We start from the raw sequence: 57,671 nt of genomic DNA, 5'->3' as shown, positions 1-57,671 counted from the left end.
AGTTTTAACTGAATATGGATTTAATGTAATAAAAGGGGATAGTTATATAAAAAATAAATACCCATATAACATACATTACAATGTTGCTATATTTGGAAAATATGTAATGCATAATTTTAAATATACAGATAAAAAAATATTAGATTTTATTGAAAGTAAAAATTTGATAAAAATAAATGTAAATCAAGGATACACAAAATGTTGTGTATGCATTGTAGATGAAGGTTCAATAATAACATCAGATGAAGGTATTTATAAGGTGGCAATTGAACATAATATAGACTGTTTACTAATAACAAAAGGTCATATAGATTTGTTTGAATTAAATTATGGGTTTATTGGAGGATGTTCTGGTTTTATAGGTAAAAATAAAATTGCTTTTTGCGGAGATATAACTAAACACCCTGATTATATTAATATTTATAAATTTTTGTATAAAAAAAATAAGGAGATTGTAAATTTAAGTAAAGAAAGATTATTGGATTTAGGTTCTATAATTCCTCTTATGACTAGAAAGGAGTGATGACGATGGAAAATAAAGAGATTTATTTGAGTCTATTACCTAAATATGAACTTGCAGTAGATAAACTTATAAACTCTAAAATTCTAGATAAAAAGATAAACTATAACGAGGACTTAATCGAGATAAAAATTAATATGGACTACAATAAAGAGGAATCTAGAACTATAGCAACCAAAGAAATAACAGACATTGTTATGAATATAGTAAAGACTGTTATTTTAAAAGAATATATACATAAATCTTATGATGAAATTTATAATGAACATAAAAATAATATATATAGTAAAGCTTTAGAAGTTTTTGAAAAAAAAGAAATTTTGATAAGAGAATCTATATTTTATAGAGTAGATAAATACATAGAAAACAATAATTATATTGATATTGATGGATTTGTAAAATTTAGAATGAAAGAATTGATTGGATATATATCAAATATAGCAGATAGTGCACTTGAAGAATATTTAGTAAAAAAAGATTATGATGAATTTATAAGCGTTTTAAAATATTTTATAAAAGTTCAAGATACAAAAATAGATACGCTTAAAATATATATAAGAAAAGATAATTCCTTTATATTATATGATAAAAATGATAATATAATTGAAAATGAAAATGACAAAGAATTAATGGATATGTTTATAAAAGAAAATTTAAACTATGAAGATTTTCTTATAAGTACTCTTTTATCACTATGCCCTAATCATATAATAATTTATGATTCCTTAAAAACTAATTCATCTCGTGAAGTAGTAGATACTATCAAAGCTATATTTGAAAATAGAGTAGAGGAAATGCAAAAATCTTGATTTAAAAGCAAAAACATATTGAAAAAAATTTATTAACGTATAAAATATATATTGTTTCTAATTAAAATTTTAAGGAGAATTAAGTATGGACAATATATATATAATTTTGCTAATGGGGATAATAGGCGGAATAATTGGTTATATAACTAATAAACTAGCTATAAAGCTTATATTTAGGCCTATAAATCCTGTAAAGATACCAATCTTAAATATAGAAGTATTAGGTTTAATACCAAAGAGAAAAAATGAAATAGCTATAAAAATAGGGGAAATCATACAAGATGAATTTATATCAGTTGATGATATACTTGAAAATTTAGTGACGGAAGATGATAAACAAAAAGCTGTAGATTATATAAAACTTAAAGTAAGCACTATTATTGATGAAAAAGCATCTTTAATGCCTGGTTATATAAAATCAATTATAAAAGGGTATGTAGATGAAATTATAGAAAAAGAAGTAAATGAATCTATAGATGAACTAGGATCAGAAATTATAGAAAAAGCACATCAGAGAATAAATATACAAGAAATAGTTGAAAATAAAGTTAATGAATTAGATTTAATTGAATTGGAAAATATAATTTTAAGTGTAGCAAATAATGAATTAAAGCATATAGAATTATTAGGATTAATTCTAGGATTTTTAATAGGTATAGTTCAAGGTATAATAACTATATTTATATAAAAATTTTAGTTGCTATAATGAAATGGGTTTGTTATAATATAAATAATTTATAAATAATCTGGCAATGAAAAGGAAGAGTAAAGTAGAAACAGTTTACAGAGAGGATATATCAGAGGCTGTGAGTATATCTAAATATGACTATTTGAAAACTACCTTGGAGCTGAGTTTAGTAACTTATAAAAGTGAAAGTGCTCGGTTGACTACCTTATAGTCGTCAAGAGGGTAATACATATACGTATACCAACTTGGGTGGAACCGCGAAGAGTACTCGTCCCATGATTTTCATGGGTCGAGTTTTTTTATTTTATACAAAAATTTCAAGGAGGTAAAAAGCATGATAAAAGTTACTTTAAAAGACGGATCTGTAAAGGAGTACGCTAAAGGTACAACTGTTATGGAAATAGCAAAAGCTATAAGTGAAGGTTTAGCTAGAAGTATAGTAGCTGCATCTGTTAATGGAGAAGTTGTGGGGTTAGACTTTGAAGTTAATGATGATTGCGAATTAAACTTATTTAAGTTTGATGATGCAGAAGGTAAGGATGTGTTTAGACATACATCAGCTCATATGCTAGCACAAGCTATAAAAAGATTATATCCAGAAGCTAAATTAGCTATAGGACCAAGTATAGAGAATGGATTCTATTACGATATAGATTTAGAGTATAGACTTACTCCTGAAGATTTAGAGAAAATAGAAGCTGAAATGAAAAAAATTGCTAAAGAAGATTTAGCTATAGAGAGATTTGAATTAAGTAGAGAAGAAGCAATTAAATTAATGGAAGAACAAGGGGAAAGCTATAAAGTAGAACTTATATCTGAATTACCAGAAGGTGAAGTTATATCATTCTACAAGCAAGGAGATTTTACAGATTTATGTAGAGGACCACACTTACCAACTACTAAAAAAGTTAAAGCTATAAAATTACAAAATGTAACTGGAGCTTATTGGCGTGGAGATGAAAAGAACAAGATGTTACAAAGAATATATGGAACATCTTTTGAAAAAAATAAAGATTTAGAGGCTCACTTACATTTATTAGAAGAGGCGAAGAAAAGAGATCATAGAAAATTAGGTAGAGAATTAGAATTATTCTTTATACCAGAAGAAGGACCAGGATTTCCATTATTCTTACCAAAGGGTATGGAACTTAAAAATGAATTATTAAAATTCTGGAGAGAGCTTCATAGACAAGATGGATATGTTGAAATAGAAACTCCAATAATATTAAATCAAAAATTATGGGAAACTTCAGGGCACTGGTATCACTACAAAGAAAATATGTACACTGTAGATATAGATGAACAACAATTTGCTATAAAACCAATGAACTGCCCAGGAGGTATGTTATACTACAACTTCAAGCAACATTCTTATAAGGACTTCCCTATGAGAGTTGCTGAGTTAGGAAGAGTTCATAGACATGAATTATCAGGAGCTTTAAATGGATTAAAGAGAGTTAGAGCATTTACTCAAGATGATGCGCATATATTCATGTTACCAAATCAAATAAAAGATGAAATAAAAGGTGTTGTTTCATTAATAGATAAAGTATATTCTGCATTTGGATTTGAATATCACTTAGAATTATCAACTAGACCAGAGGATTCTATGGGAACAGATGAAGAATGGGAAGCTGCTGAAAATGGATTAAGAGAAGCTTTAGAAGAATTAAATCTACCTTATGTAATAAATGAAGGAGATGGAGCGTTCTATGGCCCTAAGATAGACTTCCACTTAAAGGATTGCTTAGGAAGAACTTGGCAATGTGGAACTATACAATTAGATATGCAATTACCTCAAAGATTTGATATAAGTTATATAGGTGAAGATGGAGAAAAACATAGACCTGTTATGATACACAGAGTTGCATTAGGAAGTATAGAAAGATTTATAGGTATATTAATAGAGCATTATGCTGGTAAATTCCCAACTTGGATAGCTCCAGTTCAAGCTAAAATATTACTTGTATCTGACAGATTTAAAGAATATGCTGAAGAAGTTAAAAAAGCATTATTTGAAAAAGGTATAAGAGTTGAACTTGATGATAGAGCAGAAAAAATAGGTTACAAGATAAGAGAAGCTCAACTTGAAAAAGTTCCTTATATGTTAATAGTTGGAGAAAAAGAATTAAATGAAAATAAAGTATCTGTAAGATCTAGAGATAATGGTGAAATGGGAGCTATGGATGTAGAAGAATTTATAGCTAATGTATTAAAAGAAGTAGAAGAAAGAACTAATGTAATACAAGCATAATAAAAAAGTTAGCCTAATGGCTAACTTTTTTTATTGTAAAATATCTATACGCACTCTTTCCTTATTATATCTTTAAGTTCTTCATGAGTCATAGTTTCTTTATCAAATAAATGTTTAGAGACTAAATGCAAATCATTTAAATTAGAATTTAGTAAATCTAGAGTTTCTTTATAGCAAGAATCTATAATGCTAGTAGTTTCCTCTTGGATTTTACTTGATAAAAAGTTTTTCTGATTAGCATCAAGAGTTATAGCTCCTAAATTACTCATACCATAATCACAAACCATTTGAGTTGCTATATCTGTAACTTTTTTTAAGTCATCTTTTGCTCCTGTAGATTTATGACCAAAGATTATTTCTTCAGCAGCTTTTCCTGCAAGTAAGATTTTAATCTTACCTAACAGTTCTTCTTTTGTATATATATATCTATCTTCATCAGGAAGTTGAAGAACATATCCAAGGGCTTGACCTCTTGGAATTATAGAAATTTTTTGTATTGGATTTATTCCCAGGAAGTTGCTTATCAATGCATGACCAGCTTCATGATAGGAAACAATACGCTTTTCTTTTTCTATAAGTTTAGCATTTTTAGATTCAAGACCTGCTATAACTCTTTCTATTGCTTTATCAAAATGAATACTATTTATTATTTTACTATTATCTCTAACTGCAAATATTGCTGCTTCATTAGCTATATTAGCTAAGTGAGCTCCATTAAATCCATGCGTTTTTTTAGCTAATAAATCTAAATCAACAGAACTATCTATAGGTTTATTTTTAGTATGGACTTTTAAAATTTCAAAACGAGTATGATAGTTAGGGTCTCCTATGTGAATGTGTCTATCGAATCTACCGGGTCTAAGTAAAGCATCATCTAATAAATCTAGCCTATTTGTTGATCCAACTATAATTACATTTGAATCTTTATTAAATCCATCCATTTCTACTAATAATTGATTTAGGGTTTGGTCCTTTTCATTATTACTTTCTAAGTGTCTCTTAGCACCTATAGCGTCTATTTCGTCTATAAATATTATACTTGGAGAATCTTTTCTTGCCTTTTCAAATAAAGTTCGAACCCTTTTAGCACCAACACCAACATATTTTTCTACGAATTCAGAACCTGTTACATTAAAAAATGATGCATTTGTTTCACCGGCCATCGCAGAAGCTAGTAAGGTTTTTCCTGTTCCAGGAGGCCCATAAAATAAAACACCTTTAGGTATTTTAGCACCCATTTTTTTATACTTGTCAGGATTTTTCATAAAATCAACTATTTCAAAAAGCTCTTCTTTAACTTCATCCAATCCGGCTACATCATTAAATGTTGTTTTGGGTTTAGTTGAATCTGAGTTATCGTTAGAAGTTTCTTTTTCTATTTTTGTCTGATTAAACGCGGGAGCTGGGTTATTAATTTTTTTTAAAAAATTATCTAGCATTTTCATAGTCAAACACCTCAGTTATAAAAATTGTTGTTACTACATATATTTTCCGATTTTCAAATTAATATTATTAAAATTTTTATTTTGTGATTTAAAAATTTTGAATTTATTAAAAGTATAACCATAAATTAAATAATTAATTAATAAAATAGAAAAAATAATTGACATAAATTAAAATAAATGATATATTGTATAAAGTAATGAAAAACAAGAAGAAGTCCGCTTCTCACCTTGCGACAATTGTAGTTAGTAAGGTAAATATAAGTTAGTAATTTAGAGTAGTTTATTAATTGTGATAACTTATATGGCGGATGATGATATCATTCGCCTTTTTTAATATAAAATTGGAGGTGTCCTACTATTAGTAAGGAATTAGCAATCAATGATCAAATAAGAGATAATGAAATAAGAGTTCTTTCAGAAACTGGTGAGCAACTTGGAATAATGTCTTCTAGAGATGCGCAATTAATGGCGAACAACAAGAATTTAGATTTAGTTAAAATATCACCTAATGCAACTCCGCCAGTATGTAAGATAATGGATTACGGTAAATATAAATATGAGCAAGCTAGAAAAGAAAAAGAATCTAAGAAAAAACAGAAGATTGTAACTGTTAAAGAAGTTAGATTAAGACCAGGTATAGAGCAAAATGACTTAAACACAAAGGCTAACAATGCTATAAAGTTCCTTAAAAAAGGAGATAAAGTTAAAGTTGAGCTTAGATTCAGAGGTAGAGAGTTAGGTCATAAAGACTTAGGAAAAAAAGTAATGCTTGAATTCATAGAACTAGTAAAAGAGTTTGGAGAACCAACAAAAGCCCCAGCATTTGAGGGTAATAATATGGTTGTAATGATAGATCCAAAAAAATAGATATATATTTGAGAGGAGGATATTAATATGCCTAAAATGAAAACTCACAGAGGAGCAGCTAAGAGATTCAAAAAAACTGCTAGTGGAAAATTAAAGAGAGCTAAAGCTTTCAGAAGACATATACTAACTAAGAAGGATGCTAAGACTAAAATGCAATTAAGAAAGTCTGGAGTAGTTAGTGAAGGAGATGCTAGAAGAATAGCACAATTATTACCATACTTATAAGATTAAGATCGAAGAAAAAATAGATGAAATTTAATTAAACGAAGAGAGAAACGAAGGAGGTTACGACGATGGCAAGAGTTAAAAAAGCTATGAACGCTCGTAAGAAGCATAAGAAAATATTAAAACTTGCAAAAGGTTTTAGAGGATCAAGAAGTAAATTATACAGACCAGCTAACGAGTTTGTTATGAAAGCATTAAAGCATGCTTATGTTGGTAGAAAATTAAAGAAGAGAGATTTCAGAAAACTTTGGATACAAAGAATAAACGCAGCTACTAGAGCTAACGGAATGTCTTATTCAAGATTCATGAACGGATTAAAATTAGCAGGTGTTGAAGTTAACAGAAAAATGTTATCTGAAATGGCTATAAACGATCCTCAAGGATTCGCTAAATTAGTAGAAGTTGCTAAATCAAAATTAGCTTAATTTAAATAAAAACTCTGAGTAATTACTCAGAGTTTTTTTATTTTAAAGTAAATTATAATAAAAAAATATTTTTAAAATTGCAAATTTAAATTTTAATGTAGATATATTCAAAAACTAAGTATATAATGTAATTTATTATTATTATAAGTGTAATAATAGAAGATAGTATTTAAAAAACAATACTTAAGATATACAGGAGGAAATAAAGTAGGTGAAAGAGTTTATTTCAAATATAAAAAAACCAATTAATAAATTAAATCCACCTCAAATAATGGTCATTGGATTTGCCACTGTTATATTAATAGGAGCAATATTACTTACATTACCTATTGTTAGTAATAATGGGCTAGCTACTCCTTTTGTAGATGCATTATTTACGGCTACTTCTGCTGTATGTGTAACAGGTTTAGTAGTGGTAGACACGGCTACACATTGGAATTTATTTGGGCAAATTATAATAATTATTTTGATTCAAGTTGGTGGGCTTGGATTTATGACTATAACCACATTATTTGCACTAATTACTAAGAAAAGAATTAACTTAAAAGAAAGACTTCTTATACAAGAAGCATTAAACCAAATAGACCTATCAGGATTAGTTAAATTAACTAGATATGTTTTATTAATGACATTTATAATAGAAGGAACAGGTGCGTTAATACTATCCACTGTTTTTATACCTGAATTTGGATTTGTAAAAGGGACTTGGTTTAGTGTTTTTCATGCTATTTCAGCATTTTGTAATGCAGGATTTGATTTAATGGGAACTGTTAGTGGGCCATTTACATCTATAACTAGATATGTAAATAATACAACAGTGAGTTTATGTATAGCAGCATTAATAATACTAGGAGGGATAGGATTCCCTGTGATTTTAGATGTTGTAAAAAACAAGAAAATATCTAAACTAAATATACATTCAAAGGTAGTGTTAATAACTACTGCAGCATTAGTAATAATAGGAATGATATTTATGTTTTTTATAGAGTACTCTAATACAAAAACACTGGGAAATCTTTCATTAAAAGGAAAATTGTTAAGTGCACTATTCCAATCTGTTACTCCAAGAACTGCAGGATTTAATACTATAGATTTAACTGCCATGCATCAAGGTAGCATGTTTATAATGATTATACTAATGTTTATAGGTGCATCACCTTGTTCCACTGGTGGTGGGACAAAAACTACAACACTTGCTACTATAATACTAGCTGTAAGAAGCTTTATATTTGAAAAAGATGATATAGAGGTATTCGAAAGAAGAGTAGGATTAGGAGCTGTAAGAAAATCTATAGGAATTTTCTTTATAGGAATATCAGTAGTTATTGTAGGTATATTAATTATAAATTTAAGTCAAGACTCTTTTGATTTAATAGAGTCAGCCTTTGAAGTAGTTTCAGCATTTGCAACCGTAGGTTCAAGTATAGGAGGAAGTCCTAACTTAAATACATTTGGTAAAATTGTTATAATGTTGTATATGTTTATGGGAAGAGTTGGATTTTTAACTATATTTATAGCCTTAGTAGCTAAAAATAATGTTAAAAAACAAGTTATAAGATTCCCAGAAGGTAAAATTATAGTAGGATAAAAGATTAGGAGAGAATAAATATGAAACAATATATAGTTATAGGTTGTGGAAGATTTGGATCATCAGTGGCAACAACAATGCATTTATTAGGTCATCAAGTAATGGCTATAGATAAAAATGATGATGCTGTTCAAGCTATATCAGAAAAGGTGACACATGCAGCTATAGTTGATGTTACGGATGAACAAGCATTAAGAGCTTTAGGTATGGGAAACTTTGATGTAGCTATAATAGCTATAGGTTCAGATATAAGAGCATCCATAATGGCAACTTTAATAGCTAAAGAAATGGGTGTAGAGCAAATAGTATGTAAAGCTAAAGATGAACTTCAGGCTAAAGTTTTATATAAAATTGGTGCCGATAGAGTAGTATTCCCTGAACGCGATATGGGAGTTAGAGTTGCACACAATTTAGTCTCAAATAATATATTAGATCATATAGAATTAGATCCAGATTATTCTATAGTTGAGATTGTAACTCCAAAGGAATGGGAAGGAAAAACTTTAATAGACTTAGATTTAAGAGCTAAATATGAAATAACAGTTTTAGCTATAAAGTGCGGAAAGAGTATAAATGTAACACCATCTCCAGAAGAAGAACTAAAAGCTGGAAGTATATTAGTTGTTATAGGTCAAAATAGTAAAATTAGTACAATAACAGCAGATAATGATTTTTCATTTAGGAGAAAATAAAAAATGATAATAACTATAACTAGTAAAGATAATGAAAAAGTAAAATTAACTAAATCACTTTTAAAAAGTAAAAATAGAAATAAAGAGTCTAAGTTCTTAATAGAAGGATTTAGAATTATGACTCAGGCAATAGACTGTGGGGCTGATTTACAATATGTTTTTATAAATGAAAACTTTGAAAATAAAAAAGAACATATTGATTTCTTAAAGGTTTTAGAATCTAAAAACATTGTAATATATAAAACTACTAATAAGATATTTTCTGATTTTATAGACACGGAAAATACTCAAGGAATAGTAGGAGTAGTTGGAATAAAAGAAAATAAAATAGAAGAAATTTTAAATGACGAGTGTAGATTTGTATTAATATTAGATAGAATACAAGATCCTGGGAATATGGGGACTATAATAAGAACTGCAGATGCAGCTGGAGTAGATGCCATAATAAATTTAAAAGGATGCGTTGATATTTATAATAGCAAAGTAACAAGATCAACTATGGGTTCTATATTTGATATGAAAATAATTAATATGAATCAAGAAGATGCATTAAAGGAATTAAAAATTAGAAAATTTGATATAGTATCAAGTTATTTAAATACAGACAATTTTTATGATAAAGTAGAATATAATTATAAAACAGCACTTGTTATAGGAAATGAAGCTAATGGAGTTAATGATGAACTTATAAAGGAATCTGATACATTAGTAAAAATACCTATATATGGGAAGGCAGAATCTCTTAATGCTGCTATAAGTTCTGCAATATTGATGTATGAAATAAAAAAATACATGGTATAATAGACCTGTATTGAAAAAATATACTATATATGATATAATCTACAATCAAAAGTTATATATTTTAAATACTATGAAAGAGAAGAGTATTTTAATTAAACTTAGTACAGAGATAAGTGCCTAGGCTGAAAGTACTTTCTAAGAAATTAAGAGAAGTTCGCTCTGGAGTATCATATCTGAAGATATAGTAGGATATGACGTTATAAAACGCGTTAAGTTTTTCGAGTGGTTTGATTCATCTTATGAATTTAAACTACTAGGGTGGTACCGCGAAATAATAGTCTTTCGTCCCTAGATAGGGATGAAGGGCTTTTTTTAATATAAAATTTACAGTGAAAGGGTGACTATAGTGCAAGAAAAATTACTTAATTTACAAGAAGCAGCGTTAAGTGAAATAAAAGACATGCAAGATATAGAACAAGTAGAGTCTTTAAGAGTTAAGTACTTAGGAAAAAAAGGTGAAATAACAGCTATATTAAAAGAAATGGGTAAATTATCAGCTGAAGAAAGACCTGTAATAGGTAAGGTTGCTAACGAAGTTAGAGAGGCTATAAATGATGCTATAACTAGTAAGAAAGAAGAATTAAAAAGTATAGAAAAGCAAAGAAAGTTAGCAGAGGAAGTTTTAGATGTAACTATGCCAGCTAAAGAATTTAGAGTAGGAAAAAAACATCCTATATCTCAAATAATAGATGAAGTAAGTGATATATTCATAGGAATGGGATTCTCTATATCAGAAGGTCCAGAAGTTGAAACAGTTGCAAATAACTTTGATGCATTAAATGCTCCAAAGGATCATCCATCAAGAGATATGAGTGATACTTTTTATATAAATGAAGAGTTATTACTTAGAACTCAAACTTCTCCAGTTCAAGTTAGAACTATGAAAAATGAAGAATTACCAATAAAAATAATATCTCCAGGTAGATGTTTTAGATTTGATGCACCAGATGCAACACATTCACCAATGTTCCATCAAATAGAAGGACTTGTAGTTGGTAAGGATGTTACAATGGCTCAATTAAAAGGAACATTAGATATGTTTGTTAAGAAGTTATTTGGAGAACATACAAAAACTAAATTTAGACCTCATAACTTCCCATTTACAGAGCCAAGTGCAGAAGTAGATGTTACTTGCTTTAAATGTAATGGAGCAGGATGTCCAATGTGTAAAGGTGAAGGATGGATAGAAATATTAGGAGCTGGTATGGTACATCCAAATGTACTTAGAAACTGTGGAATAGATCCAGAAGTTTACAGCGGATTTGCTTTTGGTATGGGACTTGATAGAATAACAATGCTTAAGTATGAAATAGATGATATAAGATTATTATTTGAAAATGATATGAGATTTTTAAATCAATTTTAATTAGGAGGAATTAATATGTTAGTACCTTTAAAATGGCTTAGAGACTACGTTGATATAGATAGAGAAACTCAAGAATTTGCTGATATGATGACTATGACAGGATCAAAAGTTGAAAAAGTAGAATTCTTTGGAAAAGAAACTAATGGAGTGGAAGTATGTAAAATACTTGAAATAGAACAGCATCCAGATGCAGACAGATTAAAAGTTACTAAAGTTGAGGTTGCAGATGGTCAAATACTTCAGATAGTAACAAATGCAACTAATATAAAAGTTGGAGATTTTGTTCCTGTTGCTAGAATAGGTGCAGTTTTACCTGGTGACTTTAAAATCAAAAAAGGTAAATTAAGAGGCGTATTATCAGAAGGAATGTTCTGTGGAGCTGAAGAACTTACTATACCTTCTCAATATGTTGAAGAATATAAAAAAGATGGAATATATATACTAGATCATCAAGATTCTTTTGAATTAGGTATGGATGTAAGAGAATCTCTAGGAATAAATGATGCTTTAATAGAGTTTGAAATAACTTCAAATAGACCAGATTGCAGATCTATATTAGGAATAGCTAGAGAAGCTGCAGTTACTTTAGGAAAAGAATTAAAATTCCCAGAAATAAAAGTAAATGGATCAGATGAAGAAATGAGCTTTGAAATAGATGTTCAAACTGATTTATGTAAAAGATATTGTGGAAAAGTTGTAAAAGATGTTAAGGTAGGTCCTTCTCCATATTGGATGCAAAGAAGACTTATAGAAGCAGGTATGAGACCAATAAATAACATTGTAGATATTACAAACTACGTTATGTTAGAGTTAGGTCAACCACTACATGCTTTTGACTTAGAAGATATAAAATATGATAAAATGACAGTTAGGTTAGCTAAAGAAGATGAAAAATTCACAACTTTAGATGGGGTTGAAAGAACATTAACATCTGATATGCTTGTTATAGGGAATAAAGATAAAACTTTAGACTTAGCAGGGATAATGGGTGGAGAAAACTCAGAAGTAAAAGATACAACTACATCTATATTTATAGAAGGTGCAAGTTTTGCTAAAGAAAATATAAGAGCTACATCTAAAAAATTAGGATTAAGAACAGAAGCGTCATCTAGATTTGAAAAAGGAATAGATGTAAACTTAACAGAAGTTGCTGTAAACAGAGCATGTCAATTAATAGAAGAATTAGGATGTGGTAGAGTTCTTAATGGAATGTTAGATTACTATCCTAAAAAGGAAGAAGTACAAAAGATAACAGTTAATCCAGAAAGAATAAATAGATTATTAGGTGTTAATGTGCCTATGGATCAATTCTTAAATATATTAGAAAGATTAGAGTTTAAATGTAACTTAAAATCTTCTGATAAATTAGAATTAGAAGTTCCAAGTTTTAGATTAGATATAACAGAAGATGCTGATATATTAGAAGAAATAGCTAGAATACATGGATATGACAATATACCTTCAGCTACATTAGAAGGAAATGCTACAGCTGGAGTTAAAACAGAAAATCAAAAGTTTATAGATAAAATAAAATCAAACTCTATTGCTGTTGGACTAAATGAAATACTAACATATTCATTTGTAAGCCCTAAAGGCGTAGATAAAATTAACTTAGATGAAAATGATGAAAAAAGAGAGTTTGTTAAAATAATGAATCCATTAGGAGAAGAAACTTCTGTAATGAGAACTACATTAATTCCTAATATGCTAGATGTGATTTCAACAAACTTATCTCATAAAGTTGAGGATGTTTATGCATTTGAATGTGGAAATACATTTAGACCACAAGAAGGATTACCAGTAGAAACTAAAAAGTTATCTATAGGAATGTATGGAAAAGATGTAGATTTCTTTGCATTAAAAGGTGCTGTAGAAACTATATTAAATAATGTTGGATTCAGTGGATATGAAATAGAACCTGAAACTAAAAATTTAACATTCCACCCTGGAAGATGTGCTAAATTAGTGTATAATAATATATGTATAGGTGTATTTGGAGAATTACATCCAGATGTACTTGAAAACTACGATTTAAATCAAAGAGTGTACATTGCTGAAATTAATGTAGACTTAGTATTTGAGAACTTAAATAACGCTAAGGTATATAATCCATTACCAAAATATCCTGCAACTACAAGAGATATAGCTTTATTAGTAAAGGATGAAGTATTTGTTAAGCAAATAGAAGATATTATAAAAGCAAATGGAGAAGATATATTAGAAAGCTATCAATTATTTGATGTTTATAAAGGAGCTCAAATAGAAGAAGGACATAAATCTATAGCATACTCAATAACATATAGAAGTAAAGATAAAACTTTAACAGATGAAGAAGTAGCAAAAGTTCATGATAAAATAGTAAGTGAACTAAGTGAAAGGCTAAATGCGAATTTAAGATCAAACTAATAAAGATAAAAGTAGGGGGGGGTTAGGATGAACAAAGTCACAGTAAAGATACATGGATCTGAATATCCTATGGTATCTGAAAAATCTAAAGACTATATGATAAAAATAGCACATTACGTAGATGAAGAAATGAGCAGAATTTCAGAAGCAAATCCATTGCTTAGTACATCTCAAGTAGCTATTTTATCAGCTTTAACTGTTACTGACTTACTATTTGAATGTTCAGAAGAAAATGATAAGCTAAGTAAAGCAAATGAAGAATTAGCTAAAAAAGCAGAAAAACCTAACCAAGAAGTTCAACTAGAAATGAAAAAAATAAAGTTAGAACTTGATAATAGAGTTGAAGAACTTGGTAAAAAACAATCTGAGATAGATGCTTTAAAATCAGAATTAGATAATAAAGCAAATAACGTAGAAGAAATAAATTTACTTAAGAAAGAAATAGAAGAACTGAAGAATAATTTAGATGAAGCTAATGAAAAAACAGAGATAGCTGAAAAATTAGCTTCAGATTTTCAAAATAAATTATATGATTTACAGTTGAAGAACATAGAATTAGAACAAGAGTTAAATTATATAAAAGCTTCAGGTAAACTTTTAAAATAATGGTATACTTAAAAACCTTCAGGAAAAATAACCTGAAGGTTTTAGTTTTTAATGACTAACAAGGAGGTAATTATGAATACAGAATTACTAGCGCCTGTAGGTAGTTTTGATGCATTGAAGGCAGCCGTTCAAAACGGAGCAAATGCAGTTTATCTAGGTGGAAAAGAATTTAGTGCTAGAGCATCCGCTAACAATTTTGATAGGGAAGAACTAAAAGAAGCCGTTAGATATGCTCATATAAGAAATGTAAAAGTATTTGTAACTGCAAATACACTTATAAAGCAAAATGAAATAGATGATTTTTTAGAATATATAAAATACTTATATGATATAGATATTGATGCAGTTATACTTCAAGATATAGGTATGGCTAAACTAATAAAATCTATGCTTCCAGATTTTGAATTACATGCAAGTACTCAGATGGTAGCTCATTCTCTTGAAGATACACTATATCTTCAAGGGATTGGATTTGATAGAGTAGTTTTAGCAAGAGAACTTAACATAGATGAAATTGAACATATATGTAAAAATAGCGATGTAGATATAGAGATATTCGTACATGGAGCATTATGTGTTTGTTACTCTGGACAATGTTTAATGAGTAGTATGTTAGGTAATAGATCTGGAAATAGAGGTAGATGTGCACAACCATGCAGACAAAAATATGAACTAATAGATATAAACTCTGGGGAAGTGATAAATACAGATGGAGAGTATTTATTAAGTCCTAGAGATTTAAATACAATAGAAGAAATAGATAGAATAATAGATGCTGGAGTTCACTCTCTAAAAATAGAAGGTAGAATGAAAAGGCCTGAGTATGTAGGTACTGTAATAAAAAGCTATAGAGAGACTATAAATAAATACGTGGATGAAAATAAAGTAGTAGTTTCTAATGATACTATTAATGACTTGTACACTATATTCAATAGAAAATTTACAAAAGGGTACTTATTAGGTGAAGTTGGAGAGTCTATAATGAATTCAAATAGACCTAATAATGTAGGACTTTACATTGGTAAGGTAGTAGATTACAATAGGAAAGCTAAGCGTCTAAAAATAATGCTAGAAAATACTCTTAAAAAAGGTGACGGCATAAATTTAGGGGGAGGAACTATAGGAAGAATAATAAAATCAAATAATCAAATAAGTGATAGAGGAGAAAAGGGAGAACTTATAGAACTTGATTTTATAGGAGAGGCTAAAAAAGGACAAATTGTATATAAAACATCAGATAGTGATCTTTTAAATACAGTTAAAAAGACTTTTGAAGAAGATATAGAAAATATAAAAATTCCTATAGATGCAAAAATTACATTGAAGTTAGGTGAATCTCCAGTATTAACATTAAATGATAAAAGTGGAAATTCTATATCTGTTAAAGGCGACAAAACCATTGAAGAAGCAATAAAAGTTGCACTAAGCAAAGAAAAAGTTATATCTCAAATTGGAAAATTAGGAAATACAACTTATATATTAGATAATATAGATGTAGATATAGATGACAATATTAGTTTACCTATAAGTATTTTAAACCAATTAAGAAGAGAAGCAATTGAAAAACTTAATGAAGAAAGAATATATATAAAAGATAGATTATATAAAAACGTAAAAATAGAATATAAGCCTAAAGTTCAAACAAGAAATAAAGATATAAAACTTAGAGTTAAAGTAAAAAATATAGAGCAGCTAAAAGCTGTGATAGGATATAACTTAGATGCTATTTATTATGAAGATATAAATACATTAAATGAAGCAATTGAAATTACTAATAACAAAGTAAAGATTATATATTCATTGCCTAGAATACTTAGAAATAAAGATTATAAAATTTTAAATAAGTTAAGTGACAAAAATATATCAGTACAGGTTGGAAATTTAGGTAGTATAAATTTATTCAAAAATAATGAATTATATATAGATAGCTATTTAAATGTGTTTAATAGCGAAACTATAAAACATTATAGTAGTGAAGGTGCAAATACAGTATGTATATCACAAGAGTTGAATTTAACTGAAATTAAAGAGATGTTAAACTACTCTGATTTAGATATAGAAAGTATTGCTTATGGATATACACCACTTATGATTAGTGAATACTGCCCTATGGGTGTTTTAATCAGAGATTGCAAAAAAGATAAAAGAAGTTCTATATGCAATAAGAGTATGTATGCTTTAAAAGACGGAAAAGATGAAGTATTTAGACTTTCTCAAGATGTATTTTGTAGAACTAGTATATATAATTCTAAACCTATATGTATACTAGAAGATCTATATGAACTAAAAAAATCTAATATAAACATATTTAGATTAGATTTTACATTAGAAGATTCAGAACAAATAAAAGATGTTATAGAAGCTTTTGAAGAATCAATAGAAAATGATTTTTCTATTGGAGAAAAATCTAAAGAGTTATATAGAAAATTAGATAAAACAGGTTTTACAAGTGGACACTATTATAAGGGTGTTGAATAGATTTTATAAAAAATATAGGGTGTATATTGCACCCTATATTTTTTATTTATAAATCTTAAGAAAAAATTAAGATTTATATAGTAAATATTTTAAGAAAAATAAATTAAAATAGATATTGAGTAGTTTTTTAAGAGTAGGATATTTAAGTATAAAGACAAACTCTATATGTTTTATTTTGTTTTTAGAAATAATAATTTGAGATAATGTTAAAAATAGTACTAAAAATAATTAACTTACAATTATGTAAGTAGATTTTACAAATTAAATTTTATACAATTATATAAAATGAGGTATAATATAAGTTACTGGGTAAATAAAACATGTAAAAAAATGTAAAAAAATGTATAGATAAATTGTTTTTTAGGTAAAAAGTAAAAGGAGGGATTACTATATGAATAAGCATAAATTGCTAAAATGGATAAAGATAGTTTTTGCCTTAGCAATTTTCATTATAGTAATGAAAGAGTTTAAGAATGTATTTGCATCCTTTGATATGACAATTTTAAAAAGGTATGCAGATAAACTAACTATATCAAACTTGCTAATTATAGCAGCACTAGGTATGATTTCATACTTACCATTAAGTTTTTATGATTTTATACTTAAAAAGAGAGTGGGAATAAAATTAAATAACAAAAAGCTATACAAATATTCACTGATAGCTAGTTCTATAGCTAGTATAGCTGGATTTGGAGGAAGTACAGCTATAGCTTTAAAAACTAATTTTTATAAAGATCATGTAAAAGATACGAAATTATTAGTAAAAGAAATAACAAAAATAGTTGCACTTAATTTAACTGGATTTTCTATGGTTTGTTTTATTTATGTGATAACTAATTTTTCGGATGTAAGACTTGATAAGTTTGTAAGTATAATGACCGTTTTAATAAGTACATACTTTCCTATTTTATCAATATATTTAATATTTAAATTTATAAAAGGTTCTCAAGAGGAAAAGGCAGATATAAAAGATTCAGTCCAAGTTATGGCTATATCAGCATTAGAATGGGCAACAACTATATTTTTAATATATAGTATTATGAGAATTTTAGGAGAACCAGTTTCTATAGCTAAATTTTTACCTATATTTGTGGTAGCTATAGTTGCAGCAATAGTTAGTATGGCTCCTGGAGGAATTGGATCATTTGATATAACATTATTGTTAGGATTAAAAGCATTAGGAGTTTCTCCTGAGAAGGTATTATTAGCTATATTTTTATATAGGGTATCTTACTACATAATACCACTTATATTAGGACTTATATTATATGCACAAGATTATTTTGAGCATTTAGATGAAGAAGTTAAAGATATAATAACAACTACTTTGTCAAAGATAGCACATATAATAATTATTTTGCTAGTCTTATTATCTGGAGTTAGTTTATTAATTTCTGAAGCCTCTCCTGATTTGGCAAAGAAATTTTATATAGTAAATAAATTTTCATATTTTTCAGTAGTTCATATTCCTCAAAGAATATCTATAATAATAGGATTTTTATTAATTGCTGTATCAAGAGTAATGACTTATAAATCAAAAGGAATATATAAAATAACATTAGTATTAATAACAGGAGCGGTATTGTTAACACTAGTAATGGATCCAAACTATTATAGAAGTATATACCTAATTATAGTAGCATTACTTATTTGGGCTAGTAAGAAGCAATTTTACAGAGAAAGTTTCGTTATGAGATGGGGAGTATTTGCTCAAGATGTAATCTTAATGATTTCTTTCTTAATATTATATATATACACAGTTTATGCTAATCTTAATGGAAAGATAGGTAAGCTTCCTATTGCTAACTATAAGATACAATCTATAAAGCATTATGGAGCATCTTTATTAGGATTTAGTATATGTGGTTTCTTGATTGCACTATTTTTACTTTGGATGTTATATAGAATAAATAAAGATAATGATTTTCCAAGAAGAACTTTAGATGAGTATCAAAATGAAGTCACAGATATAATAAATAAGTTCGGAGGATCACCAGTAATACACTATGTATATTTAAAGGATAAATTTGTATATATAAATGAATCAAAAGATGTACTTTTACAATATCAAATATCTGCTAATAAAATAATAATACTTGGAAACCCTGTAGGGAATAAGGAAAAAATATTTGAAACTATTCAAGAGTTTTATAATTTAGCAGATTTATATGGATATGTACCGGTATTTACAGCAATAGATAAAACTATGATGCCAGACTTACATGAAACAGGGTATGAATTTATGAAGTTAGGTGAAGATGCATTAGTTGATTTAAAGAAGTTTACGTTAGAAGGCAGAAAAATGAAAAGTGTAAGGAATGCCATATCTAGAGTTGAAAAAGAAGGATATACATTTGAACTTATAAAGCCTCCATTTTCAGAAAGTTTCTTTGAAGAGTTAAAAGCAGTTTCGGATGAATGGTTAGATGGTAGACATGAAAAAGGATTCTATATAGGATTCTTTGATAAAGAATACTTAAGTAAGCAACCAATTGCTATAGTAAGAAATAAAGATAATGAAATAAAAGGCTTTAGTAATTTAATGCCTATGTATGATAATGATCAGACATTATCAATTGATTTAATGAGATTTTCTCACGATACATGTAATGGTATAATGGACTTTATATTCGTTAATTTATTTAAGTGGGGTCAAGAAGAAGGCTATTCAAGATTTAATATGGGAATGGCACCTTTATCAAATGTCGGAAGGTCCAAATATTCATTTTTATCAGAAAAAGTAGCTTCTCAGATTTATTCTCATGGACAAAACTTCTATTCGTTTGAAGGGCTTAAGAAATTTAAAGAAAAGTACTGTGATATATGGGAAGGTAAGTATATGGCTTACAGAAAAAAAACTTCAATACTTACGACTGCAGTACAGATAATAATAGTAGCAGAAAAACCTATAAACAAATCTATAAGTAAATAATTGAAATAAAAAAAACTCCTCTGAATTTCAGAGGAGTTTTTACTTTTACTATTTCATAGATTTTAATATTTCTAATAAGTATTTCCAAGTATTATCAGTTGAAGATATGCTTAAATGTTCATTTGGAGTATGAACATCATACATATTTGGTCCAAATGATATAGCTTCAGCATTAGGTATTTTATCTAGTAATAAACCACACTCAAGACCTGCATGTAAAGCCATTATTATAGGCTCTTTACCATTAATGTTTTCGAAAGCCTTAACACATATTTTTTCAAGTTCAGAACCTTTAGCATATTCCCAAGCTGGGTAGTCACTTATTAAATCAAGTTTTCCACCAAACTCAGATATTAAAAGTTCCATTCTAGCAGTTATATCATCTTTAAGAGATTTAACTGAACTTCTTACAGCACATTCGAAAGTAACTGTAGAGTCTGTAGTTCTAAGAACACCTAAGTTAGTAGAACTTTCAACTAGATTTTCTATATCCATACTCATAGTTTGTATAGCATTAGGTATTAAGTTAAGTACTTTTATAACGCTATCCTTAGACTTAGCATTAAATACTAATTCAGGTTTAGTAGTTTCAGTACATACTATTTCAAAACCTGGATCAGAAGTTCTTAACTCATGCTTAAATATTTCAGTTATTTCTTTTACACAAGCTACGAATTTATCTTTTTGATCATTATTTATCATTATTACAGCATCAGCTTCACGAGGGATAGCGTTATTTTTAGATCCGCCTTCAACCTTAGCTAAATCAAAATCAACATCTAATAAGTTTAGAAGTCTACCTAATAATTTATTAGCATTACCTCTTTGTTTTATTATATCCATACCAGAGTGTCCACCTAATAAACCTTTGATTTCTAATAAATAAGCTGATTTAGAAGCTTCAGGTTTAACAAATTCTACTGGTAAAGTTGATAAAGCAGTTACACCACCAGCACAACTTACTAGAAGATGACCTTCTTCCTCAGAATCTAAGTTTAATATGTATTTTCCTTTAATTAAGCTTCCATCTAATGCCATAGCACCAGTCATACCAGCTTCTTCGTCTACAGTTAAAAGAACTTCTAAAGCAGGATGAGGGATATCATTAGATGCAAGTATTGCAAGTCCCATAGCTACAGCTATACCATTGTCAGCACCTAAAGTTGTATTATTTGCATATACATAATCTCCATCTATTCTTAGCTCGATTGGGTCTTTCATAAAGTCATGGTTAGTACTTTTATTTTTTTCACAAACCATATCCATATGACCTTGAAGTACTACACCAGGTGCATTTTCATATCCAGGAGTTGCTGGCTTTCTTATTATTATATTTAGACTTTCATCTTGAATAGTCTCTAAGCCTAGGCCTTCACCAAAATTACGTAAGTAATCACTTATAGCCTTCTCATTTTTAGATCCTCTTGGTATTTGAGAAATCTCTTCAAAATACTTAAAAACTAAACTAGGTTGTAAATCACTTAGAACGTTGTTCATAAAAAACATCTCCTTACTAAAAATTAAATTAAATTATATTACAAAATAGTATTGATTATGTATAATATATAAATAGTATAGTACAAAATTACATAAAATACACTTAAAATTTGAATAAAATTTTTCTAAGGAGGAAGCATGAATAAAAAATCATTAAAAGTTTTAGAGTTTGACAAGATAATTTCTTTACTAAAAGATAAAGCTTCATCTTCTTTAGGTTTAAGATATATAGATAAATTAAAACCCAGTTCAGACTACGAAGAAGTTAAATATATGCTAGAGGAAACTAGTGAAGCTCAAGCTATACTTATAAAAAAAGGTGGAGTAAATTTACAAGGATTATATGATGTTGAAGATAAGGTAAAGAGAACAAAAGTCGGAGCATCTATAGACCCAGGAAGTTTACTTATGATAGCGGATACTTTAAGAGTAGCTAGAACTTTAAATAACAATTTATCTTCATCAGATGAAGAAGATTTTAACTATCCAATAATTCAATCATTATCAAATGGATTATATGTCCATAGAGATGTTGAAGAAAAAATTTATAATTCTATAGTTAGCGAAGTTGAAATATCAGATAATGCATCAAGTGAGTTAAGAAGTTTAAGAAGAAAAATAATACAAAAAAATCAATCTATTCGTTCGAAATTAAATGGAATAATCAGTTCATCAACATATCAAAAATATTTACAAGATGCAATAATATCAATAAGAGGAGATAGATTTGTTGTGCCGGTAAAGGCAGAATATAGATCTCAAGTATCTGGTATAGTTCACGATCAATCATCATCAGGAGCAACATTATTTATTGAACCAATGAGTATAGTTGAAATGAACAATGAACTTAGACAGTTAAAATTAAAAGAAAAAGAAGAAATAGAAAGAATACTTAGCGAGTTATCGGCTCTTGTAGGTGATATAAGCGATGACATATTAAGCAACCAAGCTATATTAGGAAAAATTGATTTTGCATTTGCAAAAGGAAAGTTGTCAATTTCATTAAAAGGAATAGAACCAAAATTAAATGAAGAAAGTTATATTAATATAAAAAATGGAAGACACCCACTACTAGATCCAAAATCCGTTATTGGAAATGATATTAGATTAGGTAAGGAATTCCATACATTAGTTATAACAGGGCCAAATACTGGTGGTAAAACAGTAACTATAAAAACTGTAGGATTATTTGCATTAATGACTCAAAGTGGTCTTCATATTCCAGCGGATTATGGAACTAGCATGTGTGTATACGATAATGTATTTGCAGACATAGGAGATGAACAAAGCATAGAACAAAGTTTATCTACGTTTTCATCACATATGACCAATATAGTTTCTATATTAAATGAAGTTACTGAAAATTCACTAGTAATATTTGATGAACTAGGAGCAGGAACTGATCCAGTCGAAGGAGCAGGTTTAGCTATTGCAATACTTGAAGATGTAAATATGGCAGGAGCTAAATGTATAGCAACTACACACTATAGTGAAATAAAGCATTACGCACTTACAAAAGATGGAGTAGAAAATGCGGCTGTAGAGTTTGATTTAGAAAATTTAAAACCTACATATAGGTTATTTATAGGGGTGCCAGGAAAATCTAATGCATTTGCCATATCTAAAAGGTTAGGATTGAGTGATTATGTAATAAATAGAGCTAAAGAGTTTATAGATACAGATACAATTGCCGTTGAAGATGTAATTCATAGTTTAGAAAAATCAAGGGTAGAAGCTGTAGAAGAAAAAGAAGAAGCATCTAGATTAAGAAAAGAAATTCAGACGTTAAAAGAAGAGTATGATGAAAAACTAGAAAAAATAGCTATTCAAAGAGAAAAAATGCTAGAAGAAGCTAGACAAGAAGCCTTTAGAATAACTAGACAGGCTAAAGAAGAAACTGAATTAGTTATAAAGGAACTTAGAAGATTAGAACAAGAGAACATGTCTAAAGAAAAAAATAGAAAAATAGAAGAATTAAGAAGAGAAATATCAAGTTCAATGGGAGCATTACAACCAAGTATTAAGAGTATGATAGTTCCAAAGACTACTTCAAAAGAAGTAAAAGATTTAAAGCCTGGAGATGAAGTGAAAGTTATAACATTAAATCAACAAGGATCTGTAATTTCAGCGGATAATAAGAAAAAAGAAGCTTTAGTACAAATTGGTATAATGAAGATGACCCTTCCATATAAATCATTACAAAAAGCTAAAAAGGATGTAAAATCAACAGTTACTAATGCTACTAGAAATGTTATAAAGTCTAAATCAGGAAGAGTTAAAAGTGAAGTTGATTTAAGAGGAATGACACTTGAAGAGGCAAGAGAAGAAGTTGATAAGTATCTTGATGATGCATGTTTAGCTGGACTTGAAAATGTAACAGTAATCCACGGTATAGGTACGGGTGTTTTAAAAGCTGGGATAACAGAAATGCTAAAGAAACATAAACATGTAAAATCACAAAGACCAGGACAATATGGTGAAGGTGGTATGGGAGTTACTATCGTTACATTAAAATAAATAAGGGGATGAAATGATGATATTGGTATCAGCATGCTTATTAGGAATAAACTGTAAGTATAATGGCGATAATAACAATCACGAAATTGTAAAAAAATATTTAAAGGACAAACAGTTTATACTAGTTTGTCCTGAACAATTAGGAGGACTTCCAACTCCTAGAGTTCCAAGTGAAATCTTAAATAAAAATGGAAAAATTATTGTTAAAAGTAAAGATGGTTTAGATGTAACTGAAAACTTTATGAGAGGTGCTTATGAAACATTAAAGATAGCCAAGATTTATAATTGTAAAGAAGCTATATTAAAGGAAGGGAGCCCTTCTTGTGGATGTAATAAAATATATGATGGAACTTTCAGTAATAGAAAAATAGATGGAAGTGGAATCACTGCAATGATGTTAAAAAAAGAAGGTATTAATATTATCAGTGAGAAAGAACTGGAAATATAGACAGATACTTGAAAAAAAGTATAATTTGTTTTATCATAAAGTGTTATAAGAATAATGGAAGGAGTACTAATATGCAAGATTTTAAAATAGAAGTAGCCAAATCGTTAAAAGAAAAAATAGAAGATTTAACATTAGAAGAAATAGTTGGATTAATAGAAATACCTCCAAATAGTGAAATGGGAGATTATGCTTTTCCATGCTTTAGATTAGCTAAAGTTTTTAGAAAAGCACCTAATATGATAGCTGCTGACTTAGCTCAAACTATAGAAGCTAATGAGTCGATATCAAAGATTGAACCAGCAGGAGGATATGTTAACTTTTTCGTTAACAAATCTCAATTAGCAAAGAATGTTATAAATGATGTTTTAACTCAAGGAAAAAATTATGGACATAGTGAAATAGGAAAAGATAAGACAGTAGTAATAGACTTCTCATCTCCTAATATAGCAAAACCATTCCATATAGGGCATATAAGAACAACAGTTATAGGAAATGCTTTATATAAAATATATGATTCTCAAGGATATAATACTGTAAGAGTAAACCATCTTGGAGATTACGGAACACAATTTGGTAAGCTTATAGTAGCATTTAAAAAATGGGGAAGCAAAGAGGCTGTAGAGTCTAATCCAATACCTGAATTATTAAAATTATACATAAAATTCCATGATGAAGCTGAGAAACATCCAGAAATGGAAGATGAAGCTAGAGCATGGTTTACAAAACTAGAAAACAAAGATAAAGAAGCTGTTGATTTATGGCAATGGTTTAGAGATGAGAGTTTAAAAGAGTTCTCAAGAGTATATGATCTATTAGACATAGAATTTGATTCATATGCAGGAGAAAGTTTCTATTCAGATAAGATGGATAGAGTTATAGATATAATAAAAGAAAAAGGTCTATTAGAAGAGTCTGAAGGTACAAACATAGTTAACTTAGAAGAATATAACATGACACCTGCTCTTATAACTAAAAAAGATGGATCTACATTATATATGACTAGAGATTTAGCTGCAGCATTATACAGAAAAGAAAACTATGATTTTGAAAAATGTATATATGTAGTTGGATCTCAACAAAGCTTACATTTCCAACAATTATTTAAAGTTTTAGAGTTAATAGGATTTGAATGGGCTAAAGATATGGTACATGTGCCATTTGGAATGGTTGCATTAGAAGAAGGTACTATGTCTACAAGAAAAGGTAGAGTAGTATTTTTAGAGGATGTTTTAAGACAAGCTATAGAAAAAACTAAAGAAACTATGCTTGCTAAAAACCCTAATGCTGAGAATGTAGATGAAATAGCTAAACAAGTAGGAGTTGGAGCAGTAGTATTCCAAGAATTATCTAATAGTAGAATTAAGGACTATACTTTCTCTTGGGAAAGAACATTAAGCTTTGAGGGAGAAACAGGACCTTATGTACAATATACTCATGCTAGATGTTGCTCTGTTTTAAGAAAAGCAAACATGGATGTAACTACAGATGTAGATTATAATTTATTAAGTGATGCTGATAGTTCGGAAGTATTAAAGTTAATAGCATCATTTAACAAAAACTTATTAGTTGCAATGAGAAAGAACGAACCACATATAGTAACTAGATTTGTTTTAGACTTAGCACAAGCATTTAATAAATTCTATCATGATAATTCTATATTAGTTGATGATATAGAGGTTAAAAAAGCTAGATTAGCTTTAGTTGCAGCTACAAAACAGACTATAGAAAATGCGCTTGCAATATTAGGTATGGGGGCACCAGAAAGAATGTAGTATATCTAATGTACATTTGTCGAAAAATAATACTTTACATCTAAATTTCGGTTATTGTATAATTAAATTAAGAAATAGCTCGATAGCTGAGCTAATTAGAATCAAAAGAGATATATATGGAAGTAGAGTATATATAAACTATTCTACTCCCCCCCTACATTTATGGCAGCTAATAGCTGCCTATTTTTTTTAGTGGTGATTAAATTGAACTCTTTTAACAAAAGTATATTAACTTAGCAAATTGATAAAACTAAAAATAGTTTATGCGTTAGGAAGGTATTGCTATGAATGATGATTTATTAAAAAAAGCATATATAAATGCATTTAGTATAAATGATAAATATATAAAAGATATGATTATAATAAACACAAAATCTTTAATAGATGATATATCACAAAGGTATGTAAAAATTGATAAAAATAGATTAAAAGATGAATTAATATATTATAAGTTTTATGGAGATAGCATCAAAGACTTAAATATATTAAATATTTTATTACCAGTTATAATATCCAATACTAATATTAAAAGAAGTGAAGAAGAAGTATTAAAGGTTATAAAGTATCATATTCTTTTCAATAAACATGAAAAATATATGAATGACTTCATAATTTCAGGGTTAATGTATAATACATTAATACACTCGATTATTGAAAATTCAGCACTAGAGTATGCTGATTTAATGCAAAAAATTAAAACTAATATTATTGAATTCATCCATGATATGCCAAAGTCAGAAGTAATAAAATTTGAAATGAAGAGAATACAAGTTATACAGACTATAGATAAATATACAGATAAAAATATAATGGATTATGAAGAAAATAATATAATAGTGAATTTATTAAATATTATTTATGATATATATGTAGAAGATAGAGAGGCGAAGCTCGAAGGAGTAAAAAGTATAAAAAAATCTATATTATCTATGTTGAATTTCGAATTAGAACCTGGTTTAGATAATATAGATTTCATAAATTCAATGTCAGATTATATTATAAAACTTAGAAAATATAAAATACATAAAAAAACATATGATATAAAATCAGACCCTAGATATATAATAGGATTAGAAATTGGAGATACAAAATCAGATCCAATTTTAAATAATATCAAAGTTATATCAAAAGAATTTTCAAATAATATTTTGACTATAGGATTAGTATCTAAGTCAGGTAATTATAAGTTCAAATTTAAAAAATCTTAATTATCAGACTCTAAGTATTCAACAAAAACTTCTTCTTTAGTATTTGTTAAAAAACAAAGTTCTTTTATAAGACTGTTTCTAAGGCCGATGAAATCTTCTAAATCAGTGTTTTCATAGGTATATTCTAATGCTTTTACAATAAGCAATAAATCTCTTTTAGATAGTGCATCAATAGATACTTTGTCGAACAATTTCATAAAAAACTTCCTTTCATATATAATTTAGTGATTAATAAATATATAATGAGATATAATTCTACAATAATATAAAAAAACCTTCTTTTTATACAAAATATTAGAAATTAAAATCAATACATATAGTATTTTAACAAAAATAGACAAGTTATAGCTAAGAAAATTAAAAAAAGAGGTGAATTAAATGAAAATACTTTTAACAACTTTAAACTCTAAGTTTATACATACAAATTTAGCCATAAGATACTTAAACCAAATGGTAAAAGACATAGAAGATATAGAAGTAGATATAAGAGAATATACTATAAACAATGAATTAGATTTTATATTAAAAGATATTTATAAAAATGATTATGATGTTATTTTATTTTCGACATATATATGGAACGTAAATGATATTGTTAAATTATGCGGTAACATTAAAAAGGTAAAACCTAATATGAAAATTGCCTTAGGTGGACCAGAAGTAAGTTATGATAGTGAAGATTCTATGAAAAAATATGATTTTGTAGATTACATACTTTATGGAGAAGGCGAACTAGTATTTAGAGATTTTGTAAAACACCTTAAAGGTGATATAAAAATAGAGGATGTAGATGGAATAGTATATAGAAATAATAAAGATATTATTAAGAATAAATCTATGAAGCTTTTAGAAAACTTAGATTTAATCCCAAGTCCATATGAAAAATTAAACAAAGAAGAATATGAAAATAGAATAGTATATTATGAAACATCTAGAGGGTGTCCTTTTAACTGTCAATACTGTTTATCTTCAACTCTTCAGGGATTGAGATATTTTAGTATAGATAGAGTAAAGAAAGACTTAAAAGCACTTATAGATGCAAGGGTATCTCAAATAAAATTTATAGACAGAACTTTTAATGCTAATAAAAAGTTTGCTATGGAAATAATGAAGTTTTTAATGGAAAACGACAATGATTATACTACATATCACTTTGAAGTTACAGCTCATTTATTAAGCGATGACATGCTAGAATTTCTAAAGGATTGTAAAGAAGGATTATTCCAATTTGAAATAGGAGTTCAAACAACTAATGAAAAAGTCTTAGATGCTGTTGGAAGAAGAGATGACTTTGGCAAACTTTCATATGTAGTAAAGAAAATTGCTTCATATAGAAATATACATCAACATTTAGATTTAATTGCAGGCTTACCATACGAAGATTACAAAAGCTTTGAGAATTCATTTAACGATGTATTTAATTTAGGTATAGAGCATTTACAATTAGGTTTTCTTAAAATGATAAAAGGAACGGGAATAAGAAATAGAGCTGATGAACATGAATTTAGATATAAAGACTATCCACCTTATGAGGTTTTATATAATAAATATATAAGTTATGACCAAATACTTAAGCTAAAAGATATAGAAGAAATACTAGAAAGATATTTTAATTCAAAGAACTTTGTACTTTCTATGAGATATATAATACATAATTTTTATAAACAAAGCCCATTTAAATTCTTCGAAGATTTTGCTACGTATTTTAATGACAATGGATACTTTAATATGTCTCAAGGAAAAAATCAATTATATAAAATATTACTAGATTTTTATTTAGAGAAAATTAATATAAATAGTGATTTATTTAAAGAAATTATAAAATACGATTATATATCATTAGGTAAAACATCTAATGTACCTGCTTTTCTTGAAAAAGTAGATATAGAAGATTTCAAAAATAGATGTCATCTATTTTTACAAAATGAAGAAAATATATTAAAATATATACCAAGATTTGAAAATACTCCTGCTAAGCAAATAATAAAATATGTACATTTTGAAGTTTTCAAATATGATATATTGAAATTAAAAGACGATATAAAAACTAAACTTGAGCCAAAGGAAAGTATAGTATTATTTGTTTATGATGATAAAAAAGTGTTTGAGAAATCTAAGTCATACACAGTAGAAATATAGGAGGGAAAAATGAAATTTAGAGTTGAAAAATATATATTAAAAAAAGCAGAGGAATTAGCTTTCTTAAAAATAAAAAATGGAGCAGATTTTAAATTAAAAGGATACGAATTTCCAAAAGATGGACTAGATGTGCCTATAAAGAATGATGTTTTAGTAAAAGGAATTAAAAGTAATACAGTTGAAAATGGATTAAGTTCAATGTCTATTGCAGATGCAATGATTTATATAATGGGAATCGACAGTAATTTTAAATACAATGAAGATTATAAAAAGTTTTTAGAAGCTATAGAAAATAATTTAGATTTAGATTTAAAGTCTTATATGGGATATATGGCTAGAAAATATTTTGAGGCTGGAGAATATACAGATGCTTTAATATATTTAAAATGTAGTGTTAACTTGTACCCAGATGATGTGGATTCACTTTATCATTATGCGATAGTTTGTCAAGAAATGGCAAAGATGCATCAAAAAAATGGTGATGAAAAACCTATGGAAGCATTTTTACTAGATGCGATTGAAGCATTAGAAAAGGTAATAGATATAGATGAATCTTTTGCACTTGCATACTATCATTTAGGATATCATTACTATAATCAAAATCAATATATAAAAAGTAAGGTTACATGGGAAGAAGCAATAAGACTTGGATTACCCGATGATTTATGTGCAGAGGTTCAAGATATAATAGGAAAAATGGATTTTAAAGTTCAATATGAAGAGGGTTATAATTTAGTATTCCAAGGTAAAAATGAAGAAGGATTAGAAAAGTTATTGCCACTAGCAGATGAACATGGAGACTGGTGGAATCTTTTATTTATGATAGGGTTAGCTTATAGAAATATGAATGATATAGGTAAAGCTCAAAAATACTTTGAAAAGATACTTATAATAAGACCAAATCAAGTAGATACATTAGTTGAATTAGGACTTTGTGAAGCATCAAATTACAATATTAAAGGTGCCATAGAGTATTTTGAAAAAGCAGCTAAGTTAAAAAAAGAAGACCCTGAGATTTTATGTAATCTAGGTATGGCGTATTTAAACGATAAAGATTTAGATAATGCAATTTATTATATAGAAAGAGCATACGAAATAAATCCTCAAGATGAGGTTACAGTTGCATGTCTTAGAGAATTAGATCAGTATAGATAAAAATTTAAGCTATATAAGCTATAAGAGTTTACTCTTATAGCTTTTTTTATAAATAAAAATATTAAATAGAAATTTTATATAAATAATAAAGGAGTAATAAACTAGTTGTCAAATTAAATTAACTATAATAACAACTTTTATACATATTTATAAATTTGCAAAAGTAAAAATAATAAGGAGGAACCATTTTGATAAGAAATCTAGATGACATAATAAGCGATTTAAAATTAGATAGGAAAGTTAAATTAGCTGTAGCTGCAGCTCAAGATGAGGAAGTTCTGCATGCTGTTTTAGATGCTATGAATAAGAATATAATTGAACCTATATTGATAGGAGATATTGATAAAATCAAAAAAATATCATATGAATTAAATTTCAATTTAGAAAATATAAGTTTAATTAAAGCTTATACTTATAAAGAGTGTGCTGAAATAGCTGTTAAGCTTGTAAGTGATAAAAAAGCTGATTTCCTAATGAAAGGAATACTAGATACTTCTATACTACTTAAAGCTGTTTTAAATAAGGATTATGGTTTAAGAACTGATAGTCTTTTAAGTCATGTTATGGTATATGAGGTTCCAACTTATCACAAATTATTAATGATTACTGATGGAGGAATGAATATAAAACCTACATATGATCAGAAAAGAAAAATAGTTAATAATGCTATAAAAGCCTGTAAAGCACTTAAGGCAGAAAATATAAAAATAGCTGCTTTAGCGGCTAAAGAAAAGGTAGATAATAAAATGGAAGCCACAGTAGATGCTTATAAGTTACAGCAAGACTGTGAAAATAAATTATTTGGAGAAGATGTAATTTTAGAAGGTCCATTAGCTTTTGATATAGCTATTTCTTCTAAATCCTCAGAGATTAAAAATATTAACAGTAAAGTTTCAGGAGATGTAGATATTATACTAGTACCAACAATAGAAGTTGGAAATGGGATAGGAAAATCTATGACATATTTGGCAAATGCAAAGTCTGCAGGTATAATAATGGGAGCTAAAGTTCCAATTGTACTTGTTTCAAGAGCTGATTCTCATGAATCAAAGCTATATTCAATCGCATATGGAGCACTAATAGCTAGGCTAGATAATAATATATAAACTACTTGTTAAAAAATTACCTAAATTATAGTGAAAGTAATTTATATAGTTGCTATAATTTAGGTAAAAGAGATTATTTTAAATATAGAAAAATATAAAGCTCATACACAGTAACGTACTTATTTCTATTAAAAATTTTATATAAAGGGGATAGAGGTATGGATAAAAAGATGTTGACTATCGACTTAAACAGCCAAAAGCTTATAGAAAAGGCTGAGAGAGATGGCGTAGAAACTATGTATGACAGAAAACTTGCCATGAAGGCTCAATGTGGATTTGGACTTCAAGGAGTATGCTGTAGGATATGCGCAGCTGGACCTTGTAGGATAACTCCCAAAACTCCGTTAGGGTTATGTGGAGCAGATGAGCACGTAATAGTAGGTAGAAACTTTGCAAGAATGGTTGCAGCGGGAACGGCTGCACATTCAGACCATGCTAGAGGTATAGCACATACAATGGCTATATCTAGTAGAGACGGTAATTATACGATAAAAGATGATGCTAAATTAATAGGTTTAGCTAAAGAATGGGGAATAGAAACAGAAAATAGAGATATATACGATATAGCACATGAGGTTGCAGATGTAGCTTTAATGGAATTTGGGAAACCTCATGGAAAATTAAAATTCTTAAGCAGAGCACCACATCAAAGACAAGATATATGGAAAAAACATAATATAGAGCCAAGAGCAATAGATAGAGAAATAGTAACAATCATGCATTCAACTCACATGGGATGTACGGCTGATATAGATAGCTTAATAAACTTATCATTAAGAACTTCATTTGCAGATGGATGGGGAGGTTCTATGATAGGAACAACATTTAGTGATATATTATTCGGAACACCTACCGTAAGACAATCAGAAGCAAACCTAGGAGTACTAGAAAACAATAAAGTAAATATAATTTTACATGGACATGAACCTTCATTATCAGAAATGGTAGTCTTAGCATCTGAGGATCCAGAACTTCTGGCATTAGCTAAAGAAGTCGGAGCTGAAGGTATAAATTTAGCAGGAATGTGTTGTACTGGAAATGAAGTTACGATGAGACATGGCGTAAGAACAGCAGGAGATTTCCACCAACAAGAACTAGCTATAATAACAGGAGCTGTAGAAGCTATGATAGTAGATGTACAATGTATATTCCCAGCATTAGCTAAAGTTTCTGAGTGTTATCATACAAAATTTATAACAACATCTCCAAAAGCTAAGATATCAGGATCAACATACATTGAATTTAATGAAGATACAGCATTAGATGATGCTAAAAAAATAGTAAGAGAAGCTATACTTAATTTTAAAAATAGAGATAAAGAAAAAGTTTATATACCTGAATTAAAAACTACTACAACTGTAGGATATAGTGAGCAAACAATAATAGGTCAGTTAGATAGAGTTGTCAACTCTCAAATAGATAGTCCAGGAACAGTTAAACCTTTAGTAGACTGTTTAAAATCAGGAGTATTAAGAGGAGTAGTAGGAGTAGTAGGATGTAATAATGCAAGAAGTATTTCAAACAAAGCTCATGTAACTATAATGAAAGAACTTATAAAAAATGACATATTAGTAGTTACAACTGGGTGTGGAGCTTCAGCAGCTGGTAAATTTGGATTATTAAATAAAGAAGCTAAAAGTATGGCTAGTAAAGGACTTGCGACGGTTTGTGAATTAGTAGACATACCTCCGGTTTTACACTTAGGATCATGTGTTGACTGTAGCCGTATATTAAATGTTGTAGCTGAAGTTGCTAAGTTTTTAGATATGGATATGTGTGATATACCTGTAGCAGGAGTAGCTCCAGAATGGATGTCTGAAAAGGCAGTAGCTATAGGTACTTATGTTGTAGGATCGGGTATAGATACTTACTTAGGTATAATGCCTCCTATTGCAGGATCTTCAAAAACTGTAGAAATATTAACTAAAACTTTACAAGATAGTGTAGGAGCAACATTTAAGGTAAATGAGAATCCAGAAGAACTAGCTCAAATGATAATAAATGGTATTGAGAAAAAGCGTGAACATTTTGAGGAATTAGTTGCACAAAAAAATGCACAAAAGGAAGCAAAGCCAGCAGAGGCATAGTATTAAATTTAATAAGTAAAAAAACTAGGGATACTACTTTGAAAAGATAGTATTAAATTTAAATTAGTTTATGAAAGCTAGCTGTAGTTTATTTTTCATGCAAAGAAAACTTTTAAATAATTAATTTGCAAATTTTTTATTATGAATAAATGTAGTAATATATAAAACTAAAGATAAAGAAAAGGTGGGAATAGTATGAAAATAGCAGTAACAGGAAAAGGTGGAGTAGGAAAAACAACATTTTCATCTATGTTATCAAGAATGTTTGCAGATGACGGATATAGAGTAGTATCTGTAGATGCAGATCCGGATGCGAACTTAGGCTTAGCTTTAGGTTTCCCTAAAGAAGTTTATGAAACTATAGTACCTATATCAGAGATGAAAAATTTAGTTAATGAAAGAACATCTGCTGAAACGGGTACTTTCAATAAAATGTTTAAATTAAATCCGAAAGTAGATGATATACCTGATAAGTACTGCAAGGAATATAATGGGGTTAGACTTTTAACGTTAGGAACAGTAGATTCTGGTGGAAGTGGATGTGTATGTCCTGAACATGTTTTGTTAAAAAGGCTATGTTCACACTTGATATTACAAAATAAAGATGTAGTTGTAATGGATATGGAAGCAGGGATAGAACATTTAGGAAGAGGTACGGCACAAGGAGTAGATGCTTTTATAGTTGTTGTAGAACCTGGAGAAAGAAGTCTACAAACATATAGAAAGGTAAAAAGGCTAGGTACGGATATAGGCGTTAAAAAAGTTTTTGTGGTAGGAAATAAAGTAAGAAATAAATCTGATGAAGACTTTATAGCTAGTAATTTACAGGATGGAGAATTGCTAGGTTTTATTTACTACAATCAAGATGTTATAGATTCTGATAGAGCAAGTCAATCTCCATATGATGTAAGCGAAGATACTAAAATACAGATAAATGAAATAAAAAGTAGATTAATGACGAATTGTTAGTATTTTTTAGTATAATAGATATAACAATGTAAAGTGAGAGGAGATTTAGTTATGGGATTTAAATCAGATATCGAAATTGCACAAGAAGCTAAACCGCAAGATATAAGGGAAATAGCCAAAAAATTAGGATTAAGTGATGACGAAGTAGAGCTTTATGGTAAGTATAAAGCAAAAGTTGATTATAACTTACTAAAAAAAGATAAAAAAGATAAGAAGGCTAAGCTAATATTGACTACAGCTATAAATCCAACTCCAGCTGGAGAAGGCAAAACAACTACAACAATTGGTGTAGCCGATGCATTTTCTAAATTAAATAAAAATGTATTAGTAGCATTAAGAGAACCATCTTTAGGACCTGTATTTGGGATAAAAGGTGGAGCAGCTGGGGGAGGGTATGCTCAAGTTATACCTATGGAAGATATAAACTTACACTTTACTGGGGATTTTCATGCTATAGGAGCAGCAAATAATCTATTAGCAGCAATGCTTGATAATCATATACATCAAGGAAATGAACTAGGAATAGATCCAAGAAGAATAACTTGGAGAAGATGTGTGGATATGAATGATAGACAGTTAAGAAATATAACTGATGGATTAGGTGGTAAAGCACATGGTATGCCAAGGGAAGATGGATTTGATATAACAGTTGCATCTGAAATAATGGCAGCATTTTGTTTAGCTAATGATATAATGGACCTTAAAGAAAGACTAGGAAACATAATAGTAGGATATACATTTAATGGAGATCCTATAACAGCTAAACAATTAAAGGCTAATGGAGCTATGGCAGCTTTACTAAAAGATGCATTAAAGCCAAACTTAGTGCAAACACTAGAGGGAACTCCTTCTTTTGTTCATGGAGGGCCTTTTGCAAACATAGCACATGGGTGTAACTCTGTAATAGCTACAAAAATGGCTATGCACTTTGCTGATTACGTTGTAACAGAAGCAGGATTTGGAGCTGATTTAGGAGCTGAGAAATTCCTAGATATCAAATGTAGAATGGCAGATTTAAAGCCAGATGCAGTTATAATAGTAGCTACTGTTAGAGCATTAAAATACAACGGTGGAGTTGCTAAGGATAAATTAAATGAAGAGAACTTAGAAGCATTAGAAGCTGGACTTCCAAATCTTTTAAAGCATGTTGAAAATATAACTAAAGTTTATGGATTACCAGCAGTTGTAGCTATAAATAGATTCCCACTTGATACAGAGGCAGAGCTTAAGTTAGTAGAAGATAGATGCAAAGAATTAGGTGTTAATGTTGCACTTTCTGAAGTTTGGGCTAAAGGTGGAGAAGGTGGAATTGAAGTAGCGAAGGAAGTTATTAGATTAATAGATGAAGAAGAAAATAACTTTAAATTCTGCTATGAAGATGACCTATCAATAAAAGAGAAGATTGAAGCTATAGCTACAAGAATATATGGAGCTGATGGAGTAGATTTTACTCTAGCAGCAGAAAAAGAAATAGAAAACCTAGAAAAATTAGGTTTTGGAAAATTACCTATATGTATGGCGAAAACTCAGTATTCTCTAACTGATGACCAAACAAAATTAGGTAGACCTACAGGATTTAAAATAACTGTAAGACAGTTAACAGTTTCTGCAGGTGCTGGATTTATAGTAGCCCTTACTGGAGATATAATGAAGATGCCAGGGCTCCCAAAAGTTCCAGCAGCTGAAAGAATAGATGTTGATGAAAATGGTGTAATATCAGGTTTATTCTAGTAAGATAATATATTAGAGTAGCTAGTTGTAAATCTGGTTTGTTAATTGGCATGAATTATTGAAAGTTTAGTTTAAGTACTACGTTAACAATCAAATTTACAACTTTGCTAACTCTGATTTGTTAATCAAAATAAATAAACATAAGGTATTATTTATGGAGGAAAGAAAATGAGAATATCAGAAAAAACATGTGAAGATTTTGTAGATGTTTTAGCTTCAAAATCAGCAGCTCCTGGTGGAGGTGGAGCAGCAGCTTTAACTGGGGCTATAGGTATTGCATTAGGAAGTATGGTTTGTAACTTAACTATAGGAAAGAAAAAGTATGCTGAACATGAAGAAAGTGTAAAATCTATACTTGAAAAAGCAAGATCTTTAGAAAAAGACTTAATTGGTATGATAGATGAAGATGCAGAGTGCTTTCTTCCGTTGTCTAAAGCATATGGACTTCCAAGTTCAACAGATGAAGAGAAGAAAATAAAGTCAGAGACTATGGAAAATGCATTAAAAAAAGCATGTGAAGTGCCTATTAAAATAGTTAAAGTATGCTATGAATCTATTAAGTTACATGAAGATTTAGTCGATAAAGGATCAAGATTGGCTATAAGTGATATTGGTGTTGGAGTTCAATGTCTAAGAGCTGCTATTCTTAGTGGACAGTTAAATGTTTTAATAAATATAAATTCAATAAAAGATGAAAAATATGTAAATGAAGTAAGAAATGAAATTAATAGCCTTGTTGAAGAAGGTGTTAAAATTTGTGATGAAGTTTATTTAAAAGTAGAAAAAGCATTAAATAAATAAAAATCAATTATAATTTTCTTAAGTTTTAATATATAGGGGGCTCAAATAAATGAACAATACAACAACTAAAGGACAAATTATTAAAGGTAAACCAGTTGCAGATAAAATAAGTGAAGGATTAATAAAAGAAGTTAATAATCTAGTTACAGAAGGTATAAATCCTAAGTTAGCTATAGTTAGAGTAGGTGCAAGAGCTGATGACTTGGCTTATGAAAGAGGTGCACTAAAAAGATGTAAAACTATAGGTATAGAAACAGAAGTAGTAGAATTAGATGAAAATATAAATCAAGAAGAGTATATAAAGGTCTTACATAAGTTAAATGAAGATAAAAAAATAAATGGAATATTAACTTTTAGACCATTACCAAAACATTTAAATGAAGATGAAATAAAGTATCATATAGACCCTAAAAAGGATGTAGATTGCTTTAATCCAATAAATACAGCAAAAATAGTAGAAAATGATGAAAGTGGATATCCACCATGTACACCTACTGCAGTTGTAGAGATATTAAAACATTATGACATAGAATTATCAGGAGCAAATATAACTGTTATAGGAAGATCTATGGTAGTTGGTAAACCAGTATCTATGCTTTTACTAAATGAAAATGCTACAGTAACTATATGTCATTCAAAATCTAAAAATTTACCAGAGATATCTTCAAAATCAGATGTAGTAGTTGCAGCAGTAGGAAAAGCAAAAATGATAAATCATGATTATATAAAAGACGGTGCTGTAGTTATAGATGTCGGAATCAATGTAGATGATGAAGGTAATTTATGTGGAGATGTTGATACAGATGATATAATGGATAAAGCTCGTATGTTAACACCAGTTCCAGGAGGTGTTGGATCAGTTACAACTTCAATACTAGCTAGTCATGTAGTTAAGGCTTGTAAGTTACAAAATAATAAATAAAAGTGGAAATTTTCAAGGGGGAATAGAGATGATAATTTCTGAAAATAAGCCATTTGAAGAGATAATAGATTACTTAAAAAATGCTAAAAAAATAGTATTAATAGGATGTAATCAGTGTGCAGCTACGTGTAAAAGTGGTGGGGAAGAGGAAGTTTTAAAAATTAAAGAAAGACTAGAAAATGAAGGAAAAGAAGTTTTAGGATATCAAATATTAGACCCTGCATGTAATCTTTTAAAAACTAAAAAGGATTTAAAAGCTTTAAAAACTGAAATAAAAGAAGCTGATGCAATACTTTCGCTAGCTTGTGGAGATGGAACACAAACAATTGTAAAAAACTTAAAAGATAAACCTGTATATCCAGCTAACAACACTTTATTCATAGGAGAAGTTAGGAGAGTTGGCGAATTTGAAGAAGCATGTAAAGCATGTGGAGAATGTGAGCTTGCATGGACTGGGGGCATATGTCCAGTAACTATGTGTGCTAAAGGTTTATTAAATGGAGCTTGCGGAGGAGCAAGAGACGGAAAATGTGAAGTTAACCCTGAAAACGACTGTGCTTGGATACTTATATACGATAGGTTAAAATCTATAAACCAATTAGATAATTTACTAGATATAAAAGAACCTAAAGATTATTCAAAATCAGGTAATCCTAGAAGTCTAAGCCTAAAGAAAAAAGAGGCTACGGCTAAAGCTTAATTAGTTTTAAAAGGTTAAAAGGGGGATAAAAAATGAGCTTACTAAAAGAAACTTTAGAAAGTGGAAAGTTTGCAGTAACTGCAGAGATGGCTCCTCCAAAAGGAACGGACTTATCTCATTTAATAAAATGTGCAAGAGCTGTTAAAGGAAGAGTTCATGCAGTTAATGTAACAGATTTTCAATCTGCAGTAATGAGAACTACTTCTCTTACTACATGTAAATTATTAAAAGATGAAGGACTAGAACCGGTACTTCAAGTAACGGGAAGAGATAGAAATAGAATAGCGATACAAGGAGAATTATTGTCTGCTGGAGTATTTGGTATAAAGAATATGCTAGCATTAACAGGAGATCACACCATAGTAGGAGACCACCCTCAAGCCAAACCTGTATTTGACCTAGATTGTGTTGGAATCTTAAAAACAGCACAAAAACTTTCACAAGGAACAGATATGGTTGGAAATCAATTAAAAGGAGCACCAGAATTTTATCTGGGAGCATCAGTAACACCTAGATACACACCTATTGAAGTTCAATTATTAAAAATGAAAAAGAAAATTAACGCAGGAGCCGAGTTTTTCCAAACTCAAGCTGTGTATGATATAGATACTATGAGAGACTTTAGAAGGCACACTAAAGATATGAATACAAAAGTTTTAGCTGGTATAATACCTTTAAAATCACCAGGTATGGCTAAATTTATGAATGCTAATGTTCCAGGAATTTATGTTCCAGAAGAACTTATAGATAGGCTTAAGTCTGTAGGAAAAGAAAATTGGGTAAATGAAGGAATAAAAATAGCAGGAGAATTAATAAAACAATTAAAAGAAGAAAATTTATGCGATGGAATTCACATAATGGCAATAGGGGCAGAAGAAAATATTCCAGCTATTTTAGATGCTGCAAATATATAAAAATATATTAGGGGGATGAAAAATGAAAGTAGCAGTAATCGGAGGAGGTCCAGGTGGATATGTAGCTGCTATAAAAGCTGCTATGCTTGGAGCTGATGTTACAGTCATAGAAAAAAGAAGAGTTGGAGGTACTTGTTTAAATGTAGGGTGTATACCAACTAAAGCATTGTTAGCTTCATCTTCATTAATTTCATCTATAAAAGAAGCTAAAAACTTTGGAATAAATATAGATGGAAGTATAGAAGCTGATTTTGAGTCAATAATGGGGAGAAAAAATAAAATAGTAAATCAATTAATTGGAGGAATTGAATTTTTATTTGATAAAAGAGGAATAAATCTAATTAATGGATTTGGTAAATTAATTGATAAGAACAAGATAGACGTAAAAAAGGAAAACGGAGAAGTTGAAATAATAGAAGCTGATAAAATAATATTAGCAAATGGATCTCAACCAGTTATATTACCTATGTTTCCTTATGACAAAGATAGGATTATAACTAGTGATGAAGCTTTAAATTTAAAGGAAGTTCCAAAATCATTATTAATAGTTGGTGGAGGAGTTATAGGTTGTGAATTTGGTCAATTTTTTAGGACTTTAGGAACAGAGGTTACTATTGTAGAGATGTTTGATCAGTTACTTCCACTAGAGGATAAAGATGTAGCCAAACAGTTGCAAAGGCAATTTAAAAAGGATAAAATTAAGGTAATGACAGGTGTTAGAATCGAAAAATGTGAAATTGTTGACAATGAAGTAGTAGCAATCTTATCTAATGGAAAACAAATTAAAGCTGAAAAAGCTTTACTATCTATAGGAAGAAAACCGAATTTAGAAAATTCAGGAGTAGAAGATATAGGAATTACATTAGAAAGAGGAAAGATAGTAGTAAATGAAAATTTAGAAACAAATATTGAAGGTATATACGCAATAGGAGATTTAATAAACACACCATTTTTAGCACATGTAGCATCGAAAGAAGGATTAATAGCAGCTCAAAATGCTGTTTGTGGCAACTCTAAAACTGTAAATTACTCCGCTATTCCAAGATGTGTATATACTGATCCAGAAGTCTCAGGAGTAGGAAAAACAGAAAAAGAACTTCAATCTGAAGGTATAGATTATAATACAGGACAATTCGATTTTAGAGCATTAGGAAAAGCTCAAGCAATAGGACATTTCCAAGGATTCATAAAAATTATTGCAAATCAGGAAGATAAAATAATAGGCGCATCTATAGTAGGACCTCACGCAACAGATTTATTAACAGAATTATCTTTAGCAGTACATTTAGGATTAACAGTAGAAGAAGTAGGGGATGTAATACATGCTCATCCTACATTATCGGAGGGAATAATGGAAGCTCTTCATGATGTTCATGGAGAATGTATTCATGCAGCTCCAAAATTAGTAAAAGCATAAATGGGATAAAGTTTTATTTAGGCTAAACAAAGGGGGAAATCTTATGGGATTTAATATTGCAGTTGCAGGAAAAGGTGGAACTGGGAAGACTAGTCTTACAGGACTTTTAATTGACTGCTTAGTAAATGATAAAAAAGGGCCTATATTAGTAGTTGATGCAGATGCAAATGCTAATATAAATGAAGTATTAGGACTAGAAATAGATGTAACATTAGGTCAAATAAGAGAAGAAATAAACAAAAGAGAAAAACAAGGTAATTCATTCCCTGGAGGAATGACAAAAGCACAATATTTACAATACAGATTAAATACATCTTTGGCTGAGGGGCCAGGATATGACTTGATAGTTATGGGAAGGTCAGAAGGAGAAGGGTGCTATTGCTACGTAAATGGAATATTAAGAGAACAAACAGATAAGCTTTCTGATAGCTATGATTACTTAGTTATAGACAATGAAGCTGGGATGGAACATTTAAGTAGAAAAACTACTAAACATATAGATAAACTTTTATTAGTTAGTGATTGTTCAAGACGTAGTATTCAAGCTGTTGCAAGAATACGTGATTTAGCTAAAGAACTAAATTTAAATGTAGGAGATATGCAGTTAATAGTAAATAAGGCTCCAAATGGCATATTAAATGAAGGTGTAAAAGAGGAAATAAAAAAACATGAATTAGATCTTTTAGGGGTTGTGCCTTTAGATGAGCTTATATATGAATTTGATTCTTCTGGAAAACCATTAGTAGAATTACCTGAAGATTCTAAATCAAGAATTGCCATCAAAGATATTATATCTAAGTTAGAATTAAACTAGGCTAAGGGGGAGAAAAATATGGCATTTAAGATGTCTGTTCAAAAATATTCTGGGAAAATATCACAAGTAGAGATAGGTTCAGGAGAAAGTTGTATAAAAATAGGAGGAGAAAATATACTTCCTTTTTACGGATTTGATGGAGAATGTGGAAATTCTCAAAAAATAGGTGTTGAAATACTAGATGTATATCCAGAAAACTGGACTCAAGAAATAAAAAATATCTATAAAGATGTAGCTAAGGATTGTATAAAATGGGCTAAATACATAGAAGAAAATATAAAGCCTGATTTTATATGTCTAAAATTTGAAGGAGCAGACCCAAATGGATTAGATAAGTCTCCTGAAGAATGTGCAAATGTAGCTAAGGAACTAGTATCTAATACTTCATTACCTATAGTTATAGCTGGAACTGGAAATTTTGAGAAGGATGCTAGAGTATTTGAAAAAGTAGCTCAATCTGTAGATGGATATAATTGTTTATTTATGTCAGCAACAGAAGAAAATTATAAAGGGATAGGGGCAGCAGCAGGAATGGCATATAATCATAAAGTTGGAGCAGAGTCTTCTGTTGATATAAATTTAGCTAAACAATTAAATGTATTATTAACACAATTAGGAGTTAAACAAGAAAATATAGTAATGAATGTTGGTTGTTCAGCGGTAGGATATGGATATGAGTATGTAGCATCTACTATGGATAGAATAAGGCTTGCAGCTCTTGGTCAAAATGATAAAACTTTACAAATGCCAATAATTACTCCAGTTTGTTTTGAAACTTGGAACGTGAAGGAGTCTGTAGCTAGTATAGAAGATGAACCAACTTGGGGATGTCCAGAAGATAGAGGAATAGCTATGGAAATTTCAACTGCAGCAAGTGCTTTAGCTGGAGGCTCAAATGCAGTAATTTTACGTCATCCAAAATCTGTAGAAACTATAAAATCTTTAGTTAATGAGTTAGCTTAATAAGTTTAAGGTTAGGGGGAGAAAAAATGGCTTTAAAAGCTTTAGATATATTTAAATTAACACCAAAGAAAAATTGTAAGGATTGTGGATTTCCAACTTGTATGGCGTTTTGTATGAAGGTTGCATCAGGAGCTTGTGAAATAAACAAATGCCCTCATATGGCACAAGAATCATTAGACAAATTATCAGAGGCAACAGCGCCACTTATGAGAACTTTAAAGTTTGGATCAGGTAAATCTCAATATTCTCTAGGTGGAGAAACTGTACTTTTTAGACATGAAAAAACTCTAGTAAATAGAAATAGATTTGCAGTTGAATTTTGTGAGTGTATGACTGAAGAAGAAATTAACTTAAAAATAGCAAATATTAAAGCTGTTAATTATGTGAGAATCGGAGAAGAAATGAAAGTAGAAATAGCAGCTTTAAGATATTGTTCAAATAAAGACTCATATATAAATTTAATAAATAAGGTAAAAGATAGTGAGTTAGATGTAGCTTATATGATTATTTGTGAAGATGCGCAAATTGCAAAAGAAGTTACAGGAATTTTAAAAGGGAAAAATCCTATTGTTTACGGAGCTAATAAAGATAATTACAAAAACATGGTAGAAGTTGTTAAAGATGATAAATTAGTTTTAGGGGTTAAGGCGGATAACTTAGAAGAATTATATTCTACAACTGAAGCTATACAATCATTAGGATACAAAGAATTATTACTAGATACAACAGGAAAAACAATAAAAGATACATTTACAAATACTATTCAAGTTAGAAGAATATCACTAAAAGAGCAAGACAGAACATTTGGATATCCATCATTAATTTTTGCAAATGAGCTATCTAAAGATGATAAGATGATGGAAATTGCATTATCATCTATATTTACAGTTAAATATGGATCTATAATAGTTTTAAATGACATAGATTATACCAAAGCATTACCTCTATTTGCTCTAAGACAAAATATATATACAGATCCTCAAAGACCAATGAGAGTAGAAACTAAGGTTTATCCAATAAATAATCCAGATGAAAACTCTCCAGTATTAGTTACTGTTGACTTTGCACTAACATATTTCATAATAGCAGGAGAGATAGAAAGATCTAAGGTTCCGGTTTGGCTAGCTATACCTGATGCAGGTGGATACTCAGTTCTTACTGCATGGGCAGCTGGTAAATTTAGTGGAAGCTCTATAGCAAACTTCATAAAAGAAAGTAAAGTTTCTGATATGACTAAGAATAGAGATTTAATAATACCTGGAAAAGTAGCTGTTTTAAAAGGAGATATAGAAGATAATTTACCAGGATGGAATGTAATTATTGGAACAGAGGAATCAATGGAAGTACCTAAGTTTTTAAGAGAATATAAAGCAAATCAAGAAGCGTTAATACAAGGATAGAAAATATTAATAGGGGGATAAAATAATGGAAAGATTTATGATTATAGGAGAAAGAATACACTGTATATCGCCATCAATAAGAAAGGCTTTAGAAGAAAGAGATCCGGCTCCAATACTAAAAAGAGCAAAGGAACAATTAGATGCAGGAGCTCATTATATAGATTTTAATATAGGCCCAGCTGAAAGAGATGGAGAAGACATAATGACTTGGGGAGTACAGTTACTTCAATCTGAATTCAATAATGTTCCATTGGCACTAGATACTGCAAATAGAAAGGCGATAGAAGCAGGAATAAAAGTATATAATAGAGAACATGGTAAGCCGATAATAAACTCAGCAGATGCAGGCGGTAGAATAGAGTTAATAGATTTAGCTGGAGAATATGAGGCTAAAGTAATCGCTTTATGTGCTAAAGAAGGTATCCCAAGAGATAATGACGAGCGTATGGCTTACTGCCAAGAAATGTTAGAAAGAGGATTGATGGTAGGATTAGAACCAGAAGATATGTTATTTGATCCACTATGCTTAGTTATAAAAGGTATGCAAGATAAACAAATGGAAGTTTTAGAAGCTATAAAAATGATGAGTGAGATGGGACTTTTAACTACGGGTGGATTATCAAATGTATCTAATGGATGTCCTAAGCATGTAAGACCAGTATTAGATAGTGCATTCTTAGCGATGGCTATGGCTAATGGATTTAGTTCAGCAATAATAAATCCATGTGATAAAGAGTTAATACAAACTATAAAATCTTGTGACATAATAAGAAATTCAACCTTATATGCAGACTCTTTCCTAGAATTAAATGAAGGTGGTTTTGCATATAACGTATAAATAGATATATTTTTTTATAAAAGGGGGAAATAGAGTGAAAAATTTGTACAGTACTGTTTTTAATGGATCTGAGCAAGCTCTAGAAGCTGCAAAAGGTCTACTTAAAGAAGTTATAGATAAAAATGGAAGAGATCATAAAGTAGAATTTCCTGATACTGCATATTCATTGCCATGTATATATGCTGCAACAGGAAAGAAAATGAACAATTTAGGAGATCTAGAAGCAGCTTTAGAAATTATTGAAAGTTTAATCAACAAAACACATTTATTAGAGCATGTTTTTAATTCAGGGTTAGCTACGGCATTAGCAGCAGAAGTTATAGAAGCTATAAAATATTCAACATGTGATGCTCCATACAGTGAGCCTTGTGCAGGGCATATAACTGACCCAATAATAAGATCACTAGGGGTACCTTTAGTAACAGGAGATATACCTGGAGTAGCAGTTGTACTGGGAGAATGTCCAGATGCAGAAACTTCAGCAAAAATAATTAAAGATTATCAATCTAAAGGGCTTTTAACATTCTTAGTTGGGAAAGTTATAGATCAAGCTATAGAAGCTGGGGTAAAAATGGGCTTAGAACTTAGGGTTATACCTTTAGGATATGATGTAACAAGTGTAATACATGTTGTATCTGTTGCTGTAAGAGCTGCCTTAATATTTGGAAACTTAACTCCTGGTGATTTAGAAGGGTTACTAACGTATACAGCTAAGAGAGTACCTGCATTTGTAAATGCATTTGGGCCATTAAGTGACTTAGTTGTATCTTGTGGAGCTGGGGCTATAGCCTTAGGATTTCCAGTTATAACAGATCAAGATGTATTAGAAGTTCCGATGAATTTACTTACTCAAAAGGATTATGATAAGTTTGTAGCAACTTCGCTAGAAGCTAGAGGAATAAAAATCAAAGTAACTGAAATACCAATACCAGTATCTTTTGCAGCGGCTTTTGAAGGAGAAAGAATAAGAAAAAATGATATGTATGCTGAGTTTGGTGGAAATAAAACAGAAGCATGGGAGTTAGTCAGAAAGAGAGAAATATCAGAAGTTGAAGATCACAAAATTGAAATAATAGGAAAAGATATAGATGAAATAGATGCTGTAAATGGAGTAGTAAGATTACCACTTGCAGTTATAGTTGATATAGCTGGTAAAAATATGCAAGAGGATTTTGAACCAGTTTTAGAAAGAAGGTTACACTACTTCTTAAATTATATAGAAGGAGTAATGCATGTTGGGCAAAGAGATATTACTTGGATAAGAATATCAAAAGATGCAGTTGAAAAAGGATTTAGATTGAATCATATAGGGGAAGTACTATATGCTAAAATGCTGGATGAATTTGATTCAGTTGTTGATAAATGTCAGATAACTTTAATAACTGACGAAGCTGAAGTTGCTAAACTAAAACAAGAATATGCAATTTCAAAATATAATGCAAGAGATGAAAGATTAGCTTCATTAGTTGATGAAAGCGTTGAAGAATTCTATACTTGTAACCTATGTCAATCATTTGCACCAGCACATGTTTGTGTAGTAACACCAGAAAGGTTAGGTCTATGTGGAGCTGTTAGTTGGTTAGATGCTAAGGCTACTAAAGAGTTAGATCAAACAGGTCCGTGTCAGCCTATAATAAAAGGGGAATGTCTAGATGACTTAAAAGGCATATGGCAATCAGTAAATGATGAAGTAGCAAATATATCTCAAGGTGCAGTTGAAAGTGTTACTCTATACTCTATATTAGAAGACCCAATGACTTCTTGTGGATGTTTTGAGTGTATATGTGGAATAATGCCAGAAGCTAATGGATTTGTTATCGTAAATAGAGAGTATGCAGGAATGACTCCAGTTGGTATGACTTTTGGAGAACTTGCTTCTATGACTGGTGGAGGAGTTCAAACTCCAGGATTTATGGGTCATGGAAGACAATTTATATCATCTAAGAAATTTGCTTATGCTGAGGGAGGCGCATCAAGAATAGTATGGATGCCAAAAGAATTAAAAGAGTACGTAGCAGAAAAATTAAATGCTACAATGAAAGAATTACATGGTATTGAGAATTTTGTAGATATGATATGTGATGAAACTATATCAACAGAGTCAGAAGGAGTATTAGAATATTTAGAAGAAAAAGGTCATCCAGCACTAGGAATGGAATGTGTAATGTAGTTTAAGTAAATCTTTAAGGAGTGAAAATATGAAGGTTATACCAAGTTTGAAATATTGTAGAGAACATACATGGGTTAAAATAGAAGGAGAATATGCCTATATAGGAATAACAGATTATGCACAAGATCAATTAGGAGAAATATTATTTGTAGAAATGCCTGAAGTAGAAGATGAAATAACTAAAGGTGAAGATTTTGGAGTTGTAGAGTCTTCAAAAGTAGCATCAGATTTAATAGCTCCTATATCAGGAGAAGTTGTTGAAATAAATGAAATGTTAGAAGATGAGCCTGAAGCTATAAATGAAGATGCATATGATGCGTGGATAATAAAGGTTAAAATATCAGATGAAGAAGAACTTGATAGTTTACTAAATTCTGATGGATATGAATCCAGTATAGAATAATATAAAACTGCCCTTTAGTGATATAAGTTTGCTAGAGGGCAGTTTTTTAAATTACACAAAACTATTTTTATATAATAGATAAAAAATTAAAGATAACAATATAAAAATCAAGGTTTTATATACTATGTATAGAATATATAGATAATATAAAGTTATATTTTTTTTATGTAGGGGGGATTTATTTGGTTAGAGTAAACATAGTTTCACATAAAAAAGAAGTTAACTGTAAAATAGGAGACAACCTATTAGAGGTTATAAGGGACAGTGGTGTATTTATAGATGCTACTTGTAATGGGAATAGGGTATGTGGAAAGTGCAAAGTTAAACTGTTAAAAGGGAAAGTAGATTCAGATATAAATGTTCATATAAATGATGATGAGTTAAATCAAGGATATATCCTATCATGTGCTAGTAAAGTTAGTGAAGACATTTCAATAGAAATTCCTAAAAAGTTTTCAGATTCCTTAAATGACATGAAGATAGAAGGTAGTGTAAATAGTAAAGATGAATTATTTTTTGATAATTCTATAGAGATGATAAAACGTAATAATTTAAAGTTTAATAAAAATGTGTTTAAGAAATATATCAAAATTGAAGAACCTAATTTAGATGATAATATAAGTGATATTGATAGATTAGAAAGATATATAAGAAATAATATCGGAGTTAATAAAATAAACTTTGATATAGATTTTTTAAGAAAAGTTCCAACTGTCATAAGAAAGAATAATTTTAACTTTACAATTACATATAAATATGAAAATGAAATGCTATATTTAATTGATATAGATGAAAAGGATACAGAAGGTGAAATTTACGGTATTGCAATTGATATAGGAACTACATCGGTTGTAGTTAGTTTAGTTGATTTAAAAAATAATGAAATTATAGATAAGGCTTCTTCTGCAAATGCTCAAATCAAATATGGAGCGGATGTTATAAATAGAATAATATATTCAACTAAAAAGAACGGACTTGAAACTTTAAGAAAAACAATTATTGATGAAACTATAAATCCATTATTAAAAAAAATATATAGTAAATTAAGTATTAATAAGGATAATATAGTTCATGGTGTAGTGTCAGGAAATACAACTATGAGCAGTTTGTTTCTTGGGGTATATCCAGATTTTTTAAGGCAAGAGCCATATATTCCTCCCTTTACAAAAGCTTTAAATTTAAAAAGTAAAGAAGTAGGGATAAATATAAATAAAAATGCTGATGTTTATCTAGCTCCATCTGTATCTAGTTACGTTGGTGGGGATATAACATCTGGAGTATTAGCCTCTGGTATGTGGACTAGTGATGAGAATATATTATTTATAGATTTAGGAACAAATGGAGAAATTGTATTTGGTAATAAAGAGTATATGATGACTTGTGCTTGTTCTGCAGGACCTGCTTTTGAAGGTGGGGGAATAAGTTGTGGTATGAGAGCATCAAGTGGAGCTATAGAAAAAGTAGAAATAGAAAAAGAGACTTTAAATCCTAAATTAGAGGTTATAGGAAATATCAGTCCTATAGGTATTTGTGGATCAGGTATAATAGATCTTATTTGTAAGCTTATGACAAATAAGATTATAGATAGAAGGGGAAAAATAAATAAAGATATTAAAAATAAAAGAATAAGATTTAATGAATATGATATAGGAGAATATGTACTTGCTTTTAAAGAAGAATATAATTTAGAACGTGATTTAATTATAAGTGAAGTAGATATTGATAATTTTATAAGAGCTAAGGGTGCAATTTATTCGGGGGCATCAACTTTAATAGAAAGTCTTGGAATGGATTTTAGTTTAGTTGACAAAGTATTAATTGCAGGAGGAATAGGAAACAGTTTAAATATAGAAAATTCTATTATGATTGGACTGCTTCCAGATATAGAAAAAGAAAAATTTAGTTATATAGGAAATAGTTCTTTAATTGGATCATATTTAGCTTTAATTAGTCAAGATGCTAAGTTAAAACTAGAGGATATAGGATCTCAAATGACATATGTAGAATTAAGTGTCTATCCAACCTATATGGATGAATTTATATCTGCATGCTTTCTTCCGCATACAAATATAGAACAATTTCCAACTGTAAAAAATTTGATTGGAGTATAAGTTATGAATTTAGATGAAAAAATTAGACTAGCCTATGATATAAAAAAAAATAAATTTGGAGATATTATAGAGTTTTCTTATCCAAATCAAACTTTGGCAGTAAGTATAACTAATAGAAATTGTAGTTTAGGATGTGCTCATTGCAATGGAGAATATTTAAAAAATATGGCTTCTCTAGATGAGATAGAAAGAAAAATTAAAAAAAGAAATATATCCAGTATACTGCTAAGTGGTGGATGTAGTTCAGATGGAGAAGTTCCGATAGAATTGTTCATGGAAAAAATAAAAGATTTGAAGAAAGAAGGATACAAATTAAATTCTCATATAGGACTTATGAGTAAAGAAAATATAGAAAAAGTTTGTAAATATATAGACTGTGTTTCTTTTGACTTAGTATTTGATGAAGAAACTATACAAGAAGTTTTTAAAATGAAAAAAACAAAAAATGATTATATAAGCACTTATGAATATATACAAAATTTCACGAAAGTAGCTCCTCATATATGTATTGGATTAAAGGGTGGGAACATAAAAGGTGAATATGAAATTTTAGAATACTTAACAAATAATAAACCAGAACAACTAACATTTATTGTTTTAATTCCAACAAAAAATACTGATTATGAAAATGTAGAACCGCCAGATATAGATAAGGTAATAGATATTTTATGTGAGGCTAGAATAAATTTGCCTAATACAAAGATAAATTTAGGATGTATGAGGCCAAGGGGAGAATATAGAAATAAATTAGATAAAATGGCTATTGAATGTGGTGTCAATAAAATTGTATTACCATCAAAAGAATGTAGAGAACTTGCTAAACTAAAAAAACTAAACATTATTGAAAGTAAGGAGTGCTGTGTACTATGATTCGGGTATCTATAGGGACTGCAATAGAACTGGGTATAGCAAAGGGAAAAAATGATATACCACCAACAACGGCATATATAATGATAGGCAATAGATGTAATAATAAGTGTTCATTTTGTTCGCAATCTATGGAAAGTAGCAGTAGAAAAGATAAATTATCTAGAATATTATGGCCTGATTACGACAAAGAATGTATACTAAAAGCCTTTAAAGAATATAAGTTAAAAAATATAAAAAGGATATGCATACAGTCTATGTCTAGTGATGAGGCATATAAAGAAGTTGAAGAATTTACAAGGTATATAAAAAAAGAGTTAGAGATTCCAATCTCATTATCAGCTAAATTAGAAGATATGGATGATTTAGAAAAGTTTTTTAAAATAGGTGTAGATAAAATTGGAATTGCAGTAGATGCAGCAAATAAAAATTTGTATGAAAGTATAAAAGGAACTGACTTTGATAAAAAAATAGATTTTTTAAAAGAAGCTGGATTAATGTATCCTAACAAAATTAGTACTCATATAATAGTCGGATTAGGAGAAACACATAAGGAAATATACGATATATATAAAACTTTGAGAAGCTATAATATAACAATAAGTTTATTTGCATTCACGCCTGTAAAGGGAACGAAAATGGAAAATATAAAGCAACCAAGTATAGAAAGTTATAGAAGAGTTCAGCTTATGACATATATGATTGATAAGGGATATAATAGAGATTACTTTAAGTTTAGTAAAGAAGGTTATTTAAACGAAATAGAATTAGATAGTTATATAAAATCTGATGTATTAAAAGGATATCCATTTGAAATAAAAGGGTGTAAAAACTGTAATAGACCATACTATAACGAAAGACCAGGAAGTACAATTTATAATTATTCAAGACCTCTAAAAGAAGAAGAAATATATTTAGCAATAAAAGAAATAAATTTAAATATAGGGGATATGGAAAATGCAAAAATGGAGAGTAATAAAAAATAAGACAACTAATGGGGCCATGAATATGGCTATAGATGAGGCTATTATGACTTCTTATAAAGAAGGAAAATGTAAACCAACACTAAGGTTTTATACATGGAAGCCTAGTTGTTTAAGTATAGGATATTTTCAGAACTTGCAAAAGGAAGTTGATTTAGATAAGTGTAGAGAATTAAACATTGATGTTGTGAGAAGACCAACTGGAGGAAGAGCTGTACTTCATCAAAATGAACTTACATATTCGATTATCTTAGGAGAAGATAATTCATTAATGGATAAAAGTATAAATGAATCATATAAATTTATAAGTAAAGGTATAGCTAAAGGGTTAGAGATAGCAGGAATAAATATAGATGAGCTTAAAAAAGGAGAAAGGATAAGTAGAGAAAAACTTTCGGCAGCATGTTTTAATGCACATGCATCTTATGAGATAACTATTAATAATAAAAAAATAGTAGGAAGTGCTCAAAATAGAAAAGATGGAGTTATATTACAACATGGATCTATTATACTAGACTTTAATATAGATGATTTATATGAAGTAATAAAAACAAAAAATAAAGATATTAAAGAACGTGCAAAAAAATTTACTTTAAGTAAAGCTAGTGGAATTGAAAACGAAATTAATATGAAAGTTGATATATTAAACTTAGAAGAATCCATATTAAATGGGATTAAAAAATCTTTTAATGTAGACTTTGAAGAATTAGGTTTAAGTGATTACGAGCTAAATTTGGCTAGGGATTTATACAAAAAATACTCATCTTATGACTATATTAATAAAAGATAATTTATATAGTTAAACCGATTGACTTTATATAAAATTAGATGCTATACTCAGATTGAATAGAGTTATTTGAAATCATGAAGATTTCTTTAAGGGTTTGAAATACCTTGGAGGAATCTTTTTTTGGTTAATATATTTATACTAAGGGGGATTAGATTATGTGTGAATCAGCAGCTTATGTTTTAAAGAATAACAACCTTGAAAGAGTTATGGAAAATGTAGTTAGTGTAGATCCATATGAAGGAAAAGTATATTTAACGGATTTATTAGGGGAGCAAAAAATAATTGATGGACAAATTAAAGAGATAAGACTTATGGATCATAAAATTATAATTGAGGGATCTAAATAAAATTAAATTTTACATAAAATAAATTAACTAAGGGGAAAAAATATGGTAATAGCAGTTGTAGATGGAATGGGTGGAGGTATAGGTGCTCAAATAGTAACATCTTTAAGAGAGGAGTTACCATCATATATAGATATTTATGCTTTAGGGACAAATTCAATTGCAACTAGTTCCATGATGAAAGCTCATGCAAATAAAGGGGCTACAGGAGAAAATGCAATTGTAGTTTCAACTAAAAAAGCAAGTGTGATAGTAGGACCTGTATCAGTAGTCATACCAAACTCAATGATGGGAGAAGTTACTTCGAAAATTAGTACAGCAATAGCTGATAATGAAGCTTTAAAAATACTTTTACCTATAATGCCAGAGGATATAGAGATGGTAGGTTTAGAAGGAAAACCATTGTCTTTACTTATAAAAGATGCAGTAAAAGTAATAAAAAAGGAGTTTAATTTAAAATAAGGGGGATTTAAAATGATATTTAACAAAACTACCATAAGAAATCATCATGGTCACGATCATGATCATGATCAAGAGCATTGTCATAGCCATTGTTCAGGGGGATCAGTAGCTGAAAATAAAGATGAAAAGACACTTAATATACTTCTTGTACATTGGGTAAATCATAATGAATCTCATGAAGAAGGCTTTAGAGAGTGGGTAGACAAAGCTAGAGATATGGGGAAAGAAGAAACAGCTAATAATATAGAAGAGGCTATAAAGTATTTAAGAAAAGCAAATGAGATGTTACTTGAAGCTAAAAAAAATATGTAGTAAATAAAAGGGAGTTATTTCCCTTTTATTTGTTTTTAAAATTTAAGTATAAAATTTAGTAAAAAACGTTGACATATTTATAATAAACTTATATAATTTTATTATAGAAAAAATAAATACGGAGAAGTACTCAAGTGGCTCAAGAGGATCCCCTGCTAAGGGATTAGGCTGGGTTAACCGGTGCGAGGGTTCGAATCCCTCCTTCTCCGCCAGTTAAGACTGTTGATATAATCAACAGTCTTTTTAATTTTAAAATTCTTTTGAAAAAATATATTCAGATAATGCTAGTATATTTTTTTCAATGTAATTAGTATTAATCTTTAAAGGAATAATAGATCCTAATTTATAAAACGATATGGAATTACCATGATTATCGAAAGCATTTTTTATGTTTATATCAACATTTAAATTAAAATTTTCAGAAGTTATTGTGTAATTTTCTGTAAATATATTTACAGCAGGATCAAACTTATTATTAGATAAAAATTTTAGTGATAGTATAGATTTAGAAATTTTGTATTTTTTCAATAATATATCGTAAGTCATAGAATTTATAGATAAATTTAAGAAATCTAATTTATCTCTTAAAATTTCATTAATTTTAAATATTTTTCCTAGATGAACAATATCCTCAAAGTTATGTAGTAAAATTTTATTTTTTATAGATTCATCTCTACTTAAAGTGAAATCTTTATAAAGTTGTACACTTTCCTTTCCAGAAATAGTATCAGCTCTTTCTATACCAAGGTATCTTTCTATGGTTTTTAGTTTACAATCAGATAGGGAGAGTTTATCTTTATGAGGTTTCACAACTCTTAAAATATCTATATCTTCAGATTTATTTATAATAAAATCTATATTGTTCTTTTTAAATCTATAATTTAAAAAAGGTATATCAAAAGAAATTCCGTTAAAAGTTATATGATGTTTAAAATTTTGAATATCAAATTTAAATGCTAATAATAAATCTCTTTCTTCATCTTCCGATTCTGCAAAAAATTGTTTTATAAAAGTTTTATCTTCAAAATTATAAAGAATACCTATTAAAATCACTTTACAGAACCTAGGGCTTAGACCTGTAGTTTCTATATCAAATACATAATAATCTTTAGGTATATCAACTAAATGATCTAAAGTTTTTGTAATAACTTGCATAGTTTTACTCCTTTTTAAAAATATGATATATAATATTAATTATAAAATAATATAAAGATAGTTCAAGGTGATAAATTATGATACATATAAATAAATTAAATGAAAATCAAAAAGATGCAGTTTTACATATTAATGGACCTTGTATGGTTTTAGCTGGACCAGGTTCTGGAAAAACAAGAGTTATAACATATAGAATACTTAATCTAGTACTTAATAATAATATAAATCCTAAAAATATATTGGCTATAAGCTTTACCAAGGCATCATCTATGGAGATGAAAAATAGAGCTCTTAGTTTAAGTAATGATCGTCGATTAAATAGCGTGAATTATGGGACTTTTCATTCTGTATTTTTTAGGATACTAAGATTTTTTGAAAAGTATGAATTAGATTGTATTTTAGATGAAAAAAATAAAAAGTTTGCTATAAAAGGAATTTTGAAAAATTTAAATGTTGAAAATGCAGAGGATGAAGATACAATACTCGGAGTTATAAATGAAATATCTTATGTGAAGAATGAATTGATGGATAAAATTGATTTTGATTCAGAAATACTAACAAGTGATGAATTTTGCAGAGTTTATAATATGTATGAAGAATATAAAGAAAGCATAAAAAAAATTGATTTTGATGATATGCTTATAAAAACATATAACTTACTTAAGCAAAATAAACAAATTTTAGATAGAGTTAGGTCAGTATATAGATATATTTTGGTAGATGAGTTTCAGGATATTAATAAGGTGCAATTTGAGGTCATAAAGTTAATTGCAAGCCCTAATAACAATATATTTGTTGTAGGAGATGAAGATCAAAGTATATATGGGTTCAGAGGGTCTAGGCCAGATTTCTTACTTGAATTTGAAGATTACTTTAAAGGAAGTAAAAAATATGTACTTGATATAAATTATAGATCTAAAAAAGATATTACTGATATTGCCAATAAACTTATACAAAATAATGAAAATAGATATGAAAAGTCTATAAAGTGTGATAGAGAGCATAAAGGAATTGTAAAGTATATAAACACAGAAGATGCAGAGGAAGAAGCTAAATTTATAGCAAAAGATATATTGAGTAAATGTGAAGATAATTGTACTAACTATGATGATTTTGCAGTTATTTATAGAACTAATATACAGTCTAGAGCATTAGTTGATGCGTTTATGGACATGCATATACCTTTTGTTGTTAGAGACTCGATTGTTACTATATATGATCACTGGGTAGCTAGAGACTTATTAGCATATTTAAGATTAGGAATAGATACAACATTAAGTGAAGATTGGATAAGGATTATAAATAAGCCTTTTAGATATATATCAAAAGACAGTATAAAGTTAGCAAGTGAAGATAGGGATTTTATTGGAGCATTGATAAATAAGGCAAATCTGCATCCTAAGCAAGTTAAAACATTAAATGATTTAGAAATTGATTTAAGTTATTTAAAGACACTATCTCCTAAAAATGCTATATCTTATATAAGAACAAGTTTAGACTATGATAGATATGTATTAGACTATTGTAGTAATAGAAAGATAAAACCAACAGGATTAATAGAAATATTGAACGAATTAGAAAGTTCTTCTACACATTTTAAAACTATAAATGAATACTTAGAACATATAGAAAAAGTAAAATCAGAGATTATTGAAAGTAGAAATAATAAAAATTCTGAAGGGGTTATATTCACAACTATGCATAGTGCAAAAGGATTAGAATTTCCTTATGTATATATAATTGGAGCTAATGAAGGTACTATTCCTCATGAAAAATCATATGACATTGAAGATGATAAAAAGCGTAAGGAAGCTATAGAAGAAGAAAGAAGATTATTATATGTAGGAATAACAAGAGCTCAAGATGAACTATATATAAGTTCTCCTAAGAATAAGTATGGAAGAAAAGTATTTCAGTCAAGGTTTATAGATGAAATTAAGTCTCCTACTAAAGAGGATATTAAAGCTATAAAAATTGGAGATAAAATAGTCCACAATAAATTTGGAGATGGAGTCATAATAGGAAAAGACGGTAAAATGATAGAAGTTAAATTTAAAAGAGGAGTAAAAGATTTAGATTATTCTATTTGCTTTAAAAATGGAATTATAACTAAAGATTAAGAAATAAAAAATAGGTATATAGCTTACAAGCTATATACCTATTTTATTATTAATAATAGATACCTTTTTCAAACATATCTTTTAATTCTTTTGAGTCATTGGTTTTTCCTAATGCAACTATTAATTTTATTCTAGCTTTTTGACCTGGTAAATCACCTGCAAATATACAGCCTAAGTTTCTTAAGTCTCTACCAGACCCTAAGTAACCATAACTATCAAATACTCTACCTGAGTGGCATCTAGTTGCAATAATAACTGGTATATCTTTACTTCTAGCATACTCAACACCTTTAAGCATACCAGGAGGTATATTACCTCTACCCATGGCTTCAATAACTATACCTTTGCAACCCTTATCTGCTGCAAATTTTATAAAAGATTCATCCATTCCTGCACCTGATTTTATAAGAGCAACATCAGATTCGACTTTATCAACAACTATAGTTTCTCTATT

At 28.9% G+C, this 57,671-nt stretch carries 49 protein-coding genes, 1 tRNA gene and 2 other annotated features (2 of these 52 only partly in view); of the genes, 45 read left to right on the top strand and 5 right to left on the bottom strand.

Annotation, left to right across the window (positions count from 1 at the left end):
* From ATCC9714_RS14535 to thrS, 4 genes are all read left to right on the top strand, one after another.
* Positions 1–523, top strand: the 3' portion of a protein-coding gene (locus tag ATCC9714_RS14535) for a DUF6873 family GME fold protein (RefSeq protein ID WP_021127685.1). It extends 242 nt beyond the left edge of the window; only the last 523 of its 765 coding nucleotides appear in the window; the start codon falls outside the window, past its left edge; the stop codon is at positions 521–523.
* A 5-nt stretch (positions 524–528) separates the two neighbouring features.
* Positions 529–1,329, top strand: coding sequence for a putative sporulation protein YtxC (locus tag ATCC9714_RS14530; RefSeq protein WP_057545717.1), 801 nt, complete (start codon positions 529–531; stop codon positions 1,327–1,329).
* An 85-nt stretch (positions 1,330–1,414) separates the two neighbouring features.
* Entirely contained in the window at positions 1,415–2,017 is a 603-nt protein-coding gene (locus ATCC9714_RS14525; protein ID WP_021127687.1) for a DUF445 domain-containing protein, read from the top strand.
* 55 nt (positions 2,018–2,072) lie between these two features.
* Positions 2,073–2,296: a binding site (T-box leader), on the top strand.
* Positions 2,297–2,351: 55 nt separating this feature from the next.
* Positions 2,352–4,271 carry a threonine--tRNA ligase gene (gene thrS, locus ATCC9714_RS14520; protein WP_057545718.1) on the top strand — a complete coding sequence of 640 codons (1,920 nt, stop codon included), beginning with the start codon at positions 2,352–2,354 and terminating at the stop codon, positions 4,269–4,271.
* A 44-nt stretch (positions 4,272–4,315) separates the two neighbouring features.
* Here the strand turns inward: thrS and ATCC9714_RS14515 are convergent, their stop codons facing one another.
* The gene (locus tag ATCC9714_RS14515) at positions 4,316–5,716 is read right to left on the bottom strand and encodes an ATP-dependent metallopeptidase FtsH/Yme1/Tma family protein (RefSeq protein WP_057545719.1); all 1,401 of its coding nucleotides are present in this window, start codon (positions 5,714–5,716) and stop codon (positions 4,316–4,318) included.
* Positions 5,717–6,073: 357 nt separating this feature from the next.
* Here ATCC9714_RS14515 and infC point away from each other — a divergent pair, with 357 nt between their 5' ends.
* The 11 genes from infC to mprF all read left to right on the top strand — a co-directional run bounded on the left by infC (position 6,074) and on the right by mprF (position 20,102).
* Positions 6,074–6,583: a translation initiation factor IF-3 gene (infC, locus tag ATCC9714_RS14510; protein WP_075809329.1), complete on the top strand. Its 510-nt coding sequence runs from the start codon at positions 6,074–6,076 to the stop codon at positions 6,581–6,583.
* A gap of 27 nt (positions 6,584–6,610) precedes the next feature.
* Positions 6,611–6,808, top strand: a complete 198-nt coding sequence (gene rpmI / locus ATCC9714_RS14505) for a 50S ribosomal protein L35 (protein WP_021127691.1) — start codon at positions 6,611–6,613, stop codon at positions 6,806–6,808.
* Between the two features lie 68 nt (positions 6,809–6,876).
* Positions 6,877–7,233 (top strand): 50S ribosomal protein L20, encoded by a 357-nt coding sequence (rplT, locus tag ATCC9714_RS14500; protein ID WP_021122342.1) that lies wholly within the window; start codon positions 6,877–6,879, stop codon positions 7,231–7,233.
* Between the two features lie 211 nt (positions 7,234–7,444).
* Positions 7,445–8,821 carry a TrkH family potassium uptake protein gene (locus ATCC9714_RS14495; protein ID WP_021127692.1) on the top strand — a complete coding sequence of 459 codons (1,377 nt, stop codon included), beginning with the start codon at positions 7,445–7,447 and terminating at the stop codon, positions 8,819–8,821.
* 20 nt (positions 8,822–8,841) lie between these two features.
* Entirely contained in the window at positions 8,842–9,513 is a 672-nt protein-coding gene (locus tag ATCC9714_RS14490; protein WP_021122345.1) for a potassium channel family protein, read from the top strand.
* 3 nt (positions 9,514–9,516) lie between these two features.
* On the top strand, positions 9,517–10,314 hold the full coding sequence (locus tag ATCC9714_RS14485) for a TrmH family RNA methyltransferase (RefSeq protein ID WP_081013672.1): 798 nt from the start codon (positions 9,517–9,519) through the stop codon (positions 10,312–10,314).
* 61 nt (positions 10,315–10,375) lie between these two features.
* Positions 10,376–10,607: a binding site (T-box leader), on the top strand.
* Positions 10,608–10,660: 53 nt separating this feature from the next.
* The gene (pheS, locus tag ATCC9714_RS14480; RefSeq protein WP_057574385.1) at positions 10,661–11,680 is read left to right on the top strand and encodes a phenylalanine--tRNA ligase subunit alpha; all 1,020 of its coding nucleotides are present in this window, start codon (positions 10,661–10,663) and stop codon (positions 11,678–11,680) included.
* A gap of 15 nt (positions 11,681–11,695) precedes the next feature.
* Positions 11,696–14,086 carry a phenylalanine--tRNA ligase subunit beta gene (gene pheT, locus ATCC9714_RS14475; RefSeq protein WP_057545720.1) on the top strand — a complete coding sequence of 797 codons (2,391 nt, stop codon included), beginning with the start codon at positions 11,696–11,698 and terminating at the stop codon, positions 14,084–14,086.
* A 27-nt stretch (positions 14,087–14,113) separates the two neighbouring features.
* A complete protein-coding gene (zapA, locus tag ATCC9714_RS14470) occupies positions 14,114–14,692 on the top strand; it encodes a cell division protein ZapA (protein ID WP_021127696.1) in 579 nt (192 codons plus the stop codon).
* A 69-nt stretch (positions 14,693–14,761) separates the two neighbouring features.
* Positions 14,762–17,170, top strand: a complete 2,409-nt coding sequence (locus ATCC9714_RS14465) for a DUF3656 domain-containing U32 family peptidase (RefSeq protein WP_155485758.1) — start codon at positions 14,762–14,764, stop codon at positions 17,168–17,170.
* A 391-nt stretch (positions 17,171–17,561) separates the two neighbouring features.
* Positions 17,562–20,102, top strand: coding sequence for a bifunctional lysylphosphatidylglycerol flippase/synthetase MprF (mprF, locus tag ATCC9714_RS14460; RefSeq protein ID WP_055332772.1), 2,541 nt, complete (start codon positions 17,562–17,564; stop codon positions 20,100–20,102).
* Between the two features lie 48 nt (positions 20,103–20,150).
* On the opposite strand, the gene ATCC9714_RS14455 is transcribed toward mprF, so the two are convergent.
* Entirely contained in the window at positions 20,151–21,599 is a 1,449-nt protein-coding gene (locus ATCC9714_RS14455) for an aminoacyl-histidine dipeptidase (protein WP_054629556.1), read from the bottom strand.
* Between the two features lie 138 nt (positions 21,600–21,737).
* Here ATCC9714_RS14455 and ATCC9714_RS14450 point away from each other — a divergent pair, with 138 nt between their 5' ends.
* The 4 genes from ATCC9714_RS14450 (at position 21,738) to ATCC9714_RS14435 (ending at position 27,544) form a co-directional block, all read left to right on the top strand.
* Positions 21,738–24,116, top strand: a complete 2,379-nt coding sequence (locus ATCC9714_RS14450; protein ID WP_057545722.1) for an endonuclease MutS2 — start codon at positions 21,738–21,740, stop codon at positions 24,114–24,116.
* A gap of 16 nt (positions 24,117–24,132) precedes the next feature.
* On the top strand, positions 24,133–24,564 hold the full coding sequence (locus tag ATCC9714_RS14445; RefSeq protein ID WP_055340709.1) for a 2-thiouracil desulfurase family protein: 432 nt from the start codon (positions 24,133–24,135) through the stop codon (positions 24,562–24,564).
* A gap of 71 nt (positions 24,565–24,635) precedes the next feature.
* Positions 24,636–26,336, top strand: coding sequence for an arginine--tRNA ligase (argS, locus tag ATCC9714_RS14440; RefSeq protein ID WP_057545723.1), 1,701 nt, complete (start codon positions 24,636–24,638; stop codon positions 26,334–26,336).
* A 284-nt stretch (positions 26,337–26,620) separates the two neighbouring features.
* Entirely contained in the window at positions 26,621–27,544 is a 924-nt protein-coding gene (locus tag ATCC9714_RS14435) for a hypothetical protein (RefSeq protein WP_057545724.1), read from the top strand.
* Here ATCC9714_RS14435 and ATCC9714_RS14430 read toward each other — a convergent pair.
* Positions 27,541–27,741 (bottom strand): hypothetical protein, encoded by a 201-nt coding sequence (locus ATCC9714_RS14430; protein WP_021122370.1) that lies wholly within the window; start codon positions 27,739–27,741, stop codon positions 27,541–27,543. The two genes, ATCC9714_RS14435 and ATCC9714_RS14430, sit on opposite strands and share 4 nt — an antisense overlap.
* A 181-nt stretch (positions 27,742–27,922) precedes the next feature.
* Between ATCC9714_RS14430 and ATCC9714_RS14425 the strand changes: the two genes are divergently transcribed.
* The 25 genes from ATCC9714_RS14425 to ATCC9714_RS14305 all read left to right on the top strand — a co-directional run bounded on the left by ATCC9714_RS14425 (position 27,923) and on the right by ATCC9714_RS14305 (position 54,154).
* Positions 27,923–29,683: a B12-binding domain-containing radical SAM protein gene (locus ATCC9714_RS14425; RefSeq protein WP_057545725.1), complete on the top strand. Its 1,761-nt coding sequence runs from the start codon at positions 27,923–27,925 to the stop codon at positions 29,681–29,683.
* Between the two features lie 9 nt (positions 29,684–29,692).
* Positions 29,693–30,838: a tetratricopeptide repeat protein gene (locus tag ATCC9714_RS14420; protein WP_021127705.1), complete on the top strand. Its 1,146-nt coding sequence runs from the start codon at positions 29,693–29,695 to the stop codon at positions 30,836–30,838.
* A gap of 188 nt (positions 30,839–31,026) precedes the next feature.
* The gene (locus tag ATCC9714_RS14415) at positions 31,027–31,944 is read left to right on the top strand and encodes a bifunctional enoyl-CoA hydratase/phosphate acetyltransferase (RefSeq protein WP_057545726.1); all 918 of its coding nucleotides are present in this window, start codon (positions 31,027–31,029) and stop codon (positions 31,942–31,944) included.
* 158 nt (positions 31,945–32,102) lie between these two features.
* Positions 32,103–34,031 (top strand): anaerobic carbon-monoxide dehydrogenase catalytic subunit, encoded by a 1,929-nt coding sequence (gene cooS, locus ATCC9714_RS14410; protein ID WP_021127707.1) that lies wholly within the window; start codon positions 32,103–32,105, stop codon positions 34,029–34,031.
* Positions 34,032–34,226: 195 nt separating this feature from the next.
* Entirely contained in the window at positions 34,227–35,000 is a 774-nt protein-coding gene (locus ATCC9714_RS14405; RefSeq protein WP_021127708.1) for an ATP-binding protein, read from the top strand.
* Positions 35,001–35,051: 51 nt separating this feature from the next.
* Complete coding sequence (locus ATCC9714_RS14400; RefSeq protein ID WP_057545727.1) at positions 35,052–36,731, top strand: formate--tetrahydrofolate ligase; 1,680 nt, start codon at positions 35,052–35,054, stop codon at positions 36,729–36,731.
* A 168-nt stretch (positions 36,732–36,899) separates the two neighbouring features.
* Positions 36,900–37,532 (top strand): cyclodeaminase/cyclohydrolase family protein, encoded by a 633-nt coding sequence (locus ATCC9714_RS14395; protein ID WP_057545728.1) that lies wholly within the window; start codon positions 36,900–36,902, stop codon positions 37,530–37,532.
* Positions 37,533–37,581: 49 nt separating this feature from the next.
* Positions 37,582–38,454, top strand: coding sequence for a bifunctional 5,10-methylenetetrahydrofolate dehydrogenase/5,10-methenyltetrahydrofolate cyclohydrolase (locus tag ATCC9714_RS14390; RefSeq protein ID WP_021127711.1), 873 nt, complete (start codon positions 37,582–37,584; stop codon positions 38,452–38,454).
* A gap of 28 nt (positions 38,455–38,482) precedes the next feature.
* Positions 38,483–39,154 carry a methylenetetrahydrofolate reductase C-terminal domain-containing protein gene (locus ATCC9714_RS14385; RefSeq protein WP_054629565.1) on the top strand — a complete coding sequence of 224 codons (672 nt, stop codon included), beginning with the start codon at positions 38,483–38,485 and terminating at the stop codon, positions 39,152–39,154.
* Positions 39,155–39,186: 32 nt separating this feature from the next.
* Positions 39,187–40,068, top strand: coding sequence for a methylenetetrahydrofolate reductase (locus tag ATCC9714_RS14380; RefSeq protein WP_057545729.1), 882 nt, complete (start codon positions 39,187–39,189; stop codon positions 40,066–40,068).
* Positions 40,069–40,090: 22 nt separating this feature from the next.
* On the top strand, positions 40,091–41,485 hold the full coding sequence (lpdA, locus tag ATCC9714_RS14375; protein WP_057545730.1) for a dihydrolipoyl dehydrogenase: 1,395 nt from the start codon (positions 40,091–40,093) through the stop codon (positions 41,483–41,485).
* 43 nt (positions 41,486–41,528) lie between these two features.
* Positions 41,529–42,299 (top strand): ATP-binding protein, encoded by a 771-nt coding sequence (locus ATCC9714_RS14370; protein WP_021127715.1) that lies wholly within the window; start codon positions 41,529–41,531, stop codon positions 42,297–42,299.
* A gap of 18 nt (positions 42,300–42,317) precedes the next feature.
* Complete coding sequence (gene acsD / locus ATCC9714_RS14365) at positions 42,318–43,262, top strand: acetyl-CoA decarbonylase/synthase complex subunit delta (protein WP_057574387.1); 945 nt, start codon at positions 42,318–42,320, stop codon at positions 43,260–43,262.
* A gap of 26 nt (positions 43,263–43,288) precedes the next feature.
* Positions 43,289–44,662, top strand: a complete 1,374-nt coding sequence (gene acsC, locus ATCC9714_RS14360) for an acetyl-CoA decarbonylase/synthase complex subunit gamma (protein WP_057545732.1) — start codon at positions 43,289–43,291, stop codon at positions 44,660–44,662.
* Between the two features lie 25 nt (positions 44,663–44,687).
* A complete protein-coding gene (acsE, locus tag ATCC9714_RS14355; protein ID WP_021122402.1) occupies positions 44,688–45,500 on the top strand; it encodes a carbon monoxide dehydrogenase/acetyl-CoA synthase methytransferase subunit in 813 nt (270 codons plus the stop codon).
* A 34-nt stretch (positions 45,501–45,534) separates the two neighbouring features.
* The gene (acsB, locus tag ATCC9714_RS14350) at positions 45,535–47,670 is read left to right on the top strand and encodes an acetyl-CoA decarbonylase/synthase complex subunit alpha/beta (protein ID WP_057545733.1); all 2,136 of its coding nucleotides are present in this window, start codon (positions 45,535–45,537) and stop codon (positions 47,668–47,670) included.
* A 28-nt stretch (positions 47,671–47,698) separates the two neighbouring features.
* Positions 47,699–48,073 (top strand): glycine cleavage system protein GcvH, encoded by a 375-nt coding sequence (gene gcvH / locus ATCC9714_RS14345; protein ID WP_057544027.1) that lies wholly within the window; start codon positions 47,699–47,701, stop codon positions 48,071–48,073.
* Positions 48,074–48,255: 182 nt separating this feature from the next.
* Positions 48,256–50,184: a corrinoid activation/regeneration protein AcsV gene (gene acsV, locus ATCC9714_RS14340; protein WP_057545734.1), complete on the top strand. Its 1,929-nt coding sequence runs from the start codon at positions 48,256–48,258 to the stop codon at positions 50,182–50,184.
* A 3-nt stretch (positions 50,185–50,187) separates the two neighbouring features.
* On the top strand, positions 50,188–51,054 hold the full coding sequence (locus ATCC9714_RS14335) for a radical SAM protein (RefSeq protein WP_057545735.1): 867 nt from the start codon (positions 50,188–50,190) through the stop codon (positions 51,052–51,054).
* A complete protein-coding gene (locus tag ATCC9714_RS14330; RefSeq protein ID WP_057574389.1) occupies positions 51,051–52,037 on the top strand; it encodes a radical SAM protein in 987 nt (328 codons plus the stop codon). Before ATCC9714_RS14335 ends, ATCC9714_RS14330 begins: the two co-directional genes overlap by 4 nt.
* Positions 52,009–52,824 carry a lipoate--protein ligase family protein gene (locus ATCC9714_RS14325; RefSeq protein WP_057545737.1) on the top strand — a complete coding sequence of 272 codons (816 nt, stop codon included), beginning with the start codon at positions 52,009–52,011 and terminating at the stop codon, positions 52,822–52,824. The genes ATCC9714_RS14330 and ATCC9714_RS14325 overlap by 29 nt, the downstream gene beginning before the upstream one ends.
* 155 nt (positions 52,825–52,979) lie before the next feature.
* Positions 52,980–53,171, top strand: a complete 192-nt coding sequence (locus ATCC9714_RS14320; RefSeq protein ID WP_021122418.1) for a CooT family nickel-binding protein — start codon at positions 52,980–52,982, stop codon at positions 53,169–53,171.
* Between the two features lie 42 nt (positions 53,172–53,213).
* Complete coding sequence (locus ATCC9714_RS14315; protein WP_021122419.1) at positions 53,214–53,630, top strand: DUF3842 family protein; 417 nt, start codon at positions 53,214–53,216, stop codon at positions 53,628–53,630.
* 12 nt (positions 53,631–53,642) lie between these two features.
* Entirely contained in the window at positions 53,643–53,942 is a 300-nt protein-coding gene (locus tag ATCC9714_RS14310; protein WP_057545738.1) for a hypothetical protein, read from the top strand.
* 120 nt (positions 53,943–54,062) lie between these two features.
* A tRNA-Ser gene (locus tag ATCC9714_RS14305) sits at positions 54,063–54,154 on the top strand.
* Positions 54,155–54,191: 37 nt separating this feature from the next.
* Here the strand turns inward: ATCC9714_RS14305 and ATCC9714_RS14300 are convergent.
* Positions 54,192–55,097, bottom strand: coding sequence for a ribonuclease H-like domain-containing protein (locus ATCC9714_RS14300; RefSeq protein ID WP_057545739.1), 906 nt, complete (start codon positions 55,095–55,097; stop codon positions 54,192–54,194).
* Between the two features lie 77 nt (positions 55,098–55,174).
* Here ATCC9714_RS14300 and ATCC9714_RS14295 point away from each other — a divergent pair, with 77 nt between their 5' ends.
* Entirely contained in the window at positions 55,175–57,217 is a 2,043-nt protein-coding gene (locus ATCC9714_RS14295; protein WP_057545740.1) for an ATP-dependent helicase, read from the top strand.
* A 49-nt stretch (positions 57,218–57,266) separates the two neighbouring features.
* Here ATCC9714_RS14295 and ATCC9714_RS14290 read toward each other — a convergent pair whose 3' ends face one another.
* A protein-coding gene (locus ATCC9714_RS14290; protein ID WP_055330720.1) for an asparaginase crosses the window boundary here: on the bottom strand, positions 57,267–57,671 show its 3' end. The gene runs 591 nt beyond the window's last position; 405 of the gene's 996 nt are visible here — the last part of the coding sequence; the start codon falls outside the window, past its right edge — the gene reads right to left on this strand; the stop codon is at positions 57,267–57,269.

Origin of the sequence: Paraclostridium sordellii (assembly GCF_000953675.1) — a bacterium.
Lineage (GTDB): Bacteria > Bacillota > Clostridia > Peptostreptococcales > Peptostreptococcaceae > Paraclostridium > Paraclostridium sordellii.
This window is presented reverse-complemented; position numbering and strand designations above follow the sequence as displayed.

Excerpts from the sequence above, each read along its gene's own strand:
- zapA (WP_021127696.1), top strand. The coding sequence starts at position 14,114 with ATGAACAAAGTCACAGTAAAGATACATGGATCTGAATATCCTATGGTA.
- ATCC9714_RS14435 (WP_057545724.1), top strand. The coding sequence starts at position 26,621 with ATGAATGATGATTTATTAAAAAAAGCATATATAAATGCATTTAGTATA.
- ATCC9714_RS14380 (WP_057545729.1), top strand. The coding sequence starts at position 39,187 with ATGAGCTTACTAAAAGAAACTTTAGAAAGTGGAAAGTTTGCAGTAACT.
- acsC (WP_057545732.1), top strand. The coding sequence starts at position 43,289 with ATGGCTTTAAAAGCTTTAGATATATTTAAATTAACACCAAAGAAAAAT.
- ATCC9714_RS14485 (WP_081013672.1), top strand. The coding sequence starts at position 9,517 with ATGATAATAACTATAACTAGTAAAGATAATGAAAAAGTAAAATTAACT.
- ATCC9714_RS14430 (WP_021122370.1), bottom strand. The coding sequence starts at position 27,741 with ATGAAATTGTTCGACAAAGTATCTATTGATGCACTATCTAAAAGAGAT.
- ATCC9714_RS14395 (WP_057545728.1), top strand. The coding sequence starts at position 36,900 with ATGAGAATATCAGAAAAAACATGTGAAGATTTTGTAGATGTTTTAGCT.
- ATCC9714_RS14385 (WP_054629565.1), top strand. The coding sequence starts at position 38,483 with ATGATAATTTCTGAAAATAAGCCATTTGAAGAGATAATAGATTACTTA.
- ATCC9714_RS14530 (WP_057545717.1), top strand. The coding sequence starts at position 529 with ATGGAAAATAAAGAGATTTATTTGAGTCTATTACCTAAATATGAACTT.
- pheT (WP_057545720.1), top strand. The coding sequence starts at position 11,696 with ATGTTAGTACCTTTAAAATGGCTTAGAGACTACGTTGATATAGATAGA.
- gcvH (WP_057544027.1), top strand. The coding sequence starts at position 47,699 with ATGAAGGTTATACCAAGTTTGAAATATTGTAGAGAACATACATGGGTT.
- cooS (WP_021127707.1), top strand. The coding sequence starts at position 32,103 with ATGGATAAAAAGATGTTGACTATCGACTTAAACAGCCAAAAGCTTATA.
- ATCC9714_RS14445 (WP_055340709.1), top strand. The coding sequence starts at position 24,133 with ATGATATTGGTATCAGCATGCTTATTAGGAATAAACTGTAAGTATAAT.
- ATCC9714_RS14420 (WP_021127705.1), top strand. The coding sequence starts at position 29,693 with ATGAAATTTAGAGTTGAAAAATATATATTAAAAAAAGCAGAGGAATTA.
- ATCC9714_RS14405 (WP_021127708.1), top strand. The coding sequence starts at position 34,227 with ATGAAAATAGCAGTAACAGGAAAAGGTGGAGTAGGAAAAACAACATTT.
- ATCC9714_RS14525 (WP_021127687.1), top strand. The coding sequence starts at position 1,415 with ATGGACAATATATATATAATTTTGCTAATGGGGATAATAGGCGGAATA.
- ATCC9714_RS14490 (WP_021122345.1), top strand. The coding sequence starts at position 8,842 with ATGAAACAATATATAGTTATAGGTTGTGGAAGATTTGGATCATCAGTG.
- ATCC9714_RS14515 (WP_057545719.1), bottom strand. The coding sequence starts at position 5,716 with ATGAAAATGCTAGATAATTTTTTAAAAAAAATTAATAACCCAGCTCCC.
- thrS (WP_057545718.1), top strand. The coding sequence starts at position 2,352 with ATGATAAAAGTTACTTTAAAAGACGGATCTGTAAAGGAGTACGCTAAA.
- ATCC9714_RS14325 (WP_057545737.1), top strand. The coding sequence starts at position 52,009 with ATGCAAAAATGGAGAGTAATAAAAAATAAGACAACTAATGGGGCCATG.
- mprF (WP_055332772.1), top strand. The coding sequence starts at position 17,562 with ATGAATAAGCATAAATTGCTAAAATGGATAAAGATAGTTTTTGCCTTA.
- lpdA (WP_057545730.1), top strand. The coding sequence starts at position 40,091 with ATGAAAGTAGCAGTAATCGGAGGAGGTCCAGGTGGATATGTAGCTGCT.
- ATCC9714_RS14370 (WP_021127715.1), top strand. The coding sequence starts at position 41,529 with ATGGGATTTAATATTGCAGTTGCAGGAAAAGGTGGAACTGGGAAGACT.
- ATCC9714_RS14425 (WP_057545725.1), top strand. The coding sequence starts at position 27,923 with ATGAAAATACTTTTAACAACTTTAAACTCTAAGTTTATACATACAAAT.
- rpmI (WP_021127691.1), top strand. The coding sequence starts at position 6,611 with ATGCCTAAAATGAAAACTCACAGAGGAGCAGCTAAGAGATTCAAAAAA.
- acsE (WP_021122402.1), top strand. The coding sequence starts at position 44,688 with ATGGAAAGATTTATGATTATAGGAGAAAGAATACACTGTATATCGCCA.
- ATCC9714_RS14335 (WP_057545735.1), top strand. The coding sequence starts at position 50,188 with ATGAATTTAGATGAAAAAATTAGACTAGCCTATGATATAAAAAAAAAT.
- ATCC9714_RS14400 (WP_057545727.1), top strand. The coding sequence starts at position 35,052 with ATGGGATTTAAATCAGATATCGAAATTGCACAAGAAGCTAAACCGCAA.
- ATCC9714_RS14320 (WP_021122418.1), top strand. The coding sequence starts at position 52,980 with ATGTGTGAATCAGCAGCTTATGTTTTAAAGAATAACAACCTTGAAAGA.
- ATCC9714_RS14310 (WP_057545738.1), top strand. The coding sequence starts at position 53,643 with ATGATATTTAACAAAACTACCATAAGAAATCATCATGGTCACGATCAT.
- ATCC9714_RS14390 (WP_021127711.1), top strand. The coding sequence starts at position 37,582 with ATGAACAATACAACAACTAAAGGACAAATTATTAAAGGTAAACCAGTT.
- rplT (WP_021122342.1), top strand. The coding sequence starts at position 6,877 with ATGGCAAGAGTTAAAAAAGCTATGAACGCTCGTAAGAAGCATAAGAAA.
- argS (WP_057545723.1), top strand. The coding sequence starts at position 24,636 with ATGCAAGATTTTAAAATAGAAGTAGCCAAATCGTTAAAAGAAAAAATA.
- ATCC9714_RS14450 (WP_057545722.1), top strand. The coding sequence starts at position 21,738 with ATGAATAAAAAATCATTAAAAGTTTTAGAGTTTGACAAGATAATTTCT.
- ATCC9714_RS14455 (WP_054629556.1), bottom strand. The coding sequence starts at position 21,599 with ATGAACAACGTTCTAAGTGATTTACAACCTAGTTTAGTTTTTAAGTAT.
- ATCC9714_RS14300 (WP_057545739.1), bottom strand. The coding sequence starts at position 55,097 with ATGCAAGTTATTACAAAAACTTTAGATCATTTAGTTGATATACCTAAA.
- ATCC9714_RS14330 (WP_057574389.1), top strand. The coding sequence starts at position 51,051 with ATGATTCGGGTATCTATAGGGACTGCAATAGAACTGGGTATAGCAAAG.
- acsD (WP_057574387.1), top strand. The coding sequence starts at position 42,318 with ATGGCATTTAAGATGTCTGTTCAAAAATATTCTGGGAAAATATCACAA.
- ATCC9714_RS14315 (WP_021122419.1), top strand. The coding sequence starts at position 53,214 with ATGGTAATAGCAGTTGTAGATGGAATGGGTGGAGGTATAGGTGCTCAA.
- ATCC9714_RS14295 (WP_057545740.1), top strand. The coding sequence starts at position 55,175 with ATGATACATATAAATAAATTAAATGAAAATCAAAAAGATGCAGTTTTA.